The organism is Cytobacillus sp. FSL R5-0569, from assembly GCF_038007265.1.
Lineage (GTDB): Bacteria > Bacillota > Bacilli > Bacillales > Cytobacillaceae > Cytobacillus > Cytobacillus kochii.
In genome coordinates this window covers 346,029-403,699 of the sequence record NZ_JBBOWW010000001.1, presented here as the reverse complement: position 1 = coordinate 403,699, position 57,671 = coordinate 346,029, and the positions used below count along the sequence as shown (strand labels likewise).

57 protein-coding genes, 1 pseudogene and 1 riboswitch (2 of these 59 cut by a window edge) are annotated in these 57,671 nt (G+C 37.4%); of the genes and pseudogenes, 20 read left to right on the top strand and 38 right to left on the bottom strand.

Annotation, left to right across the window (positions count from 1 at the left end; all coding sequences use genetic code 11):
• From MKX78_RS02145 to MKX78_RS02100, 10 genes are all read right to left on the bottom strand, one after another.
• Positions 1–304, bottom strand: the beginning of a protein-coding gene (locus MKX78_RS02145) for a dipeptide epimerase (protein WP_095370869.1). It extends 800 nt beyond the left edge of the window; 304 of the gene's 1,104 nt are visible here — the first part of the coding sequence; its start codon is at positions 302–304; its stop codon lies beyond the left edge, outside the window.
• Between the two features lie 15 nt (positions 305–319).
• The gene (locus tag MKX78_RS02140) at positions 320–1,246 is read right to left on the bottom strand and encodes a S66 peptidase family protein (protein WP_341049583.1); all 927 of its coding nucleotides are present in this window, start codon (positions 1,244–1,246) and stop codon (positions 320–322) included.
• Positions 1,247–1,492: 246 nt separating this feature from the next.
• Positions 1,493–3,121 (bottom strand): peptide ABC transporter substrate-binding protein, encoded by a 1,629-nt coding sequence (locus MKX78_RS02135; protein ID WP_341049580.1) that lies wholly within the window; start codon positions 3,119–3,121, stop codon positions 1,493–1,495.
• A gap of 70 nt (positions 3,122–3,191) precedes the next feature.
• A complete protein-coding gene (locus MKX78_RS02130) occupies positions 3,192–4,190 on the bottom strand; it encodes an ABC transporter ATP-binding protein (protein ID WP_341049578.1) in 999 nt (332 codons plus the stop codon).
• A 5-nt stretch (positions 4,191–4,195) separates the two neighbouring features.
• Positions 4,196–5,146 (bottom strand): ABC transporter permease, encoded by a 951-nt coding sequence (locus MKX78_RS02125; RefSeq protein WP_095370873.1) that lies wholly within the window; start codon positions 5,144–5,146, stop codon positions 4,196–4,198.
• The gene (locus MKX78_RS02120) at positions 5,146–6,078 is read right to left on the bottom strand and encodes an ABC transporter permease (RefSeq protein WP_341049576.1); all 933 of its coding nucleotides are present in this window, start codon (positions 6,076–6,078) and stop codon (positions 5,146–5,148) included. Before MKX78_RS02120 ends, MKX78_RS02125 begins: the two co-directional genes overlap by 1 nt.
• 12 nt (positions 6,079–6,090) lie before the next feature.
• On the bottom strand, positions 6,091–6,915 hold the full coding sequence (locus MKX78_RS02115; RefSeq protein WP_095370875.1) for a M55 family metallopeptidase: 825 nt from the start codon (positions 6,913–6,915) through the stop codon (positions 6,091–6,093).
• A gap of 157 nt (positions 6,916–7,072) precedes the next feature.
• A complete protein-coding gene (locus MKX78_RS02110; protein WP_095370876.1) occupies positions 7,073–7,390 on the bottom strand; it encodes a DUF3870 domain-containing protein in 318 nt (105 codons plus the stop codon).
• A gap of 175 nt (positions 7,391–7,565) precedes the next feature.
• Entirely contained in the window at positions 7,566–8,765 is a 1,200-nt protein-coding gene (locus tag MKX78_RS02105; RefSeq protein ID WP_341049571.1) for an alanyl-tRNA editing protein, read from the bottom strand.
• 4 nt (positions 8,766–8,769) lie between these two features.
• The gene (locus MKX78_RS02100) at positions 8,770–10,068 is read right to left on the bottom strand and encodes a D-serine ammonia-lyase (RefSeq protein WP_341049569.1); all 1,299 of its coding nucleotides are present in this window, start codon (positions 10,066–10,068) and stop codon (positions 8,770–8,772) included.
• Between the two features lie 100 nt (positions 10,069–10,168).
• On the opposite strand from MKX78_RS02100, the gene MKX78_RS02095 reads away from it, so the two are divergent.
• Entirely contained in the window at positions 10,169–10,612 is a 444-nt protein-coding gene (locus MKX78_RS02095; protein ID WP_095370879.1) for a hypothetical protein, read from the top strand.
• A 404-nt stretch (positions 10,613–11,016) separates the two neighbouring features.
• Here MKX78_RS02095 and MKX78_RS02090 read toward each other — a convergent pair whose 3' ends face one another.
• Genes MKX78_RS02090 through MKX78_RS02070 form a run of 5 tightly spaced genes read right to left on the bottom strand, consistent with a single transcriptional unit; the run spans position 11,017 to position 15,411 of the window.
• Positions 11,017–11,583, bottom strand: coding sequence for a 5' nucleotidase, NT5C type (locus tag MKX78_RS02090; RefSeq protein ID WP_307315523.1), 567 nt, complete (start codon positions 11,581–11,583; stop codon positions 11,017–11,019).
• Between the two features lie 12 nt (positions 11,584–11,595).
• A complete protein-coding gene (ribD, locus tag MKX78_RS02085; protein WP_341049566.1) occupies positions 11,596–12,684 on the bottom strand; it encodes a bifunctional diaminohydroxyphosphoribosylaminopyrimidine deaminase/5-amino-6-(5-phosphoribosylamino)uracil reductase RibD in 1,089 nt (362 codons plus the stop codon).
• Entirely contained in the window at positions 12,677–13,432 is a 756-nt protein-coding gene (locus MKX78_RS02080) for a GTP cyclohydrolase II (protein WP_095370881.1), read from the bottom strand. The genes ribD and MKX78_RS02080 overlap by 8 nt, the downstream gene beginning before the upstream one ends.
• A gap of 19 nt (positions 13,433–13,451) precedes the next feature.
• Complete coding sequence (locus MKX78_RS02075; RefSeq protein WP_322910305.1) at positions 13,452–14,543, bottom strand: FAD-dependent monooxygenase; 1,092 nt, start codon at positions 14,541–14,543, stop codon at positions 13,452–13,454.
• A gap of 13 nt (positions 14,544–14,556) precedes the next feature.
• Positions 14,557–15,411: a VOC family protein gene (locus MKX78_RS02070; RefSeq protein ID WP_341049563.1), complete on the bottom strand. Its 855-nt coding sequence runs from the start codon at positions 15,409–15,411 to the stop codon at positions 14,557–14,559.
• Positions 15,412–15,551: 140 nt separating this feature from the next.
• Between MKX78_RS02070 and MKX78_RS02065 the strand changes: the two genes are divergently transcribed.
• Positions 15,552–15,866, top strand: a complete 315-nt coding sequence (locus tag MKX78_RS02065) for a winged helix-turn-helix transcriptional regulator (RefSeq protein WP_095370884.1) — start codon at positions 15,552–15,554, stop codon at positions 15,864–15,866.
• Between the two features lie 184 nt (positions 15,867–16,050).
• On the opposite strand, the gene MKX78_RS02060 is transcribed toward MKX78_RS02065, so the two are convergent.
• The 3 genes from MKX78_RS02060 to MKX78_RS02050 form a co-directional block, all read right to left on the bottom strand.
• Positions 16,051–16,644: a DUF1641 domain-containing protein gene (locus MKX78_RS02060; protein WP_341049561.1), complete on the bottom strand. Its 594-nt coding sequence runs from the start codon at positions 16,642–16,644 to the stop codon at positions 16,051–16,053.
• Positions 16,637–19,594 (bottom strand): formate dehydrogenase subunit alpha, encoded by a 2,958-nt coding sequence (gene fdhF / locus MKX78_RS02055; RefSeq protein ID WP_341049558.1) that lies wholly within the window; start codon positions 19,592–19,594, stop codon positions 16,637–16,639. The genes MKX78_RS02060 and fdhF overlap by 8 nt, the downstream gene beginning before the upstream one ends.
• Before the next feature lie 303 nt (positions 19,595–19,897).
• Entirely contained in the window at positions 19,898–20,776 is an 879-nt protein-coding gene (locus tag MKX78_RS02050; RefSeq protein WP_095370887.1) for a YitT family protein, read from the bottom strand.
• Between the two features lie 330 nt (positions 20,777–21,106).
• Here MKX78_RS02050 and MKX78_RS02045 point away from each other — a divergent pair, with 330 nt between their 5' ends.
• From MKX78_RS02045 to cydS, 3 genes are read left to right on the top strand one after another with little or no spacing between them, the layout of a single operon-like run.
• The gene (locus MKX78_RS02045; protein ID WP_341049556.1) at positions 21,107–22,459 is read left to right on the top strand and encodes a cytochrome ubiquinol oxidase subunit I; all 1,353 of its coding nucleotides are present in this window, start codon (positions 21,107–21,109) and stop codon (positions 22,457–22,459) included.
• Positions 22,449–23,474 (top strand): cytochrome d ubiquinol oxidase subunit II, encoded by a 1,026-nt coding sequence (locus MKX78_RS02040; RefSeq protein WP_341049553.1) that lies wholly within the window; start codon positions 22,449–22,451, stop codon positions 23,472–23,474. Before MKX78_RS02045 ends, MKX78_RS02040 begins: the two co-directional genes overlap by 11 nt.
• A gap of 17 nt (positions 23,475–23,491) precedes the next feature.
• Complete coding sequence (gene cydS / locus MKX78_RS24475; protein WP_370873333.1) at positions 23,492–23,602, top strand: cytochrome bd oxidase small subunit CydS; 111 nt, start codon at positions 23,492–23,494, stop codon at positions 23,600–23,602.
• Positions 23,603–23,901: 299 nt separating this feature from the next.
• On the opposite strand, the gene MKX78_RS02035 is transcribed toward cydS, so the two are convergent.
• The 6 genes from MKX78_RS02035 to MKX78_RS02010 all read right to left on the bottom strand — a co-directional run bounded on the left by MKX78_RS02035 (position 23,902) and on the right by MKX78_RS02010 (position 29,077).
• Entirely contained in the window at positions 23,902–24,216 is a 315-nt protein-coding gene (locus MKX78_RS02035) for a DMT family transporter (RefSeq protein ID WP_341052691.1), read from the bottom strand.
• Positions 24,216–24,566, bottom strand: coding sequence for a DMT family transporter (locus MKX78_RS02030; RefSeq protein WP_095370890.1), 351 nt, complete (start codon positions 24,564–24,566; stop codon positions 24,216–24,218). Before MKX78_RS02030 ends, MKX78_RS02035 begins: the two co-directional genes overlap by 1 nt.
• Before the next feature lie 88 nt (positions 24,567–24,654).
• Entirely contained in the window at positions 24,655–25,239 is a 585-nt protein-coding gene (locus MKX78_RS02025) for a TetR family transcriptional regulator (protein WP_307315544.1), read from the bottom strand.
• Between the two features lie 128 nt (positions 25,240–25,367).
• Positions 25,368–27,092, bottom strand: coding sequence for an ATP-binding protein (locus MKX78_RS02020; RefSeq protein ID WP_341049551.1), 1,725 nt, complete (start codon positions 27,090–27,092; stop codon positions 25,368–25,370).
• Position 27,093: 1 nt separating this feature from the next.
• Entirely contained in the window at positions 27,094–28,257 is a 1,164-nt protein-coding gene (locus tag MKX78_RS02015) for a beta-ketoacyl-[acyl-carrier-protein] synthase family protein (protein WP_095370893.1), read from the bottom strand.
• 307 nt (positions 28,258–28,564) lie between these two features.
• Positions 28,565–29,077 carry a YbaK/EbsC family protein gene (locus MKX78_RS02010; RefSeq protein WP_095370894.1) on the bottom strand — a complete coding sequence of 171 codons (513 nt, stop codon included), beginning with the start codon at positions 29,075–29,077 and terminating at the stop codon, positions 28,565–28,567.
• A gap of 245 nt (positions 29,078–29,322) precedes the next feature.
• On the opposite strand from MKX78_RS02010, the gene MKX78_RS02005 reads away from it, so the two are divergent.
• Entirely contained in the window at positions 29,323–30,375 is a 1,053-nt protein-coding gene (locus MKX78_RS02005) for a lactonase family protein (protein ID WP_095370895.1), read from the top strand.
• Between the two features lie 168 nt (positions 30,376–30,543).
• The gene (locus MKX78_RS02000; protein WP_095370896.1) at positions 30,544–30,891 is read left to right on the top strand and encodes a hypothetical protein; all 348 of its coding nucleotides are present in this window, start codon (positions 30,544–30,546) and stop codon (positions 30,889–30,891) included.
• Here MKX78_RS02000 and MKX78_RS01995 read toward each other — a convergent pair whose 3' ends face one another.
• A complete protein-coding gene (locus MKX78_RS01995; protein WP_307315557.1) occupies positions 30,892–31,350 on the bottom strand; it encodes a chemotaxis protein CheX in 459 nt (152 codons plus the stop codon).
• 498 nt (positions 31,351–31,848) lie between these two features.
• On the opposite strand from MKX78_RS01995, the gene MKX78_RS01990 reads away from it, so the two are divergent.
• The 4 genes from MKX78_RS01990 (at position 31,849) to MKX78_RS01975 (ending at position 36,489) form a co-directional block, all read left to right on the top strand.
• Positions 31,849–33,411, top strand: coding sequence for a Vga family ABC-F type ribosomal protection protein (locus tag MKX78_RS01990; RefSeq protein ID WP_307315559.1), 1,563 nt, complete (start codon positions 31,849–31,851; stop codon positions 33,409–33,411).
• A gap of 242 nt (positions 33,412–33,653) precedes the next feature.
• On the top strand, positions 33,654–34,748 hold the full coding sequence (locus tag MKX78_RS01985) for a LytTR family transcriptional regulator DNA-binding domain-containing protein (protein ID WP_095370899.1): 1,095 nt from the start codon (positions 33,654–33,656) through the stop codon (positions 34,746–34,748).
• A gap of 188 nt (positions 34,749–34,936) precedes the next feature.
• On the top strand, positions 34,937–35,785 hold the full coding sequence (locus MKX78_RS01980; RefSeq protein ID WP_095370900.1) for an ABC transporter ATP-binding protein: 849 nt from the start codon (positions 34,937–34,939) through the stop codon (positions 35,783–35,785).
• On the top strand, positions 35,782–36,489 hold the full coding sequence (locus tag MKX78_RS01975) for an ABC transporter permease (RefSeq protein ID WP_307315563.1): 708 nt from the start codon (positions 35,782–35,784) through the stop codon (positions 36,487–36,489). The genes MKX78_RS01980 and MKX78_RS01975 overlap by 4 nt, the downstream gene beginning before the upstream one ends.
• A gap of 35 nt (positions 36,490–36,524) precedes the next feature.
• On the opposite strand, the gene MKX78_RS01970 is transcribed toward MKX78_RS01975, so the two are convergent.
• On the bottom strand, positions 36,525–37,013 hold the full coding sequence (locus MKX78_RS01970; protein ID WP_307315566.1) for a nucleotidyltransferase family protein: 489 nt from the start codon (positions 37,011–37,013) through the stop codon (positions 36,525–36,527).
• Between the two features lie 337 nt (positions 37,014–37,350).
• Here MKX78_RS01970 and ade point away from each other — a divergent pair, with 337 nt between their 5' ends.
• A complete protein-coding gene (gene ade, locus MKX78_RS01965) occupies positions 37,351–39,120 on the top strand; it encodes an adenine deaminase (protein ID WP_307315849.1) in 1,770 nt (589 codons plus the stop codon).
• 266 nt (positions 39,121–39,386) lie between these two features.
• Here the strand turns inward: ade and MKX78_RS01960 are convergent.
• The 10 genes and pseudogenes from MKX78_RS01960 to MKX78_RS01915 form a co-directional block, all read right to left on the bottom strand.
• Positions 39,387–39,902 (bottom strand): annotated as a pseudogene (locus MKX78_RS01960) (GNAT family N-acetyltransferase).
• Between the two features lie 197 nt (positions 39,903–40,099).
• Positions 40,100–40,783, bottom strand: a complete 684-nt coding sequence (locus MKX78_RS01955) for an HAD family hydrolase (RefSeq protein WP_307315569.1) — start codon at positions 40,781–40,783, stop codon at positions 40,100–40,102.
• Between the two features lie 19 nt (positions 40,784–40,802).
• Entirely contained in the window at positions 40,803–41,741 is a 939-nt protein-coding gene (locus MKX78_RS01950; protein WP_307315571.1) for a glucosaminidase domain-containing protein, read from the bottom strand.
• Positions 41,742–41,770: 29 nt separating this feature from the next.
• Entirely contained in the window at positions 41,771–43,000 is a 1,230-nt protein-coding gene (locus tag MKX78_RS01945) for an MFS transporter (protein ID WP_307315572.1), read from the bottom strand.
• Positions 43,001–43,130: 130 nt separating this feature from the next.
• Positions 43,131–44,129, bottom strand: coding sequence for a DUF3231 family protein (locus MKX78_RS01940; protein ID WP_095370908.1), 999 nt, complete (start codon positions 44,127–44,129; stop codon positions 43,131–43,133).
• A gap of 129 nt (positions 44,130–44,258) precedes the next feature.
• Positions 44,259–44,525: a Parvovirus coat protein VP1-like protein gene (locus MKX78_RS01935; protein WP_095370909.1), complete on the bottom strand. Its 267-nt coding sequence runs from the start codon at positions 44,523–44,525 to the stop codon at positions 44,259–44,261.
• 158 nt (positions 44,526–44,683) lie between these two features.
• Positions 44,684–45,178 carry a DUF1648 domain-containing protein gene (locus MKX78_RS01930; RefSeq protein WP_095370910.1) on the bottom strand — a complete coding sequence of 165 codons (495 nt, stop codon included), beginning with the start codon at positions 45,176–45,178 and terminating at the stop codon, positions 44,684–44,686.
• 333 nt (positions 45,179–45,511) lie between these two features.
• The gene (locus MKX78_RS01925; protein WP_095370911.1) at positions 45,512–46,789 is read right to left on the bottom strand and encodes an O-acetylhomoserine aminocarboxypropyltransferase/cysteine synthase family protein; all 1,278 of its coding nucleotides are present in this window, start codon (positions 46,787–46,789) and stop codon (positions 45,512–45,514) included.
• Between the two features lie 287 nt (positions 46,790–47,076).
• Positions 47,077–47,168, bottom strand: a riboswitch (SAM riboswitch).
• 87 nt (positions 47,169–47,255) lie between these two features.
• Positions 47,256–47,654 carry a hypothetical protein gene (locus tag MKX78_RS01920; protein ID WP_095370913.1) on the bottom strand — a complete coding sequence of 133 codons (399 nt, stop codon included), beginning with the start codon at positions 47,652–47,654 and terminating at the stop codon, positions 47,256–47,258.
• A gap of 441 nt (positions 47,655–48,095) precedes the next feature.
• On the bottom strand, positions 48,096–48,848 hold the full coding sequence (locus tag MKX78_RS01915) for an IclR family transcriptional regulator (protein ID WP_095370914.1): 753 nt from the start codon (positions 48,846–48,848) through the stop codon (positions 48,096–48,098).
• Positions 48,849–49,189: 341 nt separating this feature from the next.
• Between MKX78_RS01915 and MKX78_RS01910 the strand changes: the two genes are divergently transcribed.
• The 5 genes from MKX78_RS01910 to MKX78_RS01890 all read left to right on the top strand — a co-directional run bounded on the left by MKX78_RS01910 (position 49,190) and on the right by MKX78_RS01890 (position 54,567).
• Positions 49,190–50,131 carry a fumarylacetoacetate hydrolase family protein gene (locus MKX78_RS01910; protein WP_307315581.1) on the top strand — a complete coding sequence of 314 codons (942 nt, stop codon included), beginning with the start codon at positions 49,190–49,192 and terminating at the stop codon, positions 50,129–50,131.
• A gap of 2 nt (positions 50,132–50,133) precedes the next feature.
• A complete protein-coding gene (locus MKX78_RS01905; protein ID WP_307315583.1) occupies positions 50,134–50,631 on the top strand; it encodes a DinB family protein in 498 nt (165 codons plus the stop codon).
• Positions 50,632–50,651: 20 nt separating this feature from the next.
• Complete coding sequence (locus tag MKX78_RS01900; protein ID WP_095370917.1) at positions 50,652–51,761, top strand: cupin domain-containing protein; 1,110 nt, start codon at positions 50,652–50,654, stop codon at positions 51,759–51,761.
• Between the two features lie 123 nt (positions 51,762–51,884).
• Positions 51,885–53,096 (top strand): FAD-dependent monooxygenase, encoded by a 1,212-nt coding sequence (locus tag MKX78_RS01895; protein ID WP_307315587.1) that lies wholly within the window; start codon positions 51,885–51,887, stop codon positions 53,094–53,096.
• Positions 53,097–53,214: 118 nt separating this feature from the next.
• Complete coding sequence (locus MKX78_RS01890) at positions 53,215–54,567, top strand: MFS transporter (protein WP_095370919.1); 1,353 nt, start codon at positions 53,215–53,217, stop codon at positions 54,565–54,567.
• A gap of 51 nt (positions 54,568–54,618) precedes the next feature.
• Here the strand turns inward: MKX78_RS01890 and phaZ are convergent, their stop codons facing one another.
• Entirely contained in the window at positions 54,619–55,482 is an 864-nt protein-coding gene (gene phaZ, locus MKX78_RS01885; protein ID WP_095370920.1) for an intracellular short-chain-length polyhydroxyalkanoate depolymerase, read from the bottom strand.
• Positions 55,483–55,594: 112 nt separating this feature from the next.
• Between phaZ and MKX78_RS01880 the strand changes: the two genes are divergently transcribed.
• Positions 55,595–55,939 (top strand): DUF6176 family protein, encoded by a 345-nt coding sequence (locus MKX78_RS01880; RefSeq protein WP_341049536.1) that lies wholly within the window; start codon positions 55,595–55,597, stop codon positions 55,937–55,939.
• Positions 55,940–56,275: 336 nt separating this feature from the next.
• Here the strand turns inward: MKX78_RS01880 and MKX78_RS01875 are convergent, their stop codons facing one another.
• Positions 56,276–56,596: a hypothetical protein gene (locus tag MKX78_RS01875; protein WP_341049534.1), complete on the bottom strand. Its 321-nt coding sequence runs from the start codon at positions 56,594–56,596 to the stop codon at positions 56,276–56,278.
• Between the two features lie 154 nt (positions 56,597–56,750).
• On the opposite strand from MKX78_RS01875, the gene MKX78_RS01870 reads away from it, so the two are divergent.
• Both MKX78_RS01870 and MKX78_RS01865 read left to right on the top strand, forming a co-directional pair.
• The gene (locus MKX78_RS01870; RefSeq protein WP_095370924.1) at positions 56,751–57,350 is read left to right on the top strand and encodes a glycosyltransferase family 2 protein; all 600 of its coding nucleotides are present in this window, start codon (positions 56,751–56,753) and stop codon (positions 57,348–57,350) included.
• Between the two features lie 40 nt (positions 57,351–57,390).
• On the top strand, positions 57,391–57,671 hold the 5' portion of the coding sequence (locus MKX78_RS01865) for a polysaccharide biosynthesis protein (protein ID WP_095370925.1). The gene runs 715 nt beyond the window's last position; the window shows 281 of its 996 coding nt (coding positions 1–281); the start codon lies at positions 57,391–57,393; the stop codon falls past the right edge of the window.

Below are 57,671 nucleotides of genomic sequence, written 5' to 3'. Positions count from 1 at the left end.
CTGCCTTCGCACTTGCATTACCAACTATTGCCGTTTGAACTATTGAAAGCATTTGTTCATATTGGGAAAAATCCGTATGCATTAGATTCGGAGCCATCACTTCGTTAATAGCCGCTTCAATACTCCCCATCGTATCACCTGTAATGACAGCTGTAGGCGGCGCTTCTCCCCAACCAACAATTCCGTTATCACAAATTATTTTGATAATGACACTATCCGCTGTATTTACTGTGCGCAGCGCGGTTTTAAATGGCTTTATGAGTGGTATAGCTACGCGATGTGTCTCAATTCTTTTGATTTTCATATTTGACATCCACCTTTATAAGACTCCATGTTCAATCGTTAAATCTTGTGTCTCGGCATTAAGCTTTGCAGGTACACCAAGTGGTAAAGAAAAATGCGGTGTACAATGACCAATCATGAAGCCTTTCACAGCTGGCTTTCCGATAAGTTTAAAATAGTAATCTAACACTTCATCTAGTGATAATGATTGTTCTCTTTCAGGCTTACAATTCTTAAAATTCCCAATGACGAACCCTGCTGCTTGTTGGAGCTTCCCAGCCATATATAGTTGATTCAACATGCGGTCAATCGATCTCGGCTCCTCATGAACATCTTCGATTAAGATAATTTTATCCTTCGTATCAATCTCAAATGCAGTTCCTATTGTGCTAGTGAGCAAACACAGATTACCTCCGACAATGTCACCTTCTGCTACTCCTGAAACAATTGTCTCAAGATTCCCTAATGTTTTAGGATATACCCTACCTTCTGGTTCCATTATTTGCTTCATAAAAGTCTTCGATGACGTTTGATCCTCTTGCACTGAACCGATATCTGAAGCTAGCATCGGTCCATGAAAAGTAACTAACCCCGTCTGTTGTCGAATAGCTGTATGTAGAAAAGTAATATCACTATAGCCCCAAAAAACCTTTGGATTTTCAGCAATCATTTTATAATCAATATCATCAGCAATTCTAGCTGTTCCATAGCCACCTCCTGCACAGATAATGGCTTTGACTTCCTTATCAGCAAACATCATATGTAAATCTTTTAATCTATTCTCATTCGGCCCAGCTAAATAACCGTATTGTTCAAAGAGAGACTGGCCGAGCTTTATTTTCAATCCTAATTCTTTCTCCAAAAAAGCAAATGAACGTTTTAAGTTTTCTTGATTTGGTGGGCTTGCAGGTGCGATTACCCCGACTGTATCCCCCATGCGTAATCTAGCCGGTTTGATGATCATTTCCCCACATCCTTTTCATTGTCATTACTTCAATATATGCGTATGTGTATTCTGTTATTTCATCACTACCTAACATCACAAGCAATCTTTTAAGCGCGATTAGGCAAATCTAGACATCAATCTATTTATTTCTCAGGAAATATTGTCGAAATATAAGAGCTGTTCAGCTATCATTTCTTACTATATGTGAAGAGTGAACCCTCGAAAGGGCTCACCTCACCATTCAAACCTCATATCTTAATAATATTATTTTTTATCTACCCACTTCAATTCGATATAGCCAACTGGATGGCGAACAATACCAGTTATATCTTCATTCTGTAAATACACTTGATTGTAGAAGTGAATCGGCATGATCGGCATTTCTTCAAAAAGGATTTTCTCGGCTTCATACATCATTTCAAAACGCTTTTCTTCGTTTGCTTCGTTCTTAGCATCTTTAATCAATTTGTCATATTCTTCATTAGACCAACCTGTACGGTTCATTGAATGTCCAGTTTGGAAATTTTCTAGGAAGTTAATTGGATCAGCATAGTCAGCTAAGAAAGAACTTCTAGAGAATTGGAACTTAAGAGCTGTTTGTTCTTCTGAAAAGACATTCCATTCCATATTCGCCAATTTCACACTAACATCTAAGTTTTCTTTAAGCATTTGTTGGATCGCTTCTGCCATTTTTTTGTGATTCTCACTTGTGCTATAAGTTAACGTGACTTCAGGAAGTGTTTCATATCCTTCTTCTTCCATTCCTTTTGCTAAAAGAGCCTTCGCTTCCTCAAGATTAGTTTCTACCAGATTACCACTAGCTTCACGGAAATCCTTACCTGATGGATCTTTAAACCCTGGGGAAACAAATCCATATGCTGGCTCTTCACCATTTTTTGTAACGTAATCAACAATCTCTTGTTGATTGATTGCCATGACAAACGCCTTACGAATATTCACATTTTGGAATGGTTCCATCGTTACATTAAAACGGTAGAAATAATCTCCCGCCTGTTCGACCATTTGTGCAGAACCATCAGCAAATAATTCTTCGCTCAACTCCGCTGGAACAGCTGATGTATCAAGTTCACCAGTTTTATACATTTGATATTCTGTTGTTTCATCATCCACCATCGCCCAGTGAACCTTATCTAACTTCACATTAGTTGCATCCCAATAGTTCTCATTTTTCTCCATTACAAAGTGGCTATCATGCTGCCATTCTGTTAATTTGAAAGGTCCATTTGAAACATATGAATCAGCTTCTGCGAACCATTCTGGGTTTTCTTCAGCCACTTTTTCATTAATCGGGAAGAACGCCGGATTCGTGATAACGCTTAAGAAGTAAGCTTGTGGACTTGTTAATGTTACTTCAAATGTTTTTTCATCGACAGCCTTTACTTGAACATCATCTGCAGAACCATTGCCGTTATTAAAAGCTTCTCCACCTTCAATGAAATAACCTAAAAACGCGGCAGCCGAACCAGTATCTGGGTTTAGTAGCCTTTTCCACGCATAAACGAAATCGCCCGCTGTTACATCATCGCCATTAGACCATTTCGCATCGTCTCTTAAATGGAATGTATAAACTTTACCATCCTCAGAAACATCCCATTTCTCAGCAATTGCTGGAGCTGGTTGGTGATCTTCTCCTAATCTTGTTAAGCCTTCCATCAAGTTATTCAATGCCGACCAAGAGACACTATCAAAACCGATTGGCGGGTCAAAAGAGGTCGGTTCTTGGGCATTATTCATATACAATACTTTTTCTGCCGCCTCTTCTCCTCCTCCAGTTTCACCATCTGTTTCCTTCCCTGCCTCCTCATTCGCTGTACAAGCAGATAGAACAAGAGCGAAAACTAGTAATAATACAAGTGAGAATAGCTTCTTCATCATATTTCCCCCTTCATCTTTATAAAATTTTATATTTTCAGCTATTTCAGCTGATAAATATTAAGACTGCTTACTTGACCATCATTTTTAATTTTTGCGCCCTTTCATCTTGCAACCAACAATCCACTTTATGTGTATTGGAAAGTTTCTTTTCACGAGGAATGATCTTATCACATACTTCCATAGCAAAATCACATCTTGCTGTAAATGGACAACCAATTGGTGGTGAAAATAAATCAGGGGGTGAACCTAAAATAGGAACCAGTTCCCCGCCAATTAGATCGAGTCTCGGTACAGATTGCAACAACCCTTTCGTATAAGGATGCTGGGGCTGATAAAAAATTTCTCTCCTCGTGCCTTCCTCAACGATTTTACCAGCGTACATAACGGCAATGCGGTCAGCTACTTGGGCGACCACACCTAAATCATGTGTGATCAAAATAATGGATACATCAGTCTTCTTTTGTATTTCTTTAAATAAATCAAGTATTTGCGCTTGGATTGTTACATCCAAAGCTGTTGTTGGTTCATCAGCAATAAGAATTTCCGGCTCACACACCAGGGCGATGGCAATCATCAGCCTTTGTCTCATCCCCCCACTAAATTCATGAGGGTAGTTTTTCATACGCATATCTGCATCAGGAATACCGACAAGATTTAACATATCAAGTGCCCGTTTTCTTGCCTTTTCTTTTGTTGAACCATCATGTTGTATAATGCCTTCTATGAGCTGCTTTCCTACAGTCAATGTCGGGTTTAATGCCGTCATTGGATCTTGGAAAATCATTGAAATATCGTTCCCGCGTACAGTTCTCATTTCTTTTTCAGAAATATTCACGAGGTCTTTATTTTTAAATCGAATCGCACCAGACGCAATCTTTCCTGGTGGTGAGGGGATGAGCCTCATAATACTTTGTGAGGTCACACTTTTCCCACAACCCGACTCGCCAACAATGGCTAATGTTTCTCCCTTATTTAAGTCGAAGGTAACACCTCTTACTGCTTTTACTTCTCCGCCATACGTCTTAAACGTTACATGCAGATCTTCCACTTCAAGTATTTTCTCCATGATTGTTACCTCCTTAACTTAGGATCCAATGCGTCTTGTAAACCGTCACCTAACACATTAAATGAGAACATCGTTAAACTAATAAATAACGCTGGGAAGAATAGTCTCCACCAATCTCCAGTTAATATGGAAGTGAGTGCATCATTAGCCATCGATCCCCAACTAGCTAGTGGGGGTTGAATCCCTAACCCTAAGAAACTAAGAAAGGCTTCAGCGAAAATGGCTGATGGTACTGTTAAAGTCATCTGAACGATTATCGGTCCCATCGTATTCGGAAGTAAGTTTTTACGAATGATTCTCCCCGTTTTCGTACCAAAGGTTTTCGATGCCATTACAAATTCATAGTTTTTCACCTGAAGAACTTGCCCACGGACAATCCTGGCCATTCCTACCCAGCCTGTGATCGACAGGGCAAAAATAATGGTGAATAATCCTGGTCCCATGACCACACTTATTAAAATCACAACTAAAAGATAAGGAAGACCGTATAATACCTCTACAATCCGCATCATTACATTATCTGTGCGTCCACCCTTATAACCGGCAATGCCTCCATAAGCAACACCAATGGCAAAGTCAATAAGTGCTGCAGCAAGACCAACAAATAAGGAAACTTGGGCCCCTTCCCACACTCGAGTAAAGACATCTCTACCTAGTTCATCTGTGCCAAACCAAAATTCTGAAGATGGCGCTAAGTTTTGATTCGCCAGCATTTGTTCCGATCCATTATGAGGGGAAATCAACGGTCCTACAAAAGACATAATGGTTAAAAGAACAAGAAAAACGAGCCCTGACATAGCCAATTTATTCTTCAATAGCCTTTTCCATGCATCTTGCCAATAAGAAAGACTTGGTCTAACTACCGCTTCCGCTTTTCTTTCATCTTTTTCTTTCGGGGAAAACCAATCATCTGGAATATCTGTATATGTATCGTTCGTTTGCTTTTGTATCTCCATCAGTTCCCCTCCTTTTTATGAAGCTTAATTCTAGGGTCTAATATGCCGTAAACAATGTCGACAAGGAATAACATGACGATTAATATCGAGCTGTAAAACACCGTAGTCCCCATAATGACTGGATAGTCACGCGTATTGATACTCTCAACGAAATACTTCCCCATGCCCGGGATAGCAAATATTTTCTCAATCACAAATGTACCTGTAAGAATACTGGCAGCTAATGTACCTAGCACGGTTACTACCGGTAAAAGCGCATTGCGCAGTGCATGTCTAAAAACGATTGTTACAGGCTTCAAACCTTTCGCTTTCGCTGTGCGAATATAGTCCTGAGTTAACACTTCTAGCATGCTGGATCTTGTAAGCCTAGCAATAATTGCCATCGGTCCAGTCGCAAGCGCTAGAGTCGGTAGCACCATATGCATTGGACTCGACCATGTTGCTACAGGAAAAATTGGAAGGTTAACTGCAAGTTGCTGAATTAGCATGGTTGCCATGACAAAATTCGGAATGGAAATACCTAAAACAGCTACAGTCATAGCTAAATAATCTATAAAGCCATTATGTCTAAGGGCGGCGATCACGCCGAGGGTAATCCCGGATATAACGGCCACTATGAGGGTTACCATCCCTAATTCAAAAGAAACAGGAAAGCCCCGACCGAGCATATCATTAACCGACTGCGCCGGCTTTTTAATCGAAGGTCCAAAATCAAAGGTAACGACAGATTGGATATAAGAAAAATACTGGACATATAGTGGTTCATCTAAATGATAGAATGCTTCTAAGTTCCTTTGAACAGCTTCACTTGTTGCACGTTCATTATTAAATGGCGAACCTGGTATAGCATGCATAAGAAAGAATGTAAGTGTGATGATTACCCATAAGGTGATGACCATCGCCCCGAGTCGTTTTCCAATGTACTTAAGCATAGACACACCTCCTTAGCAATATGATGTTCTCGAAGCTAATTCAGTCATGACAAGCATGGCACGATAAGCCTCTAAGATGTCTTTCGCTTGAAATTGCACCGTTGTTGTTCCCTCTTCCAAATGAGTTCCGGGCATTAATGCTGCCCACTCTGCTTGACCATAATTAGCAAACTCAATTTTAAGGAGCGGCTTATCTGGAGGCACAAGCGGCTTAACTCTTTCTTTATTCTCTATTGCTTGCACTGTCTTTTCTTTCAATAAAATCTCTGCTTTTGCTGGCGTAAGTGACTTCACTGCTGAACGGGTAATCGTTTCTTTCACTACCGCTGTCGTTATATGAGGAATTAAGCTTTCTGCTTCTTTCGCTGCTTGGTCATCACCAGCCACCATGATGACAGGAACACCATAGTATCCAGCTACATATGCATTGAACCCCAACTCACCAACAACAACATCGTTAATAAACATATTTCTCACATTAAAAAACATAGAATGCGACATTACGCCCTTCATGGAAGCGCGGGCATGATATCCGACAAAAATTGCTCCAGCATAAGATTCATCTAAGCCTTCTACCATTGAAAAGGGCTTTACATCCCCAGTAATCAAACTTGTATCTGGATGGAGATATTCAATCATTAAATTATTCATTTTCGAATGACTATCATTCACAAGCACCTCTTCACAACCTTGATTGAAGGCCTCTGTGATTACATAGTTCGCTTCATCAGTCATAATTCTCCGACCACGTTCATAGTTGTTTTTAGCTGAATCTACTTGAGTATAATCAGCAAGCCCTGTAATTCCTTCCATATCGACTGACACATATAATTTCATTTTGTCCCCTCCAGCTTATGATTCTCAGAAAATTGAAAATATTTTACAAATAAATATCATACCTTCATCATTAGAAATCAAAAAAATCCAACGACCAAGGCATAGTGAAATAAACCTTTAGTCGCTGGATTTTATCTGCGGTAAACAGAAAAAGCAGCTATTTCATTTTAATTTGGTTATATTTAATAAGTGCATTGCGATACGCTACCATTATGGCTTTCTGCGATGATCCAAAATATCTCGTTTCGATTTCATTTAATAAGAAATCCGACTCCAACAAACTTTGCCCAACGAAAATAGATTGGATGAAGGCTGAAGTTAAACCTATGGTTGAAGAGCATTCAGCATCGATAATCTTCCCAGAATCTTTCTCAACCACAAAGGCAATGAAAAAACCATTGTATTGTTGCATGATCGCATTGTTAGAAGAGGTTTTACTCTCTCCAATAATATAGAGGGTATTTGGCGGAAACATTTTTCTTCCTCCTAGCCAGTATGGATATTACAAGAGGTGCTTATGTAAAAACATAAACATTCATTGTAATGCATAAGACCCTTACTTAGAATTGTAAACCATTCGTCCTAGCTTTGACAATCAATTTTCAATATTTTTCGTAATATTTTTTTTATTTTGTCTTATTTATGTTAGATTATATAACATATGAAAGCGCCTTGTCTAGCAGGACTTTTCCCTCTACACTGCGCTCTCCGCCACCTTGAGCGAAAGTTTGGTTGCCTCCACCCTTACCTTTTATCTCAAAGAGTAACTTGCTACAAATTTCCTTCATGCTAAAGTCTACTTGTGTTCCACTTGCACAAATACACTGAAGCTTGTCTTCCGTTTCATTAATAAACACAATAAGATTATTCTCTTTCTCTGCTGTCATCCATTTGGCCATCCATTGCAATTCACTGATTGAACGATTAAGAAAAACCTTACCGACAACCAAGCAGTTATCGTTTGTCTTTGCTGTAGTCATTAATTGACGTGCTTCAAATTGCAAAAGTTGTTCTCCATTTACCTCTAATTGCTTTTGCAAGCTTTTCATATCCACTAAAAGCTTTTTAATTGTTTGTGCTACATCTTCCTCAGGTGCACTTAATAACTTGGTTGCTTCATTCAAAACTTTATTTTTTTGATGCAATTGCTGCAATACCCTTGCACCACAAACAAAGTAAATTCGCGTTTTCTTTTTATGTCTCTCTGTTCCGAGAATTTTAATCGCACTTACTTCACCAGTTGAAGAAGGGTGTGTACCACCACATCCATTATAGTCAAATGATGGAATAATCACTAAACGAATATGATGAGAGACCGTTGTTTCTTTTCGAAGTGGATACTTGTAAAGATCCTCTTTCTCTACCCATACTGTCTCTATTTCTCTATTTTCAAGAATGATTTGATTCGCTACATTTTCCACCCTTTCGAGTTCTTCATCCGTTACGTCTTCAATGTCTAAATCTATTGAAACAATTTCTTTGCCTAAATGAAAGCTAATCGTTTGATATTGAAACGTTTCAGCAAAGGCAGCTGAAAGAATATGCTGACCAGCATGCTGCTGCATATGATCAAAGCGACGGTCCCAGTTAATTTTACCATCGACTTTCTCCCCTTCGTCTAACAACTGCGCCAAATAATGCCTAATCTCACCCTCCTTTTCTTCAACATTCATTACCTCTACACCATTTAGCCATCCCTTATCAGCAGGTTGTCCACCACCGGTCGGGTAAAACGCAGTTTCTTCTAATACGACGTAGCTGCCTTCTGTATCTTTACCTACCTTAGAGATATTTGTTGTAAATGTTTGTGTATAAGCATCATTATAAAATAGCTTTTTTGTGAAATTCATCTCTTTATTCCCCCGCCTTTTTTGCCAAATGTAAATATTGTTGCTGTATTTCATCAGGGACCATACTGCCACCTGTTCCCCATACGAGATGAGTTGCCTTAATCATATTAGTGATACCAACTTGTTCAGAATACATTGATTGAAGGATTTTTTTCGGACCTAAGAACCCTGCTAAAGCTGAAGGCTCCAAGAAAATACCCTCCTCGTTTTTCAGAAAATGCATCATTTTATACAACTCACGGTCCGAAACAGTATATACACCACTTATCGCTTTTTCTAGCATATGACCAACTAATTGAGAGGGGCGTCCAACAGCGAGTCCATCCGCCTCTGTCTTCAGCTCTATTCCAATATCCTGTACCGAAATCTTCTCATGCAGGCCTGTTCGCAAACCTAATAACATGGCCGGTGCGTGTGTCGGTTCAGCAAAGAAACAATGTACATGCTCACCAAAAACTTGTTTTAAACCAAAGGTAATGCCCCCTGGCCCCCCTCCTACCCCACAAGGTAAGTAGACAAATAATGGATACTCTTGAGAGATGCTAATTTGCTTTTCTTCTAGCTGTTTCTTTAGACGAATGGCAGCAACTGCATATCCAAGAAAAAGGTGTTCAGAATGCTCATCATCTATAAAATACATAGTCGGATCGCTCTCTGCTTGTCTTCTACCTTCAGCTACCGCCGCGCTAAAATCTGAAGTATGCTCGATGACCTGTACACCTTTTTGCTTCAATAATTCCTTCTTCCACTTCTTTGCCTCACTCGACATATGTACATATACGCGAAATCCAAGTTTTGCACCCATTATACCGATACTTAAACCAAGATTACCTGTAGAACCAACAGCTATACTATACTGTGAAAAAAATGCCTGCTGATTAAATAATTTGCTATAATCATCAGTAAGGTTAAGAATCCCTTCAGATAAAGCAAGGTGTTCTGCATGCTTTAATACTTCATATATCCCACCTCTAGCTTTAATAGATCCCGATATAGGAAGTTCATTATCTGCCTTTAGCAGTAAGTCTCCTTTGACATTTACATGTTTTTCCTTCATATTGAACAATGTGAGTAGAGGAGATTCAATGATACCCTTCTGCTTGCTTGTTTCAGGAAAAGCTTTAGCAATATATGGAGCAAATCTTTCTAAACGTCTTATAGCGTCTTCAACATGTACACTAGATAAAGGACCACGAATCGTAGAATCATATTGTTGATTCAACCATAGTACTGGTTCATATTTAACTAGCTTTTTAATAAGTGAATCATCTGCTAATAACTGTTGTATTTGATTATTTATCATATCCTATACACCTTCTTATCATTACGCTTTATCCTTATTTTGGCCGAACTACATTGGTTTTGTCGAGTGTAATTGTAAAATTGAGAAAGGAAGAACCCCCATGACTACATTTAAAAAAATGAATCTGCTGAGCCTATTTTATGCACTCATCGCTTATTTCCCCGTACAACTTTCAAGCAATGTTAATAGAATCAGTCGCTGGACAGGCATAAATGTCAGTATGGTTATCATTATTAGTAATACACTTATTCTGATCATCCTTCTCTTAGGTACTGCCTATATTTTTCATTTAACTACAAAATGGCTACACCATAAAAGAATAAGATATTTTACTAGCATTACTTGGATTCCTTTCTTTTCCATCATGATGCTTATCACTGCAATATTCTTACCGTTTTCAATGACAATCGAATCACCTAACCCAGTCACCAGTATCATTATTCTTATTTGTGTCATTCTCTATCCTATTTACATATTAATTGTTAATGGGTTCATAGCCATGACTCAATCATCTGAACAACCTTTAGTAGATAAAATGAAGTAAAGCTAATTCACTACAATTTAAGTAAATTTATTCACAAAGAGTTGTACACATCTTGTGTTACAGCCTTTTGTGATTGATTTTACTCCACTTAAAACTAGCCTCTCCATGGGGAGCTGGCGGCTGTTCCAAACAGTGAATATCTTTTTCAATTACTCAAAACTCTCCCTCCACTTTTTCAACAAACATATCACTTCTTAGCCAATTTTAAAAAAATCGAGAGTCTATCGGAAATGAGTCATGATATTTTAACGATATGGAGCACTTCTATCAACCTTTTGGAAGTGTATACATCAAGCAATAATTGTATTTCGTATTTAGATTCCTTCACTTTTACTATTTCCACGAGATGCTAAAAAAACTGACTCTATATTGTCGTACGTATACGACAATCTGAGTCAGTTTTTTTATTGGTCGATATTTCTTAAATACACTTGCCAGTCTTTTATTCTTTCCCAATCACAAGCCTCTTGATTATATGATTGATCCTTTAAAAAACATGTGACCTTTGTCTCTTTTAGTGTGTGCAATATTTGTGGTTTATCATCAACATAATAATCTAGCTGAAGATCTTTAATGATATTCACTTTTTCGTGATCCTTCATTCCACAGAAAAAGTGACCTTCTTCAATTGGAAAACCGAATTGCATCATCCAAGCTTTCGTTTGCTGGCAATAGTCCGCATCTCTTGCGGTAATATAAAAGATCTCATGCCCCATTGCCGCCAGCTTCTGTAAAAGCTCAAGTGCGCCAGGAAAAGCTTTGCAGTTCGTAAAGAAGATTTCCTCTTGATGTTGATTCCACATTTTGAAACCTTCATCATCAGTCAAATCATATAAAGAATGGATTTCAAGTGTGTTTAATTGTTGAAGTGCAGATGCTTCAATCTCCTTCTTTAATTTCCGATTATAAATACTTAATGCATGTCCTCTTAAATCGATTAAAGTATCATCAATATCAAAACCAAACCTCATCATTTCAGTCCTTTATTTGTTAGTAGGATATCCAACAAACTTAAAGTCTTTGCCAATCGGAGTCACCGTTACATGCTCTAATTCTACCGCTTCACTCATAAGAGCAACCCCTGTACCTTCTAAAAAGGTTGGTGCTTCTTTTCCACCAACTAACTTAGGCGCTAAATAAATTACTACTTTATCAATATAACCGTCCTCTAAAAAGGACGCACTGACATTGCCGCCGCCTTCAATCAGAACAGAAGAAATTTGCTCTTCTTTTAACATAGTCATTACTTCAGCGATAGTTACTTTTTCTGTTGATGTATGAAAGAGACGAATGCCCTTCTCTTCTAGCTGGGCTTTCTTCTCTTGATCATAGTAGGAACCAGTAAAAACCCATGTTGGTGCTAATCCATCATTAACAAGCTGACTTTCCATAGGGATACGTAAAGTTGAATCTAACACAAGTCTAATGGGATTTCTACCATTTTGTATTCTAGACGTTAGAGCTGGGTCATCATGAAGCACTGTTCCAATTCCAACTAAAATCGCTTGATGGTTACTTCTTAACTGGTGTACATCTAATCTTGCTTCTTCTGAAGTAATCCACTTACTGCTAGCTGTATGTGTAGCAATTTTACCATCCAGTGAAATACCAGATTTCAGTGTAATGAAAGGACGATCAGCAGTTATATAATGATTAAATACCTCATTCATCTCTATTGCTGCTTGTTCACAAATACCAATAATTACTTCGATACCTGCTTTTTCTAATATCCTTACTCCATTCCCACTAACAATAGGATTGGGGTCTAATGAAGCGATAACGCATTTTTTTACCCCCGCTTGAACAAGGGCCTCCGCACAGGGACCCGTTCGTCCATGATGGGAACAAGGTTCCAAGGTAACATAAATCGTTGCCCCTTTCGCTTGATCCCCTGCCATATTGAGAGCATGAATTTCTGCATGTGGTTCACCTGCTTTCATATGCGCGCCGATACCCACAATCCGCTGGTTATTTACAATTACGGCACCTACAAGCGGATTGGGATCTGTTTGTCCCTTCATCGCTTTGGCATTTTGCAATGCTAACTCCATGTAAAATTGATCATTACTCATCTCTCGACACCCCTTCTGCCTGAAGATGTCCGGATTTTAACACCTTTGTTTGCAGATACTTTTCATTAAAATCAGAGATATCCCCCCATAGTGGTGTCCGACCTACTAATAAGGCTCCTGCATCTGTTAAAGCATCTAATTTCTTGGGATTATTCGTGATTAATGTAATAGGCTTTTTCCTCAATTGTTGTAATACAGTGATTGCTTCATCATATTTTCGAGAGTCATCCACAAAGCCAAGCTCTTCATTTGCCTCGACGGTATCATAACCATTTTCCTGCAGTACATAAGCCATCGCTTTACTAAATAACCCAATGCCTCTTCCCTCATGATTAGCTAAGTAAAACAATGCGCCCGAACCATTTGCCACCATCATTTTCATAGATTGCTTAAGTTGGTATCCGCAATCACAACGCTTGCTGCCAAAAATATCCCCGGTATGACAAATCGAGTGGAAACGCACCAATGCATCTTCACTATCCTCAAAATCACCGTAAACAAGGACACTTGATTGCTGTGAATCAGCAAGATTAGCAGAAGATAAATGAGCGACAATCTTGCTCGTATCTTCCATCACTTCAGCACTATCTAACCAGCAATACCATTTAAAATGCACAGTTTCTCCATCTAGGTTTACAGGTAAGCGAATCGGCCCTACTAAATAAACAGAACGATCACCTCGATCAATTCTCTGAATCTTTTTTTCTAATATTTCAATTGCTTTTGTTTCTATGTTTATTTGATTCATTTATTTCTCCCCCTAAGACTCAGGCAGAGACAAACTGCTCTCTGTATGAAGCCTCCATCTTTTGTTGCTCTAATTGTAAAGATTCAATATCTGTTCTTCTATATCTTTCAAACTCATTTAAGCATGCAGCACTTGTATCGTTTGCAGCTAAAGCTTTAACTATCGTTGGATATAAAGTTTCTGCATCAATCAAGGCACTATTTAAGCCAAATGCGCCTGTTGGACTCATCGTATGAGCTGCGTCTCCCATTAGTACTAAGCCATCCTTAACCCAAGTTTGGCAACGACAACTTTGTACATTTAGTAAAATAAAATCCTGCCACGATTGAATATACTTTAACACAGATTGTTGTAAATCTGGAAATGCCTGAATTAACTTTTCTATATATGTTTCCACTGGTTGTTTCCTAATCTCTGCAAAAGCACCTTTATCTATATTCCATCCCACTTGAATATAAGAATTCGTTTGTGTAAAAAGCGCTAGTTGATGATCGTTTACTAAGCCTTGTCGTATAACAGGTTGCCAATTTTGTGGTGCAGGGAATTTTGCCCAAAGTAAATCGTAATCGTGTTCAATTTTTTCAAATGGAATTTTAGCTAGCTTTCTAATCGTTGAATGCCTACCATCTGAACCAATAACAATGGAGGAGTGAATCATTATTTCTTCTCCATTTTTCCTTTTCGCTTTTACCCCTTTTACTTTCCCATCTGAGAGCATCAATTCAGTAGCCCTTGTACCTGTTAATAGGCGATAGGCGGAGAACTGTAAAGATTCTTTTAATAGAACTGATAATAAATGCTTTTGCGGTACATGGATGCCAACATGTCTTTCATCTGGAGCAGGTGAGACAGTTCTAAGAATTCTCCCGTTCTGCCAGTACTCTATTCCTTCCATCGGCAATACACCTAATTGTTTGACCTGATCAAACAAATGATATTTTTTAAGTACATTTTCACCTAAGTGATTTAAATGTTCTCCTCTGAATTCTTTATCCATATTTTCATTACGTTCTAGCACGATGACATTGATGCCATTTTTCGCTAATAAATATCCCAATAATGCGCCGCCAGGTCCGGCACCAACAATACATACATCGTAGTTAACATCCATAAGGCTCACCTTTCTATTCAACGACAAACTTAATATTGTTTCCAGCGGGGTCACTCACCATATAACTGTCCGCTTGCCTTTCGACCTCTATATTCATCGCTTGAAGTCTTTCAACAGCCTGTTCAAGCTTGTTTTTCGGGAAAACGAGCGTATAGAAAGCCATCCCAACACTATTAGCTGAAGGCGCTACAGCCATGGTTCCGTTCCAAATATTTAAGCCAATATGATGATGGTACTTCCCAGTAGAAATAAACAATGCTTGATTACCATAATGAGTAACTACTTCAAAGCCTAGACCCTCACAATAAAAAGTTTTTGCTTCTTCTATATTATTTACATGTAAATGAATATGTCCCATAATTGTTTCATTCGGCATACCATTCCACTCATTACCGTCCCATTCACTCATAATACTTTGAACATCTAAGGCATTGGTGCCCATGACAACTTCTTCACCCTTCCAATCCCAAAACGTTTTTGGGCGATCAGCATAAATTTCAATCCCATTTCCGTCTGGGTCTGCTAAATAAAGGGCTTCACTCACATCATGATCAGACGCTCCTTGTAAAGGATAATTCACTTTAATAAAGTGGCGAATGATCTTAGCTAAGTCATTTCTCGTTGGAAGCAGGATGGCAAAATGATATAGCCCTGTTCTTCTCAGCTCTTTTTTCTGCAAACCTTCTGGCGCATGTAATTGCACTAAAGTTTGATTCCCATCAGCTGACAATGACACTTCATGCTTGCTTTGATGCAATACTTGGAAACCTAATATATCTTGATAGAATCTTAGTGATGTTTGTAAATTTGTTACTTTAAGATCTATTTTCTGTGCGTAGATATTTGGCTCTGCATGAAACGTATTCATTTGCATTAACCCCTTTAATTGTCTTTTAGTTATGTTAGTTACTTTATGTAAGTAATTATATTTTTGTTAACTACTTGTGTCAAGTACAATAATCATGTATTGTTAAGATATAAGGAAATCATCGAATAGGGGTGACCATTTTGAATCAAGCACTGATATGTCCTCGATTCGAAAAAGCCATGAGTATCATGAGCCAACGTTGGACTGGTCTAGTAATCTATCAACTATTAGCAGGACCTAAACGCTTTTGTACATTAGAATCTTCAATGAGCATTAGCGGTAGAGTCTTGTCCGAAAGATTAAAGGACCTTGAACAACAAGGTATTGTTAAACGCGAGGTGTATCCGGAAACGCCCGTAAGAATAGAGTATTCGCTTACAGACAAAGGAATGGCCCTAGAGCCCGTTTTACGCGAAATAGAGAAGTGGTCTCAAGAATGGTTGCAAGCCGAATAAAGAACGACAATAAATCCCCATATACGTACTATGGGGACCTTTTTTTATGAGTGAGGTCTTTTGCCCACACTTCTCGCTACTTCCATAGCCGCTTATATGCGCATTTTATTCTTATCAGAGGCACCGTCCCTCTTTTCTCCCCTCCCCAAAAAAAATTTCCGGCACATTGGCCGGAAATTCATTCTTATTTTCTCTTTAAAAATAACGGGATAGACATAACTGCTGCTCCACCTATAAAAAAGAGCCAATTCTTATTAAACTTTCTGGTGCCCAAATTTTGTTTTACTATCTCTTCCTTTTCCTTACCCTTACTTGATCCAAGTCCTTTCACAAAAGCAAGTAGAATACTCATTCCTTCCCTTACCTCTGAATCCCTTAGCATAGATAGCATGGTCACTTCCTTTTTTTCCTTATCTGATTGTTGAACCTCTACCATGCGGGTAAGTGCAGTATTTATTTTATCAATCATCGGTTCCCATTCCTTTAAATCCATTTTTCCTAAGACTTCAAGGAGAAGGAACGAATTTTTAATTGATCCTGTAACTTCAGGATGCTCCATTGATAACAGGACACGATCAAGAATTTTGTCACTTTGTCCCAGCATACTTTCTACGATATGAAGGATGCCTTTTTCGTGGATTCTTTGTATTAAGTGTATAGAATCAATAATTGCTCGGCGGTTATTCACAATACTATCTTCCAGTTCCTTTAATTCCCTATTTCTCTGCTCTTCAGGCGACACTTCGATTTTTCGTATAACTGTTGTTGCTTTAGCCATGTCTCCTCCTCCTCCTCTCTCTTACAAGATCTCCAGGGAAAATATAGTCGCTCCTCTGCCATTTCCCTTCCACATTCACACCTACTTGCGGTTGAGGTGTACCGAAGCGATGATTCTTCCGTGGTAATGGAGACTCTCCATCTTCTTCTATTACCTCAAGCTTTGCTGAAATCTCTTTATATGCAGGCGTATCTGTATCCTTATCTGTATGCGAACTAGTTAAATAGTTAATAGCGCCCTCTCCAGATGTATTCATTGGTAAATAGACCTGCTTACCTTTTACTCGATCAGTGACGAGGCAGCTTACCCTTACACTGCCATAGGGAGATGTTAACTTAACTTTCGTACCATCTCTAATCCCTCTTTCCGCTGCCAATTCGCCTGAAACCTCCAGAAAGACATTAGGTGTTTTACCGGAAATCGCTTTAGATTTGTAAGTCATATTCCCTTCATGAAAATGCTCTAGCAGTCGACCATTGTTGACATGGATATCATATTCTTCATTGAAAGTAAGCGGTTGTGTCCATTTCACTGGATGGAGAATAGCTTTTCCACCCGGTAGTGAAAATCCATCTGTGAATAAGAGTGGAGTATCCTTGCCATCTGCTGCTACTGGCCATTGTAGACTTTTATAGCCTTCTAACCGATCATAATTGACTCCAGCCATTAACGGGGTAAGAGATGCGGCTTCATCCATAATCTCACTTGGATGTTGATAGTTCCAATCTCCACCTAGTTGATTAGCAATAGCCATAATAATTTCCCAATCAGGCTTAGAATCACCCAGCGGTTCCATTACTCTATATAAACGTTGAATTCTTCTTTCAGTATTGGTAAACGTTCCTTCTTTCTCCAAACTAGGGCTGGCTGGTAATACTACATCCGCATATTGGCATGTTTTCGAGAAAAAGATATCTTGCACAATAAACAGTTCTAGTTTTTCAAAAGCTGCTTGTACATGATTGATATTCGTATCAACAATCCCCATATCTTCGCCCTTTATATATAAAGCCTTTAATTTCCCATCATGAATGGCTTCTACCATTTCTTGATTATTTAAACCAGGCTCACTAGGGAGGTCCACACCCCACTGCTCCTCAAAACGTTGTCTGACACTTTCATCGGTTACATATTGATAACCAGGGAAACGATCTGGCATACTGCCAAAATCACTTGTTCCTTGCACATTATTATGACCTCTAAGTGGATAAGCACCTGCACCTGGTTTCATATAGTTTCCTGTTACAAGAAGCAAATTAGAGATAGCTGTACTTGTGTCACTGCCTCCACCATGCTGTGTCACACCCATCGCCCAAAGGATAGATGTTGTTTTTGCTTCATGAATTCTTTCAGCGATTGAGATCAGCTCTTCTTCTGATAAGTGCGTCACTTCAGAAGCGTATGATAATGTATAGGGCGTTAAACTTTCGAAGAAAACTTCTACATCATTGACATGCGCAGCTAAGAACGCTTCATCATGCCAGCCTTGATCGACAATATATTTTGTCACTGCTGAAAGCCAAACAAGATCGCTGCCCGGTGCAGGTTGAATGAAAAGGTCTGCTCGTTCAGCTAATTCATGCTTCCGTAAATCTGCCACAATCACTTTTTGACCGTTTAGTTTCTGCGCTCGTTTTACTCTTGTCGCCAAAACAGGGTGGGATTCTGCTGTATTGGAGCCGATAGAAATGATTAACTCTGCTTGAGCAATATCACTAATGCTGCCAGAATCGCCTCCGTAACCTACTGTTCTCCATAGTCCCTTTGTTGCTGGAGATTGGCAATAACGGGAACAATTATCAACATTATTTGTCCCGATGACAGCTCTCGCTAATTTTTGCATTAAATAGGACTCCTCATTTGTACATTTAGAAGATGCAACAAAAGCTAATGAATCAGGTCCATGATTCGTTTTTATCTCAGTCATTTTTGAACTAATAAAAGTAAGCGCTTCCTCCCACTCCACTTCTTTGAAACCTTCTTCATCTCTTATCAATGGCTTGGTCAAGCGCTCTTCACTATTAACAAAATCCCAGCCGAATTTACCTTTCACACAAGTTGATACACCATTTGCTGGTGCTTCCTCCTGCGGTTCTACTTTTAATATTTGCCTTCCTTTTGTCCACACATCAAACGAACAGCCTACGCCACAATATGTACAAACTGTTTTCGTCTTATTAATTCTTTCTTCTCGCATAGTTGCTTCTATATCCGAAATGGTTAAAAGAGACTCATAACCTGTTTCAATATTCTTCGTTAGTTCAATCATCGGACGAAGAGATTGTTGTTTAACACCGGTTAAGAATCCGGCTTCTCCTTCCATCCCAACTTCCATCATGGCATTACAAGGGCAAACAGTTGAACAATGACCACAGTTTACACATGACGATTCTTCAATCGGAGAATCCTTGTCCCAAATTACTCGTGGTCGCTTTAAATCCCAATCAATTGTTAACGTTTCATTAACTTGTAAGTTCTGACATGCCTCGACACATCTACCACAAAGGATACATTGATCAGGATCATATCGATAAAACTCATTTCTTTGTACTTCTGCATCTTTTGATGTATGATCAGTCTCTTGATGGGAAATCTTCATTTCCTTGACGGTATTATGTATTTCGCAATTGCCGTTATTAAAGTCACAAACTGTACAATATAATTCATGATTACCTAATATGCGATCCATAGCGATCATCTGTGCTTCATGGATATCTTCACCTACTGTTTCAACCTTATCATTTGGCTGTATGGTCGTTGAGCACGAACGGACATATTCCCCATTTACTTTCACAATACAAGTGTCACAAGTTTCAATAGCTCCTAAACTAGGATGATAACAAAGTGATGGTACCTCAATATTCATTGTATTTAATAGCTGCATAACCGACTTTTGATTACTCACACTTGTTGTTTCTCCATTAATTGTGACCTCAAACTTCTCTGTCACTATGAGCCCCCCTTAATCCCTTTATTTACCTATCTACTATTTCCCCTTTACCCATTCATTCCCTGCATAAACAGTATTGTATTTTTATAATTTTCCGTTAATTTTAATGGTTATAATCAAATGTCCTTCTCTTAACCAATAATTAAATACGATATGAATCGCAATACTCTACATATGAAAATTTAATAATTCTCATTTAAGTAGGATTGTTATTCACTAAAAATCTATTTTTTTTATTTCTAAAACGAAAAAACTCATCCCCCCAAACAGTCAAGTTTGGGAAAGGATGAGTAATAAACTGAATTAGTGAATATTCGTTTTCCTAAAGCTTCCACCTTTCACTTCTGCTACATCATAAACGGTGACAAATGCGCCGTCATCAATTTCAGAAATGATTTCTTTCATTTTGCTTTCTTCTAAACGGTTAATGACACAAGTGATTTCGATGAACTTTTCATGCGAATAACCGCCATAAGCTTCTTTATACGTAGCACTACGCCCAAGACGGTCGCGAATGGTTTCAACCATAGCCACTGGTTCAGTTGTAATGATTTTAAATGTTTTCGATCCACTTAACCCTTCCTCAACGATATGTATCACTTTACTTGCAATAAAATAAGCAATCGCAGATAAGAACGCCCCCTGGAGGCCGAACACAGTAGAAACAATTATAAAGACAAATAAATTTAAGAATAGAATTAAATCACTTGTTCCGAATGGGAGCTTTCGTGAAAGTAGCACAGCAAGCATGTCGATTCCATCAAGTGCCCCACCATTACGTAATGCTAACCCCATACCAAAACCAAGAATAATTCCACCTACAACTGTGACAAGGAGTGTATCACCTTGAATAATGACTGGTATGTGATGCATGAGGCTTGTACCTGCAGCTAATGAAGCAATACCAATAATTGAATAGATGGCAAATGTTTTACCAATTTGTTTATAACCTAACCAAACAAAAGGTATATTAAGAATTGCGATTAAAACACCTAATGGGACATCAAATAGTTGCGAACCTACAATGCTGATGCCCGTAACGCCTCCATCTGATACATTATTAGGAATCAAGACTGCCTCTAGTCCATAAGCAGCGATAAAACCACCTATAATAACAATCAGACATCTAATCACCATTCTTAGTATACTTTGTTTACTTTTCTTTTTACTTTTTGTTTCCATAATAATCTCCTCTTTACTTTTTCAAATTGATACATGGCTAGAATAAATTCCTTATCATCCCTTTCTAACGAAAATTTACCCCTAAAAAACAGTTAATTCTATTATAACTCAATTATTCTCATCCTTTGTAACAAGTTTCTGTCTGATTCTTAATAATATCCCATATTATGGGCAAACTTAGTTTGAAATAAAGGAGGAGACAAAATGTATAAAAAACAGGAGAAAAAGCTCATTCTCTTAGCCTTTTCAATCGCTTTTATTCTCGGCTTATCCATCCTCGGGCGCTTGTTCCACTAATGATAAAAGATAATAACGAAAGAAGGGATTCTATTGGCTAGCGAACAAGGCGTTTTATATAGCCGTGCTTTGACAGAGTTAACATTAACTTTCCATATCATTTATGCAACAATTGGTGTAGGAATCCCACTAATGATTATGATTGCCCAATGGATCGGAATTAAAAAGCAAGATGACCATTACATATTACTTGCTCGTCGATGGGCAAGAGGATTCGTCATTACCGTAGCTGTTGGAGTTGTGACAGGAACGGCAATCGGCTTGCAGCTTTCTCTTCTTTGGCCACACTTTATGGAACTAGTAGGACATATTATTGCTCTGCCATTATTTATGGAAGTATTCGCTTTCTTCTTTGAGGCAATCTTTCTTGGCATTTACTTATATACATGGGATCGATTTGAAAATCAAAAAAAACATTTACTATTGTTAATCCCTGTTGCATTAGGTGCTTCATTTTCGGCTGTTTTTATTACTGTGGTCAATGCTTTCATGAATTCACCCCAAGGATTTGATATTGTCGATGGACAGATTGTTAATATTTCTCCATTGATAGCTATGTTTAGTCCAGCTATGCCGACAAAGGTAGCACATGTTTTAAGCACGGCCTATATGACTTCAGCTTTTATACTTGCTAGTATTGCTGCTTATCGCATGCTTAGAGGTTCAACACATCTCTATCATAAAAAAGCGCTTTATCTAACTTTAAAACTTGCACTCGTCTTCTCCATCTCCACCGCCCTGTTAGGTGACTTCGCTGGAAAATATTTAGCCGAATATCAACCAGAGAAGCTTGCTGCTGCCGAGTGGCATTTTGAAACAGAAGAAAATGCGCCTCTTATTCTCTATGGTGTATTAGATGATGAAGAGATTAAATATGCCATTCGGATACCTTACGCTTTAAGTATGCTTGCCCACAGCAATCCATTTGCCGAAGTCATCGGTTTGGACCAGTTTGATGAAGATGTTACGCCACCTTTATATATTCATTATTTATTCGATATTATGGTGACTTTAGGTATGCTCCTTATTTTAATTGCTTTACTTTATATTATTGGGCTTATTAGAAACTGGTCATTTATTCATGCAAAATGGTTTTTATGGATTATGGTGCTTTCCGGTCCACTTTCAATGATCGCCATTGAGGTAGGGTGGTGGTTCACCGAAGTGGGTAGACAGCCTTGGATTCTACATGGATTGATGCGGACAGCTGAAGCGGCAACTAGTAATGAATATGTAGGCTGGATGCTTGTTCTGTTTGCCTGTTTATACCTCTTGCTCGGTGCAGGAAGTATTTACGTACTCACTAGTATGTTCAATCGAAACACGGTTGAACAAGAATTAGCTGATCGAAAAATAGAAAAAGGCGGTGACACTTTTGAGTCTTGAGATAATTGGTATTTTTGTACTTTGGCTGTTTTTGTTTGGTTACGTTATGGTTGCATCTATTGATTTTGGCGCAGGATTTTTTAATGCCTACAGCTTATATAGAGGCAATCAACATATTTTAAATAAAATCATTCAACGTTACTTATCCCCAGTATGGGAAGTCACCAATGTATTTCTCGTCTTTTTCTTTGTCGGTATCGTTGGTTTTTTTCCACAATCCGCTTATTATTATGGGACCACTCTGTTAGTGCCGATTAGCTTAGCCATTATTTTATTAGCCATTCGTGGATCTTATTATGCTTTTTCAACATATGGAAATCGTATGCCCAAGAGGTATACATACGTTTATGGATTATCTGGCTTATTTATCCCAGCTTCTCTTTCAATTGTTTTTACAATCTCAGAAGGCGGATTTATCTCAATCGAACAAAATGGACCTGTGCTTGATATAGCCTCCCTTTTCACAAGCCCACTCACATGGAGTATTGTTGTACTGAGTATAACGGCAGTTCTTTATATCTCAGCTGTTTTCTTAACATGGTATGCCCATTATGCCAAGGACGAAGAGGCAACTACTTTATTAAGGAAATATGCACTAATATGGGCTATCCCTTCACTCATTACAGCAATTGGGATTATCGTTGAATTAAAGTTCCACAACCCAGAGCATTTTGAACGACTTGTTGATTTATGGTGGATGTTTGCATTGTCTGTACTATTTTTCATCGGGACGTTTATCCTTATATATAAGAGAATGAACTATGGGCTCGCATTCACTTTATTATGCGGACAATATTACCTTGCCTTCTTTGCTTATGGCATTTCACATTATCCGTATTTACTGTATCCCCATTTATCAATATTTGATAGTTTCACAAATGAAGCAATGGCCATCGCTTTGATTATAGCCTTTATAGCCGGTTTAGGTTTGCTCCTACCATCGCTCTATCTTTTATTGCGGCTTTTCTTATTTAATAAGGAGTATGTACAAGGGCGAAATGATAGTCATGTATAAGAAGGGAGACATTTTAGATGAGTACATTTATTATTTTTTATGCGCCGTTTATTGTCATCTTACTATCCATTATCATCGGCTTTCGAGTTGCTTTATATGATCGATCAGCGGTTAACCGTAAAAAATAACGGGTTTATAAAGGTACAACGAAAGCAAATATTTTAGTCTAATTCTTTCACTCTGCCTGCACTATACATTGAATAAATAAAAGAGGAATAATGTTGTTTAGTATAATAGAGAAAAAATGGAGTAAGTACGAATTGAATATCACAATGTAAAAAGAGGGAAACGTTGATTACAGAGTTTTCCCAGCACAGAAAAAGGCAATCACTCCCTTTTATTAACTTTGGTGCGCATTTTTATTTGCGCACCCAAATTATTCATTTTTTCACTTCAGAATGGTGCTTCCTCCTCCTTGCAAAGGATATTATGAAGTCGCCTTCAAACCAATTACGCCGACAATGATAAACAACACGCTGATGATACGTTTTTTACTTTTTGGCTCTCCGAAAAGGAACATACTAAGTAAAACAGCCCCTGCTGTACCAATACCAATCCATACCGTATAAGCAATACTCACTTGTAAATATTGAAAGGAGGCATACAGGAGCACAAAGGATATCCCAAAACCACCCATATAAATGACACCATTCTGAATGTTTTTTTGTTCACTATATTTTTTTAACCCAATAACACCAGTAATTTCACTTATTGCTGCTAAAATCACAAGAATCCAGCCCATCATGCTACTTGATCCTCCCTACTATGTTCTTCTATTTGATTATCAGCTAGCTTCAAACCGATAACACCGACTAAAATGAATATAATAAATACTACTTTCGCTAACCCCATTTCTCCATTGAAGAGAAAGACATCCATTAAAGACGTCCCTACAGTACCTACTCCGGCGAAGATAGCATAAACGGTGCCAGTTGGTAGATTCTCACATGCTTTGGATAAACAGTGAAAATCTAATAAAATCACTGCAACTACAAGTAGCCAATGCCACCATAGATACGCTGTATTAAAGCCAAAAACCCAAACAAGTTCAAATAAACACGTTAATATAACATAAAACCAAGATCGATTCATCTTTTTCCCTCCAAATGACTGAATTTCAGTCATTTTTTATCAAAAACCCACCACTGGTGAGATTTATTTAACCTATAAAAATCATAAGCTAAATAGCAGAAGATTGATAACCTAAACCGTATTTTAGAAAGGTTAGCACTTCTTCTTTTTGTTGCTTTGCTTTGTCTTCATCTGTGTGATCATACAAGTAAATTTGCTCCGCTGTCGATTCCACTAATCCAATCAAAATCTTTGCTGTACTTTCTATATTAAGGTTGGAACGTACGACTCCTTCTTCTTTAGCCGCCTGCAAAAAATGACTAATCCATTCGTAAAATGGTTGGTAAACAGTTTCCCATTGACGAATATGTTCGCTAGAAGCAAGACCAGCATATACTAAGGCAAGCACTTCTCGATACTCACTCGTATATAAAAAGATACTGTCGACCAGTTGCTTTAATCGATCAACAAATATCGCTTCACTATTTACTTCATGATGTACTCTGGCAATTAATTTTTCTACCATCACTTCTGCAATAGCCGGCATAACAGAAAGTTTCGATGGGAAATACAAATAATAAGTCCCTTGAGCAATACCTGCTAGTTTCACGATATCGGCAATTTTTGTTTTTTCAATGCCCTTTTCTTGAAAAACTTCAATTGCGGCATGCACAATACGCTCTTTTTTGTCCATTTATCAAACTCCTTAAACATGACTGAATATCATTCATTTTAAAATGGATTTAAGAAAATGTCAATGTCAACACAACTTCTACCCGAAGACAAAGGATATTTAACCACCTCCAATTGCCCTCGGAGTTTTTAATGTGCTTTATATAGCATTGTTACAACTGTTCCATATCTTTCTTTACTTTTCACAAACATTTTCCCTTTATTTTCGTTCATTAATTTAAAACAAATCGTTAAGCCAATGCCATTTCCTTTTTCTTTACTTGTGAAATACGGTTCGCCAATCCTAGCTAATCTTTCTTTAGAAATTCCCTCTCCATTATCCATGACGCGGATACGGATATACTCTTCATGCTCATCTAAAACAATTTTAACCTTCCCACCTTCATGAATGGCTTCCAAACTGTTTTTAATAATATTAATCATAACTTGCTTGAAATGGGACTTATCCATATTTATATAATGTTTTTGCTTTAATTTGTTAGTAAGTTGAATCTTCTTCCCTTGTTCTGTCGCCATAGCATTGAAGAGGAGGTTAATATTATTCACTTCATCAACTGCATCAAATGGCTCAACAGAAGGCAGTTCATCAGATTTAGCCTCAGGCTTCCCGAGAATTAATAATTCTTTTAATACTTGATTAATCCGATCAATTTCTTCAATAAGAATTCTCTCGTAAGCCGAGTCAGGGTTTCTTTCTCTTAACAATTGTATGAAACCACGAATCGTCGTTAATGGATTTCTTATTTCATGCGCTACACTCGCAGCCATTTCACCAATTACTTTCATTTTCTCTGATGAAAGAAGCAATTGCTCATTCTTTTTCTGCTCTGTTACATCATTACCAAAATAGATGGTGAACGATTGACCGGAATTTTGATATAGTTGCTTCATGCCCCACTGAATATAATAATTTTTTCCTTTATAATCTGTATAGCGGTAAGGTTGTTCAAACCCGTATGCAACCATTGGCAAAAAGTGAATAAGTGTAGATGTTTTTTTACCTAGTAAAGTACGTTCTTTCTCATCAAATAATTGACAAAAGGAGCGATTCACCTTCACAATTCGCTGATCACTACCTGTAACAAGCAGATAATTAGGATTAATATCCATAATTTCTTCTAATAGTTCACTCTGTTTAATTAACTCAATATTGATATTGCGAATTCTTTGCGATTGCATTTGAAAAAAACCTAGAAATAAGATTAAGGCTGCAATGATAGAGTTAAAACTAGAAAAATAAAGCGGCGCAAAAGAAAAACCACTTATAACACCATTAATAAAAATAATCATTGCTGCTATTACTAATTGTAAGTAAAAGCTTCGATAATAAACACCTTTTAACTGTAAGGTGACGATAAACAAGAAAAACCAATTAATAAAAACAAGTAAAACATTAATGATAAACGTAAAATTCAATGGACCATAGATAGGAATCCAATGAGAAGGTGAAACGTTCACCGCTTCAACAAATCTGTAAGACTCGACTCCAAGTGAAGTAAAGTTTATCAAATACGTTATGATACTAATGATCGTAAATAACCACATTCCCGGTTTATTAAACAATATCCCAAAGCGATGTAAAAAAGGATTTTCTTTTACTAAATAGTATGAGAAATAATACATCGTTGGCATTATAAAAATCGGACCCATCCGTAAAATGCGGAACAACAAATCAATCGTTTGTAAAGAAAGCATCTGGTCAGCATAAAGAAAGGCAATATCCATTTGCCAAAATGACAACATTAAGAGGAAAATGGACAAAGCTTTTGTTAAGGAGGTTTTAGAATAGAATAATATGGATACAGAGATAAACAAGGGGATGAAAGAAACAGTTAATAATAAAACAAACTCCATCTTATGTCATCCTTTCCTTAGAGAAAAGGGCAGCATTATTGTTCCCACCATAGCCTTGTGAAGTAACAAGTACTTGTTCCACTGGGCTATGAATCACTTCGTCAACAACCAGAAGCTGCTCATACTTACCGACATCTACTCTGATGGTTGGCGGAATGAACTGTTCCTGTATACTAATTAAACCGGCCATTACTTGAAACATGCCCGATGCTCCCATCGCGTGACCAACATTCCCTTTAATAGAAGTAATGGGCACACCCTTATCTAGAAAAAACTCTCCATAAACCATTGCCTCAATATCATCGTTTGCTTCGGAACCTAAAGCCTGACTATTAATATAAGTCGGCATCCCTTTCTTAATTGTTCTTTCAACAGCCTTAACCATTGCCCGACCTCCTGGATCAGCAATGTAAGATGAATAAGCGGATTGGAACATGCTAGATTCCGCTAAATACCCTATTATCTCTTTTTTTCGTTTAACCGCTCCTTGCTCTGATTCCAATACTAATACGCCTGCACCTTCAGACATAGCAAAACCCTCACCTGTTGAAAAGGGACCCATGAATGTCTCTCCCGTTTGCAAGATTCTCAGTGGCAGAAATCCCGCCAATACCAAATCATTAATGGTAGAGTCTACCCCACCGACAATACACACATCTACCTCGTTTGCTTGCAGAAGAATTTTAGCCATATGAATGGCGTCTAAACTTGAAGTACAACTATTTGCTAAAGAAAAGGCTGGTCCTTCAATTTGCAATGAAGTACTTAAACAATTCGCCAAAGTATGCCCATTCATATTCCCTATGGCATAGGGACTCATCCTTTTTCCTTTGTTTAACTTAGTTGAATGGTTAAAAACCTCCGTTATTACACCACCAGAAGAGCCAACAATGATAGCAGTTGCATAATCTCTCGGTTGAATCTGTGCCATTTCTATTGCCCGATCTGTTGCATGAAGGAGCATTTGCGCTGACTTCGGTAATTTACTCGCCTTTAAATAAGAGTGGCTAATATCATTCTCATTTACTCTTCCAGTAAAAATGTGCTCACCGTTAAATTCTTCTCTATTTAATGTTGTCTTTTTATCTTTTAATATATTTGAAAAATCTTTGATTGATGTAATGTTAGGGCCAATCAATCCCATTCCAGTGACGACAACTCCCATAAATGCAACCCCTTTTGCATATATACACCTTTATCTTACTATTAATCTAGAAAATAAGATACGTTTCATTCATGACTAAACCCTTTCACACAACATGAATAGTACTATAGTAACATAAGAACACCACGCAGATTCAGGTCTTTTTCTCTAATAAAAAAAGAATTAAGCTATTTCCTCTTAATAATAGTGTGTGTTATTAAGATTCCCAAGTGAGGAAGCACCACGTATTTCAAATTCTTCTCCACATAAAAAGGTACTAACCTTTGTTAGGCAAGTACCTCTCCTTCTTTCATTACATCAAATACAATCAATTTTCCGTTGTAGCCGCAGTTTGTTCCCTAGCCTCGCCATTCCAATCTTTAGTTACATCCACCCATTGTTTTGCCCCTGCATATTGATATAATTCCTCACAAGTTAGTTCAATTGCTGAGTTTTTGCTACCACATGCTGGATATACCATTTCAAAACGCTGTAGGGAAGTATCAAGAAAGATATTCATTTCTTTTGATAAACCAAATGGACAGACACCACCAACCACATGCCCTGTATGATCAAGCACTTCTTCAGCAGAGAGCATTCTCGCTTTCATTCCAAATGTATGACGAAATTTTTTATTATCTATTCTGGCATCACCTGCAGCAACAACTAGTAGTGCTTTTTCTCCCTCACCTCGAAAAGAGAGTGTTTTGGCAATTTTAGCTGGAATAACACCAATTGCTTCGGCAGCTTGATCAACAGTTGCACTTGTCGTATCAAACTCCAATATATCTTTATCTCGACCATATTTCCCCAAGTGAGCTTTAACACTTTCAAGTGACATAATTCTTTCGCGGCCTCCTGTCAATATAATGTAAAAGGATATCATTCTTTAATAAGTAAAAGCAAATGTATTTGTTAAAAATTCAAAAAACATACAAATCTTTAAATCAAATTACTTTAAATAAAATTTGTAACCATCCTTCTCCTCTCCGCTTACCATAGATTTATCCCGATTCTTTCTATTTTTCATTCTCCTCTTTAAATATGATACAGTAAAGCTATACATAAAATGTTGGAGGAATACTTATGACATCAACTACTTACACAGGCTATGTTGGTACCTATACAAAAAAGGATAGCCAAGGAATTTACTCATTTCATTTAGAGGATGATCAAATTAAAAATATAGAACTTGCTGCTAAACTTGAAAACCCAACTTATTTAACGATCAGCTCGAATCAATCACATCTATACGCTGTGATGAAAGAAGGAGATTTAGGCGGTGTCGCCGCTTATGAGTTAGACAGCAGACATAGTGGGCTCACTTTATTAAACAAACACCTTTCTCCAGGTGCCTCGCCTTGTCATGTAAGTCTAGATCCAAAGAGTCAATACTTATTAAGTGCGAATTACCATAAAGGAACGGTTGACTATTATTCACTACTACAAAATGGCGAGATTAAAAACCTGCTAACTTCAAAAGAGATTCATGGTTCGGGACCACATGAGCGCCAAGAAAAACCACATACCCATTTCGCTGGACTCACACCGGATGAGAAGTATGTTGTTGCTGTCGATTTAGGGGCAGATGAAATCATTCTATTTCGTAGGGATGGGGATAAACTCACCAAACATTTTACTTTGGCAACACAGCCAGGCTCTGGACCAAGACATATCACCTTTCACCCCAATGGGAAATGGGCCTACTGCATGACTGAACTAAGCTCAGAAATTATTGCACTTCAATATGACACTGAGAAAGGAGAATTGAAGGAAATTTCTTATTATAAGACGATACCTGAGGATTTTTTAGAAAACAATCAAGGTAGCGCCATCCATCTTTCTCAAGACGGCAAATTTTTATACGCTGGCAATAGAGGTCATAATTCAATTGCGATATTTGCAGTCGCCGAAGATCGATTGCATATAACCTTTGTTGCTCATACATCGACATATGGAGATTGGCCACGTGACTTTGTATTAGATCCAACTGAAGAATACTTAATCGCAGCCAATGAACGGTCAAATAATTTAACTTTATTTAAACGAGAGGCTGAATCAGGGTTACTTCAACTATTGCAACAAAATGTTCCTGTACCTGAACCAGTTTGTGTGAAGTTTTTACCTCAACAACTATAAGTACAAAAATAAATTTAATGTCATAACTAATAATAAAAAAGGGGTGTTCTGCTAATGAATAGCCCTTTTTTGTATCCCCTCTATTGATAGGCGATGACTTTATTAACGTTCTATCACTAATAGGACATGCATAAACTAAAATAGGAGACTATTTAAGGAGGAGAAATGATGAATAAAGTTGTTTATCTAGTTGGAGTAGCCATCATTATTTGCTTTGTTTCATTAGCTGAATCCCCTAATTCAATCCTCCACCATGAGAACGAAAGAGAAAGTAAATATCCCTATTTTCCAGTAATTAATGAGAATAATGACAGCGAAGAAGTAAGTCAAACCGTTGATGAAACTGACCTTGAAGGTTTAGCTCCTACTTTAGAGCTTCAACTAGTGGACACAGTTTACAAAGATGATGTCATTGTTGAAAAATATCAACAATTCGAGGTTTATAGAAATGACGAGCAGGAAGTCATTAAAGCTATTCCATTGGATGAATATGAATACTTATCGTATCAACAATAGTTAGTCAATCAAAACATGGACAAGAAGGTCTATATTATCTGGCAAATTATAAGTAAGAATATACCCTTTTGTATACCCTGATATAAAACTATGACCATCCAATATTGTCGGGGAGGTAATATCTACTTCCATTCCCTTCCCTTCGATGGCTGATACTGAACCACCAGCAATCATATTCCCTAGTTCCCCACTAAAAGATGTTAACATTTCACCTTCTAAGTCCATCCCGAACATAGATTTCCCCAGCAATGAAAAAAGTGAACGATCACCACCAATGAACAATTTACCAGCTATGTCCCCTGAGAAACCGATGAATACCCCATATCGAACAAGGAATGAACCTTCTAGCTCAGTCCTACCCACTAATTCATGATTCATGGGAATTAGCTGTCCAATTGAAGTTTGGACACCTTTTAATAAAAGGTTCATTTTTTCTTTATCCTGTAAGACCTTTTCCATTGCCGGTCACCCCACATCAAAATAGTTGATAGTATCATAGTATATTATACCCGGTTCTTTTGCTATATTTTTCATTAAAAAAATACATGATAAGACTGAAAATAAATGAGCAAAAATAACTATTTTAAAATTCAGACATGAATGGTTTTATAGAACGCTAACTTCTCTTATTCCCTTTTCAACAAACATTAAAACACATAACTTTGACAATTTCTATCCATTTAAGTATGATAATATTATTAAATGCGAAAGGGTGACTCTAAGTCAATGAAGTAAGAATCCTATTTATCGAAAACAAACAATTGAAGGTAATGAGTAAAGGAACGCTTTATTTTGCTATGCTTTCAAACGATGTTTTCAGAATAGGATTGCACTTCATAAGGTTACCCGTTGGAATTCTCCCAACTTTTTTAGTGTACCTTTATGCCTCCTATTCTGAAGAAATAGGAGGCATTTTTTTCGAGAATTTGTCTCCCAAAACGAGAGGAGATGATCAATATGCTATTATTAGAAGCCACTGATTTGAAAATTACTATAGGTGACCGACTATTAGCTACTGCAGAAAGAATAACTGTACAACAAAACGATCGTATTGGTTTAGTTGGCCGGAACGGGACAGGAAAGACGACAATTTTAGATACACTTGTAGGAAAAATAGCTGCCGAAGAGGGACAAATCATCCGCAATGGCACAATGGAGTTATTACCACAATTAAAACATGATGATCAATACAAAAGTGGTGGAGAAACAACGCAACAATATATTAAAGAAGCACTAGCTAAAAACCCGGAAATATTACTTGCAGATGAACCAACGACCCATCTGGACACCTCCCATATTGAATGGTTAGAAAAGATTCTTAAGCATTGGCAAGGTGCACTCATTCTTGTCTCGCATGACAGAACTTTTCTTGACCGTGTGTGTACAAAAATTTGGGAAATTGATGAGGAGAAAGTAAAGATATATTCTGGTAATTACTCGCAATATAAACAGCAGAAAGAATTAGCATTAGCAGAGAAGCAGCAAGCTTACGAACAGTATGAACAGAAAAAAGCACAATTAGAAAATGCCCTCACCTTGAAGGCTAAGAAGGCAGAGAGAGCAACTAAAAAGCCAAAAAATCTAAGTTCTTCTGAAGCACGGATCACAGGATCAAAGCCTTACTTTGCTAAAAAACAAAAAAAGCTGCAACAAACGGCTAAATCAATTGAAACAAGATTGGAAAAGCTTGAAAAGGTTGAAAAAATTAAGGACCTCCCGTCCTTACAAATGACCTTACCTAATGAAAAAAATACGAAGAACCGAATTATTATTAGAGCGGAAAACCTTAAAGGAAAAATAGCTGATCACCTGCTTTTTGAACCCGCCTCCTTTCAAATTCGCGGAGGAGAAAAATGGGCGATTATTGGTCCCAATGGCTCTGGAAAGACAACCTTGATTAAAAAAATTTTACAGAGGCAAGAATTGACTGTCTCTCCATCTTTAAAAATTGGCTATTTTAGTCAAAATTTAGATATTCTGCACAAGGATAAAACGATTATTGAAAATGTTAAAGAAACCTCTATTCAGGAAGAAACGATTATTCGTACAATACTAGCCAGACTACGCTTTTTTCGAGAAGATGTATATAAAAAAGTCTCACTTCTTAGCGGCGGAGAACGAGTGAAAGTCGCATTAGCCAAAATACTTGTGAGTGAAGTGAATACATTAGTGCTAGATGAGCCGACAAATTTTCTCGATATTGAAGCTGTAGAAGCATTAGAAGAACTATTAATGCAATATAAGGGAACTATTCTCTTCGTCTCTCATGATCGCCGTCTTACTAATAAGGTAGCAAACAGGTTATTGATTATTAAAAATAAACAGATTGAAGTATTCAGAGGCAATCACGAAGCTTACGAATCCTATGAGCCCGAGTTGAAGAGGAATGATCATGAGGAAGAACGTTTACTCATCGAAACAAAAATAACAGAAGTCCTTTCACGATTGAGTATCGAGCCAACAGAGGAGCTGGAAAAAGAATTCCAGAAACTACTACAACAGAAAAAGAAACGGCAATAAGTTCTACAAAGGGACCCTACTTGCATGACATTCGGGTCCCTCTTTTTTCTTCATATAAAGCCTCAACATTTTAATTATTTCCACTTTTAATCAGCTTTAAAATCCTGTAAAATCCAATTAAGGTATATTTAACTACATAGAATTACGACATTCGTCCTCTTCCTCTTCAATCATTTATCCTTTGTTTAAACGAAAATCTTATAGTCAATGTAAACCATATTAATCTACCCTGAGGTGTCGACATGAAGCTATTGCAGATGAATCAACTTGAAAAAACAATCGGAAATACAATTATCTTCCCTAAATTCGATTTAACTTTATATAGAAATGAAATTGTTGCACTCCAATGCAATAACGAAGTTGGCAAACATCTCATCATGATGATGATTGGAAAGAACAGTATTTCAAATGGAAATGTATTATTTGAAGATACAGAGTTAAATAAGCATTTTAAAAGTCTATCTAATAGAATTGGGCTATCTCTACTAGACGACGCTCTCTACGACCGGTTAACTCCCAGAGAATTTTTAACTTTTTATAAGAACCTGCATGAAGTCAATATAGAAATAGAAGCTTTAATACAAAAAATAAATTTAATAGACAAAGTAAATACAAAGATTAGCAGACTTACGTTTTCTGAAAAGAAAAGGCTACACTTAGGAAGGGCAATCCTCCATCAACCAGATTTGCTTATATTAGAAGAACCCGACCAAAACATCGATATCGAAAGTAAAATTACACTACAGAAAGTATTAGAAGACCATAAACAACAAGGAAGAGTCGCCCTTATCATTACTAATAATTACGAAAGTGCACTATCAATGACGGATACAGTGTATCGTTTAAATGAGCACGGTCTAAAAAAAATCGAGATCATGGATGAAGAGAGTAGTCACCAGGATATCGAAGATGAAGAAGCACAGCCGCAACAAGATATGTTGCCTAGCGAAGAAATCGGTCCAGCTTCTTCAGAAAAGATTCAGAACATGAACAATCCATTGCGTCTTGAAAAAATACCTGCAAAAGTGGAGGACAAAATCATCCTTTTTGATCCGACTGAAATTGTATATGTTGAGAGTAATGATGGCATTTCCCATTTACATGTAAATGGTGAAAGTTTCCCTTGTGCTCTTACGCTAAATACATTATTTGAGAGACTGCATCCATTTGGATTCTTTCGCTGTCATCGTTCATATATTGTTAATTTGCAGAAGGTGAGAGAAGTCATTACTTGGACAAGAAATAGTTATAGCCTTATTCTCGATGATGCGAAAAAGAGTTCAATCCCATTATCAAAAGGAAAATTAAATGAGTTGAAAGAGATTATGGGCATATAAGTTGTTTCATCTTGACTTTAACAACGAATGACACCCTATTTTCACCTACTTTCCTTGCTCCATTCACCGCTTAATTGCTTCCATTCATCTATATATAGACGCTTTTCACCTTGATATTACTGTATTCATCCCATTTCACAGTTAATATTGAAGACAAGAAATGCAAAACGTGAAAAGGGGCCAATTAAATGGAAAATGTCATTGAAGTAAGAGACCTTGAAAAGTCTTTTCAAAACCAACTAGCTTTAAAGAAAGTAAGTTTTCAAGTAAGAAAAGGGGAAACAATTGGTTTCTTAGGACCGAGTGGTTCAGGTAAAACAACAACAATCAAAATCCTAACCGCTCAACTTCATGCAACTGCCGGAGAAGTGAAAGTGTTTGGTGAACCAATTGCGAAACTAAAAGATCCCATTTATATGAAGAGAATTGGTATATTAACTGATAATAGTGGCTTATACGAAAGGCTTAGTATATACGATAATCTCGCATTATATTGTGATTTATATGAAGTAGATAAAAAAAGAATCAATGAAGTGCTCACAACGGTAAATTTAATAGAAGAAAGTAAGAAAATCGTGCAAAAACTGTCCAAAGGAATGAAGCAACGAGTGACATTAGCAAGAGCCATGCTTCATAAACCGGATTTACTCTTTTTAGATGAGCCGACTTCCGCCTTGGATCCTGTAAACACGATGCATATCCACCAAGGGCTTAAAAAGCTAAACGAAGAAGGAACAACAATATTTTTAACTACTCATGATATGCAAGAAGCTGAGACAATTTGTGATCGAGTGGCATTCTTACATAATGGTGAAATCAGCTTAATTGATACACCAGAGAATATTAAAACACAACAAAGTTCTTCATCCATCTCCCTATTATTGCGAAACAATCGTAAAGTGGTTGTGCAAAAAGACGAAGCAGGTGCAAAAGAAATATATAACTATATAAAAGACGGAGAAATCGTAACCATTCATTCAGATGAGCCGACACTTGGAGATGTATTTGTAAAATTAACGGGGAGGAAATTATCATGATCTTTTCATTAAAACGTGTCAACGCTATATTTATTAAAGATTGGAAAGATTTGCAGAGAAATTCATATATTCTTTTTACTTTAGCCATCCCATTAGTTTTTGCAGCGATGTTAGGTCGCATGAATGCAGCAACAGACGTCCTTTCTACTTATCCAATTAATCTCGCACTAATTATTGCGGGTGCTTTTATCCAAGCTGCGATGGTTGCAGAAGAAAAAGAGAAAAATACTTTGAGGGGCTTGTTATTATCACCTGCCAGTACACTAGAAATATTGATTGGAAAAAGCGCATTGTCTGGACTGATGACCATCCTTGTTATTATCGGATCAATTATTTTCTCAGGATACACAGTCCCATCCCTTCCACTATTTTCTCTTAGCACTTTACTAGGCTTAGTCTTTTACCTTGCAACAGGAACGATTCTTGGACTGCTTTCACGGACAGTAATGGAGACAAGTATTATCGGTATGCCTGTATTAATTATATTCGGCATGAGCTCCATGTTTAAACCAATGGTTGAAAATGCAACCTTGATCAATATAATTGAGTTGTTGCCTAATGAACAATTAAATCAGATTTGGTTTGGTTTAAGTGACGGTAAGGGGGCAGCTGAAATCCTCATGAATTTGTTCATTTTATTCTTGTGGGTAGCCGTTTCATTCATACTCACCATCGTAATATATAAGAAACGTAGATTTGATTAAGGTATCGAGGTCGGATAGGTTCCCTCTCTCCGACCTCACCAATCATATACAACAAGATTGGGCCATTTCGCTTTCCATTTCCTTGCCTTATACTCATATATCTCCTTCGTGACGATTACTTTATTCGGTACTATCCTCATGTTAAACAGATCATCTAAATGATAAGGCGCATACATAGTCATCTTGTCATTTTTCTCCATTTTCACCCCTGCCGCAGTAGCTGTTGTTGGCCAGCTCGCGATTGCCTCATTGATGCTTGTATAAGCAGGAATCGCAAAACCAAATTTTTCTTCATACCAGAAATGGACATTCGTTTGATTCTTTATATCTAATTGATATGGAAACGACTTGAGCATACTACTTAATATTTCCTGAAACTCCCTTTCGCTCAATTGGTTTCCCTTGTCATAGTAGACAAGGTCAATATCTGATATACCATAGTCGATTGCGTTGCCAGATAATTGATTCCACACGGTATTTGCCACACATCCCGCAGCTACATAATAATCAAAGGGTAAGTCCAAATCCGATAAACAACTTAATAAATGAATGATTTCCTCATTTTGCTAACATTTCCTTTAACTGTTTTTCATAATTAATCATCGTAGTATCTACCACCTTTATTGATTAAAAAGCAACTAACATCATATCTTATATAAGAGTACATTTACATTATTTGGTTTCACACTTGATTATAATTTTTAGGGAGAAGTCAAAATTCTCTTTTATTTTCCTTAGTTTAAGAACACTAGTATAATGACCTAAACAGTTTAAGCCTTCTTACTTATGATTGGAAGAAACAATAACAATGTCATAAATGAACCAACTACTTAATGGTACAATAAAGTTCAAAAAATCGAAATTGACGGAACCACTTTTGGAGGAGGACCTTTAATGGAAAAGATGAAGAAACGAATTGAAGTAGCTTCAGGTAAATCACCTGCAGACCTTGTCATCAAAAATGCGCAAATTGTTGATGTGTTTTCAAGTGAAATTATTTCTGGAGACGTAGCCATCACAGATGGATATATTGTTGGTATTGGTGACTATAAAGGAATAGAAACAGTTGACGCTCATAACCGTTTTTTAGCTCCTTCTTTTATTGATGGACATGTACATATTGAATCCTCCATGGTAACCCCTGTCGAGTTTTCAAAAATCCTCCTGCAGCATGGGATAACTGCTGTCATTTGTGATCCTCATGAGATTGCTAATGTCGTTGGTGATAGAGGTATTGAGTTTATGCTTCACGCATCTGATGATATTCCATTTGATGCTTATTTCATGCTACCATCTTGTGTGCCAGCCACACCTTTTGAAAATGCCGGTGCTACATTAACAGCAAACGACTTATCTCCTTTTTATGAATATGAGAGGGTGATTGGTTTAGCCGAAGTCATGAATTATCCCGGTGTGATGAAAGGCGATCACGACTTATTGAGTAAAATTCACGAAGCGCATGAAAGAGGAAAAAAAGTGGATGGCCATGCGGCGGGGCTAAAAGGAAAACAACTAGATGTGTATATGACAGCTGGTATCCGAACTGATCATGAAGCAACTACTGCAAAAGAAGCAAAAGAACGATTGCAAAAAGGGATGTACGTCATGATTCGCGAAGGTACAGCAGCAAAAGAATTATGTCGAATCCTACCAATTGTTAATGAGAAAAATGCACGTAGATTTCTATTTGTTACAGATGACCGCCATCTTGATGATATTATTAGCGAAGGTAGTATCGACTATATGATTCGGAAAGCGATTAAGAAGGGGATTGATCCGATTACAGCGATTCAAATGGGGTCTCTCAATACAGCTGAGTGCTTCGGGCTTAAGGAACAAGGTGCCATCGCTCCAGGATATAAAGCTGATTTCGTTTTATTAGACGATCTTGAGCAAGTTGAGATTCAATCTGTTTATAAAAATGGACAATGTGTTTTTAGTGAAGGAGAATTAACTGATTTCCCTAAAGAATTAGAGCAAAAGGAATTTTCCCATCTCACTAATACCGTCCATCTTCCTGTCATTAATGAACAATCGTTTCACTTAGACATTGTCGGAGAAAAAGCCCATATTATTGAAGTGATTCCGAACAGCATAGTAACCGACCATGTTATTGAAACCGTTCAGAAAGACGAACGCGATCGTTTCATCGCTTCTATCGAGAAAGATCATTTGAAAATTGCTGTCATGGAGCGTCATCATCATACTGGCAACATTGGACTCGGTGTCTTAAAAGGGCTCGGACTACAATCTGGCGCCATCGCAACAACGGTAGCCCATGATTCTCATAATTTAATTCTTGCGGGTACAACTGATAAAGATATGGCTGTCGCTGCCAATGCAATCCGCGACATGCAAGGTGGACTTGTAGTTGTCGATAAAGGAAAGGTGCTTGCTCAATTAAACTTGCCAATCGCGGGTCTCATGTCACATGAACCATATGAGAAAGTGAATAAGAGGCTAGTGGAAATCAATCAGGCATTGGATAAAATCGGAGCTAACCATACATTTAATCCATTCTTAACATTAAGCTTCCTTGCGCTACCTGTTATTCCATCACTAAAACTAACAGACCTTGGGCTCTTTGATGTCAATACCTTTAACCATATCTCTGTATCTGTAGAGAAATAACCTAATAAATGAGAATGACCCGAACTCGTTTCGGGTTACTTTTTATATTATGTTTCTCTCTTGAGAACTCCTTCTTGTGTTTTATCCAATTTTTCTATCTATGCCAAACTGACAATTTTTTTGTAAATGACAGTAAACAGCTTACCCTCTCTTAGAGAGTCCTCCATTAGTTTTAAATAAAGCAACAGCAAGGTACTTCCCCACCTATGCCCCTAGCTGTTTCAACTTCACTCTCATATGAACTCGTAACTAATACATGTCCCTATTTAACCCAAAACATCAGCTTCTGGTTTAAGAATGCCATAACATACGAGGTCTATATATTTTCCATCTTTTTTTACATGTTTTTTCAACAGGCCTTCTTTCTTCATACCGGTCTTTTCAATTACCCTCATTGAAGCTGGGTTCGAATCGAATGAGCGTGCAAACACTTTATTGTAATTTTTTGCGCTAAAGGCAAATTCAATTAACGCTTTAGCAGCCTCTGTAGCATAGCCATTCCCTCAATATTCCTCACCAATCCAATAAGCAAGCTCTCCATGATTGAACGTTTGATGATGCGAGAGCGCAATTGCACCGTATAACTTGCCAGTGATTTTATCAGTTATTGCCAACTCAAACCGCTTATTATGATTGAAATCACTAAGATGATTTTCCATCCAAATAAGAGCATGTTCAGTTAAATAAGGATAGGGAAGATTTAAAGTACTTTTATAAAGATTATAATTGTTACATAGTTTAACAACTTCTGGTACATCGGCCTCATTAAACAAGCGAAGCATTAATTGGTTCGTTTCGATTTTATTTTCGTTATGATGATATATCACTAGGTACCCCTCTTTTAAAATAAATTTTGATACTACTCTCATTCAATTTTTTTCGCTATTCTCCTTCTCTTCACAAGAAAAACGCATGTAAGGATCTCTAAATGTAAGTTATTCGATACCAATATGAATAAAATAAAAAGACCTCATCCATCCTACAAGATTTGGTCCTTACAAAATTCAGTATTTACTTTTTTCATAATAGCTGCAAATACTTCCGATAAATCAGAAACATGCTCATCCCCTTTTGTTGTAAATGCAGGGCGAGGCTGTTTCCATATTGTATATATCCCCACTCCACCCGCACCGACTATATCATTTTTGAGATGGTCACCTACATATACTGTCTCATCTGGAGATACGCCAAGTCTTGAAAGAGTATGTTCAAAGATATAAGGATGGGGTTTCTTTACACCAACCTCTTCTGAAATAACAATTTCATCAAACAATGCTTCTATCTGCAATGACTTAATTACTTCTCGCTGAAATTTACTGTACCCGTTCGAGATGATCGCCGTCCTTAAGCCCTTCTTTTTCAACCTTTTAAGCAATGTAATTGCCTGAGGATACAGTTCGGCATGTAAAGGAAAATGAGATAAATAATCCTGCAGTAATTCTTGCCAAGAAAAGTTTATTAAAGAAAACTCTCCTACCATCTGTTGATACACTTTATCTTTCCAAACATAGCCGCCTTGATCTAAATTAATGAACCTTTCTGCATATATTTTCTTATCTAAATGTGGAAAGAGTCTCTCTTGCTGATTCTCAATAAACGACAAAATAGCTGCCTTTCGATTATGAAGGGTTCCGTCTAAATCAAACATCACTGCTCTTACCATTACTTGATTACACCTCCAATTATTTCACTCGTAACTTTTGCCCAACTGTAATCACATTGATATCTTTCAAATGGTTCCATTCTTGTAACTTTTGCGCCGTTAGTTTAAATCTCTTTATGATAGTTGTGACTGTATCACCTTGGTGAACGGTGTAATAGTAATGTTTTTCCCCTGTCTTGATTATTTGTCCGACAGTAATCAAGTGAGGATTATGAATATGATTGATTTCTTGCAAGCTACTGACACTTGTATCGTGCACAGCTGCTATTTTTGAAAGCGTATCGCCAGATTTGACTGTATAGCTAAACTCTACCTCCTCTAATTGATTTAGGTTTACCCAAGATCCTGGCATACCTTCCACTTTTGATAGATTAAATATTTCTCCTACCTTTTTAAAAATATAATAACTCCCTGCCTTGTACAGGGACTTTTCTCGTATCTCTTTCTTTGCATCTTCAACCGTTACATAACCTTTTTTGTCCCTTGATAAATGATATTTAGGATTAGTATCATATTGTAGTAATTGATAAGTCTCAATGATACGAATGATTTTTTTGCTATAATCAGGATCTGTCGCATAACCTGATAACTGCACCTGCTCAGCAGCTTTTTTGTAATCTTTTTCTTCTAAAATAGCAAGGTATTTGTTTCGATCCCAAGATACACCATTCTTATAAAGCTTTGCTAAGTCCTCAATTGACTCCTCCCATGAAGGGTACTTTCTAAATGCCGCTGCCGTTGTAACCATTTGCCCATCAATAAATTCTTTCGTCAACATCTTTACCGACTGTCCGTTATACTCACCCTTTATACCGAACAAATTATTACCTTCTATTGCCAATTCGCTCTTCCCATGATTAGATTCATGCATAGCTTGTGCAATCACTAGTGAAGGCAGTATGTGATATTGTTTAGCTATTTTCTTTGCTAACGGAACGATCGCTTCAATAAAGTTCAAAATAAACACCTCTTTTTCACACTCTATTCCTAACAAGATGCTTTGCTAGGGCTTTTTTTCTGTTTCTTGTATTTTAAAAAATAATACAAAGAAAATAAGAAAATACTAGAAATAACAAACCCAGTCCCACCTAATAATCCAAGCAAGCGATTAGGCATCCATACAGTAGCAAGCCCAGCTAAAAACATAGAGATACCTATCATTGTATTAGAAATCGTTGTAAATAGACCAAATATAAGTCCACTCTTATCTTTAGGTGTCTCTCTCATTAGCATCGTATCAAAGCAGGTGTTACATAATCCAGAGAAAAACGCGGCCGTAATTAAAAAAACAATGGCCATCCAAACTTGTTGTGACTGGCTTAATAAGATAATACAAAATCCTTCGAACATCAGTGCAATTAAGGCGATTCTCATTAGATGATTTTGCAATTTCTCTGCTACAGGAAAGCTTAGCATTAAACCAATTCCTAATGAACCATAGAATATGCCGACACCAACATCTCCTAAATGAAATTCTTGAACTGCATACACACTTAATAACACATTATCAATGCCATTAAATAGAGGAATTAACAGTTCTGATAGAAAAATGATTAATAATAAACTCGAATGAAAAATAACATCTTTAACGATGAAGAATGAACCTTTCTTCTTATTTTTGGACATTGATTCCTCAGTTCTTTCTCTATCAAGAACGCGCAATTTAGCTAACAAAACAGCAGCAATTAAAAAGGAAGCACCATTTACGAAAAAGGTAAAATTAGCACCGAATAAAGAAGTGACCACTCCACCTGAAAACGACCCTCCAATAAGAACAACTCCTACCATTACTTGTTCAAGGCTATTAACTTTTATCATATTTTTTTCCTTCACCATCAACGGAATGGCAGATTTTCTTGTTGGTGCATAAATGGCTTCACCTGCTGCTAAGAAGAAACTCGACAAATAAACGATCCAGACAGATGAAACATCATATACAAACACAAACGACAAAGCAAACAGGATACGTCCTAAATCTGTGCAGACTAATATTTTCCTCCGTGAAAAACGGTCTGCCATCAATCCTCCTAATGGGCCAAATAACAGAAACGGAATGACTCTTATCGCTAAAGCAAGACCAACAGCAAGGCCAGATCCTGTTACTTGCAATAACAGTGCTAACAACGCAACTTGACTAAATCGATCACCTATTCCATTGAGAACACCCGCAAAGAATAAGCGCGCATAGTCTTTCTCTTCTTTTAATATGGAGATCATTCTCGTCCCCTCCTCATATAATTAGATAATCATCTAATTTGATGTTAATCTAATATATGAATAATCGCAATCTTTATTTCAAAAAAAAAAGGAAAGTGCTTCATTACGAAACAAACTTTCCAATCAATTTTTATTCTCTCAAATTATTTACACTCATTCTTGGGGGCTCCTCTAACCATCCATTATCGATCATAATTCTTATATTTTCTCTAATAAACAACATGATATCTTTTACAAATAAACCTAATTTGATGTTGATGTCATCTCTTAAGCTAAAGCCTGCACCAAATCCTTGACTACCGAGACCGAAATTACTTAACAAAAAGGTTAGATACATCATTAATTTATCAGAAAATGGTGGAATGTTAGACTTAGTAAGCGATAACCCATGAATTGTCGGCACCCTAATATCATCCTTAATTAGGATGTCATATGTTCCCTCCAAAATATCCTTGCTGAGCTCTTTCCCTTTAATAAAATAGTCCTTCACTTCTGTATGAACTGCCGTTTGAGCAAATCCTGTCATAAGCATCATGCCAACTGTATTCGTTTGAATAGACTGGTTTAAATAACTAAACTCAATCGTATTAATATCTCTTTTGTCACCAAACAGGCGATAACCTTTTGTATAATTTATATCTGAGACGAAGTCGACCGTTGTAGGGACATTAATCAAATTAGGTAATGGGTAATACCCCTCGTCAACCGCATAATTTAAGAACTTTTGATAATATTTCTGCGTTACATTTGTCATCTCACGATATAAATCAATAATATCATTTCGGTAGGACGTTGCTATATGAAGGGTGTATAGTCCCATGCTAATTTCCTTTAACACCATACACAAAAGAATATCAAATCCCTCTCCAAAAATTTTAGGAGCTTTCAAGTTCACATCGGCATTAGTGAAGCCTTGAGGTATAACAGCACCCTCATCATTAAATATCTGTTCAATACGGTGGACATTTGGCTCTAACTCAGACCATAAACCTTGCATAAGCTTTTTCGCTTTTTTATCCTCGGACACTTCTATAAAATGTTCTAAAACCCTTAATATCATTGTTTTCTTCTGATAAGTAATCCACAGTGCACCAATTTCTGTAGATGTCATTTTACTTCGATTGACCATTCTGTCACCTACTTTTATAAAATAACCATTCTTGTGACTAAGTTTTGCTATTCTCCTACTAAATATTCCCTTTATATCAAAAAGGCTAGAGGACAGGGATAGTCGTTCCCTTACCTCCAGCTTTCTAAATTATCCCCAAAGCATACGAAAACGCATAGCTGCATCAATTACTCTAGCTGTCGCTCCTTCATGCCTGGATGCATACTTCTTTCGATTGACACAATCAATTAACATTTGATCACATTGATAACAATGGCCATATCGATCAATGCAGGCATCATGTTTCTGACAACAAGAATCCACATAATTGATGGGCTTGCCTGGACCGCTACAACCCGGGCCACAATACCGATAACCTCCAGGCAAACAAAAACCTTTTTTATTAAACCTGTTCACTATTTTCACCTTCTTATCCTTTTATATATATTACAAACAGTAAGTCCATTTCGCCTGTGACCTTACCTAAAAGGGGAATCTTTTTATCAATTTATTTCAGTGCTTATTGGTCAAATAACATAAAAAAGCCAACCTATCCAAAAAGGATAAGTTGGCAATTATTGAATTCGACTAAACTTAATCAAAGTAAATATAATTGGAACTATCGTGGCAAGTAAAAACACTGGCAGAAACCAAATGCCTAAAGAGTCCGCCCATCCTAATGCTACTCTAATGGATTGTATAAGTATAAAGCCGAATAATGCGAGGCAAATATTCTTTATGACATTTAGCATTTTTCTACTCGTTAAGTAAAATGCGGCTGCATTTGATTCATTGATGCGTGCAGGGTAATTATGAATATGAGGAAACCGTTCAAATATCCCCATCATGAACCATAGAAACACGCCGATAATTGGTAAGATAAATAATTCATATTTAGAACCCCACCGATCAACTTCCCCTGAAGCATTGTAATGACCCGGTACTTGTTCAGGTATAGCTGACCAAGAAACAACTAAGAATACAATCGACCCAATGAATACAATAAGACCAAGTATGTCGCATCCCCATTCCCATTTAGTACGAGGCAATTTAAGTACTGGTCTATCCATACCCCATTCCTCCTCTTTCCGTTCGTCTTTTTAATATATACGAAGGAAAGATAAAAAGGTTTCATCCATTAGATATCAAAGGCAACTAGTTCATACAGGGAATTACGCGATGGCTCTATCCCCCTTTTCATGAAAGGAAACAGGCGCGTCGTAATGGTAAGATATCAGTGTTAATGGCTCTGTTTGAGAAAAATATTGTCATTCATACTGTATGAGGTGAATCGCCTGAGACATGCGATCAACAAAGTATATGGTAAAGGAATAAAGAATGGTTCTTTGATAAGCAGTTTAACTTCACACTTTTCACCCTTTATAATGCAAATCGTAATAAACCTACGTACATTGTTTTAACGCTTGCGTGATATCAGCCATCACATCTACAGGATCCTCTAAGCCAACAGAAAGGCGGATCATTTCGGGACTCACACCCGCCTCCGCTTGTTGTCCAGGTGAAAGACGAGCATGTGTTGTACTCGCTGGATGAATAATGAGCGTTTTCGCGTCACCAACATTTGCTAAATGTGATACCAGCTTTAGTGAGTTGATAAACCTTTTAGCTGTACTGATTCCCCCTTTGATGCCAAATGTAAAGATTGCACCTGCCCCACTCGGAAAATACTTTTTCCCGAGATGATATTGTGGATGGCTTTCTAACCCAGGGTAGTTCACCCAAGAAATATGAGGTAACTCTCCTAACCGTTTAGCCAAAACTTGTGCATTAGCGACTTGCTTTTCTACTCTGACACTTAATGACTCCAGACCTTGAATAAATAACCAGCTATTGAAGGCAGACAGCGTTGCCCCTAAGTCATGGCCAAGTTCAAATCTTGCTTTAAGAATAAAAGCTTTTTCCCTAGAAATTTCAACATAGCTGCGATTACCAATAGCAGGCTTTTTCTCATTAAAGGAAGGAAATCTTTCGTTACTCCATTCGAATCTTCCTCCATCTACAATCACCCCACCGATTGCCGTACCATGTCCACCAATAAATTTAGTTGCTGAATGAACGACTATATCCGCGCCAAATGCAAGTGGTTTTAGTAAAAATGGCGTAGTAAATGTATTATCTACTACTAATGGTAGGCCGTGACGTTTCGCTATCTCACTTAACTTTTCTAAATGTGCTACCTCCATATTCGGGTTGCCAATTGTCTCTGTGAAAATCGCCTTTGTCCTTTTATTAATTTTTCCTTCTAAAGATGTAAAGTCCGTCCCATCAACAAAATGAACATTGATACCGAATTTACTAAACGTTTCTGCAAATAAATGGTAGGTACCACCATAAAGAGCCTGTGTAGAAACTATCTCATCGCCTGCTCTTGCAAGTGTTAAAAGGGCAATGGAAATCGCTGCTTGCCCAGATGAAACAGCAAATGAGGCTACGCCACCTTCTAACTGTGCCATTCTCTCCTCAAACACTGCATTGGTTGGATTTGCATTCCTTGAATAAATAAAGCCAGGCTCTTGCATCTGAAATAAGCTTGCTGCATGATCGGTATCTTCAAACACATAGGATGAAGTCATGTATATTGGTACGGCTCTCGACTTTGTAACAGGATCTGGCACTTGCCCCCCATGAAGCGCTATTGTATCAAACTGGTGATGATTCATTTTTCATTCTCCTCTCACATTTCACTTATAATAAACAAACTCGACTCGGAACCATCTATCAGTGATGAGCTTTTGAGTATGCCAGCACAATGGTTGTTTTTTCATAAATTGAATTTGAAACATCAATTTTTTATGTCCAACACCTTTTTTCAAGAGCAGAAAAAAGACCACTTTCAATAAAAAGAGATTGTACTCTTCCATCGAAAGCCGCCTTTAGTCGTCTAATCGGCATAGATAAAGCCCCTCTTGCTAAAGAAGAGGGGCTCACGATATATCGCCATATCCTCAACTTATCTATCTTGGAATTAGCACCGTTACCTAGTTTTGGTCGGTTGCTGAGGCTTCAAAGGGCCAGTCCCTCCACCTCTCTTGATAAATTGAATTTTTTAAATTTTAAGAGTTATTAATTATTAATCAGAATAACCTTATCATCCGGCGCTGTCAACAGCTTTTTATAATAAATCTTTTATGCAGCACAAAGTCTTTCTTTTGCTTTTATTACTGACACCCAATATTCAACTGGAGATACAAAGGATTGCAAATAATTCAGCTCTTTATTATACATAAGAGCCTCCACTAAAAGATAAACAGACGTATCATTTAAATCGTTAACAATCATATCAAGCAAAGTTGCTTTCATATTCATAATATCTTCATAATCATCGATGATAGCTAACTTATCATCTAAATATGAAAGAAAAGCTTGTAAATGAACAACCTCTTCTTGTAATTCCTTCCACCCTTTATCCTCAGCTAATACGTTTACATAATTAACAAATTGATTGTACTCTTCATGACTATCTCTTTTAATTTTCTCTGCTAATATATCAAAAAATACATGATTGGACATATCCTTGCTGTTCACTATTAGAGCACCACCTTTACTATTTATATAAAATTATAGACCTTCTCTTTTAAATATTCAATAAAATCACATGAAACTATTTTCAATTAAGGAGTCGGGTGGTGTGTAGTTTTAGTCTAAATTAAACCAAGTAGCTGGGATATAAGGGGGATACAATAATTTCTAATTTTTCTTACGCATTTGAATGAAAGGTGAAATCACCCTTCCACTACTAGATGCATATCCAGCTATTTATGTAAGCTTTGTTTTGCCCTTTTTACCCGGCTCATCATTCGACTTGATTCTTTGTTAGCCTTGTTCCTCTCTTTTACATGGCTCATACTTCGATTTGCTTCTTTTTAGCTTCGTTTTGCTCTTTTACATGGACCATAACTAAATCTCTCTATGGCAAATAACTTTCCCTTCGATGCAACCGCCTCATATATAGTAGGATTCAATCATTCAGCCCCTCGCTCGATAGCCAAATTGTGCAGAGATTTCTTTTCCTACTTTTATAATAGATTGACTTTTATCTGCAGAGGGGTCTTTTGGAATCGACTCTGAGAAACCAACTACTGTTATCGCACTTAATAATTCTTGATTGTAATTAAAGATTGGTATAGACACAGAAGATACAGTAGGAATCAAAGGCTCCTTAGCAAAGGCAATCCGTTCCTGCCTTACGCGGTTGATTTCTTCTACCGCATTCCCTTTTCCTTCTTTCCCCATAACCTTAATCCAATCTTTAGTTGTTGCTGAATCAAGGAAGCTCTCGAATATTTTCCCAGTCGATGAAAGCGGTGGTAAAAGTGAACCGAGCTGTGCACCAATATTATAGGCATGTCCCGGGTTCCATATTTTCGAGATAATTGGACCATTATATGTCCACGTAGTTAATAGGCATGTATTGTCTAATTGATGACTTAAATCCTTCAAATAGGGTAGAACACGTGAAATCACATCTTCCTGCCCTATAGCTGCCACCCCATATTCAATTAATTTACTTCCAAGTTGATATTGTCCATTATGTTTGTCCTTGTATAGAATGTCTAATTCCGTAAATGTGTTCAAGTATTTATAAAGATTACTTTTTGTAATTCCTGTTTTTTCCTGTATATCAGATAACCTCAATGGTTCTCCGCTAGCAACTAATAGGTCAATAATTCTCATACCAACTTGGATCGATTGGATCGTAGCTTGTTTTTGATTTTTCATGTAAAAAACCCCTATTTTATATTTTTTTTAGTATATCAGAAAAACACTATGTTTTCTGATTTCAGCCATGTTTTGTATCCTTTTGAAAGGAGTTATTTTTCAAAAAGTTTAAAAAACCACAACAAATTCACTTGAGTTTATCTGAAAATTAGGATACTATAAATTTATCATTAATAGATAACATCGTTCACTATTAATGGAATATTAAACAACCAATGAAGAAAGAGTCTAATAAACGCTCAGTAATAAAGGTTTTATGCCTAACACTTCCACACAAAGCGTTTTACTCTTTGATCACGCAATTCCTAGACAAAAAAAACTTTTCATAAAGGAGTTTGAATATGAAATTAGTTACTTTCACTCACAATAACAACACACGTATCGGAGCAGTTACAGAAGGAAATGAAGTAGTAGACTTAAACTTTGCTTACCAAGCTTTCCTTGAAGCAGAAGGTAAACTACGTTCTGAATTAATTGCTGAAGCGTACATTCCTGCACAAATGGAAGGTTTCCTACAAGGGGGAAATGAAAGCCTTTCCATCGCAAAGGAAATGGTTGATTATGCATTAAATAATCGTGAATCGTTCAAACATCCACTTGTACATACATTTGAAGATGTAAAAATCGAAGCACCTGTAACAAAACCCGGAAAAATCATTTGTGTAGGTCATAACTACCGTGAACATATTGCAGAAATGGGAAGAGAATTACCGCCTCACCCAGTAGTATTTGCTAAATTTGCCAACACAGTGATTGGACCACAAGATGATATTCCATTCTATCCAATTTCTGAACAATTAGATTACGAAGCTGAATTTGCTTTTGTTGTAGGTAAAAAAGCTAGAAACGTAGCAAAAGAAGACGCACTCAATTATGTAGCAGGATATACAATCGCTAATGACGTCACTTACCGCGATATCCAACGTCGCACACTTCAATGGTTGCAAGGTAAAACAGTTGAAGGTAGTGCACCAATGGGTCCTTGGTTAATCACTTCTGATGAATTACAAGATCCATCTGGTTTAGGCGTTCTTTTAACTGTTAATGGGGAAGAAAGACAAAAAACGAATACAGCCAACTTTGTCTTTGATGTTCCAACGCTTGTTGAATTCTTATCTAACTTAATGACTTTAGAACCTGGTGATATCGTATTAACAGGGACACCTGGAGGCGTAGGATTTGCTCGTGATCCTCAAGTATTCTTGAAAGATGGCGATGTCGTTCGCATTGAAGTAGATAAAGTCGGCGTTCTCGAAAATAAAGTTTCAAAGGTGGAAAAATAATTATGAGCGAAACGAAAACGATTCAGCAATCTATTGAGTCTATTCAAACATCATTAGATCAAATCATTGAAACCGTTTTAGGATTATCTGAAGAAACCATACGTTGGAACCCATCAAAAGAAGAATGGTCCATTATGCAGGTTATTACTCATTTAAACGAGGCCCTACCTTATTGGCTAGGTGAAATAGATACAGTTGTAAAAGCCCCGGGTTCCCAATGGGGACGAGGCTTACAAGACCCTGCTCGCCTTGCAGCAGTCGAAAATACTGAACACCAATCAGTTGAAGACGAATTGAAAAAATTATCGCAAATAAAACAAGATGTTCAAACAAAATTATCTGTTTTATCTGCTGACACATTGGCTCAGGAATCACCTCATCGTAACTTTGCAAAATTCGGTAATAAATCTGTATTCTTTATTGCCGATCACTTTATCGATGAACATGCCGCTGGTCATTACAACCAAATTCAACGTAACTTGTCTAAGCTAGCAAAATAATATTAAGGTGGCGAAATATTATGGCTGAAAAACATGCATATATGGAGGATCAAGACGTAAAGGACTTTACGAAAGAAATCCAAGAATATCATCTCGGTCCATTATGGGAAGCCATCCCAGCACTGATGAACCATACACCAAAACCACATGCTGTGCCATATTTATGGTCAGATGAGCTTTTAAAGAAAAAATTATCCGAAGCTGCTGAAATCTTCACACCTGACCGTGGTGGAGAAAGACGCGCGATTTACTTTCAAAACCCCGGGTTGACTTATAGACAACCATGGGGATGGGCTTCAACTACTCAAACATTGTATGCTGCTGTGCAGTTGCTACTTCCTGGTGAAGTAGCACCTTCACACCGTCACTCTCAAAGTGCTCTGCGTTTTATTACTGATGGAGAAGGAGCTTACACAATTGTTGAAGGTGAACGTATCTTCATGCAAGAAGGCGACTTCCTTATTACACCGAAGAACCTCTGGCATGGACATGGCCATGTAGGCGATAAACCAATGATTTGGATGGATGCACTTGATATACCTACCATCTATTCAATCGGTGGAACATTCTTTGAACCATTTCCTAATAAGATTGAAACGCCAACTCGCCCAGATAACTTCTCTGAACAAAGATACAGTGGCGGAATGGTAAGACCAATTAATGACCGCTATTCAAGCGTGGCACCACTCGCAAATTACAAGTGGAAACGTACAGAAGATGCGATTAAAGGATTAACTAGATTTGAGCCAGATCCATATGATGGCTACGCTGTTGAATATATCAATCCATCAAACGGACAAACAGCTAATCCAACAATGGGAGCTTGGATGCAATTATTACCAAAAGGCTTCCGTACAAAGGCACATCGTCACACACATTCTACCATTTACCAAGTACATCAAGGTTCTGGTTATACAGTAATAAACGGTGAACGATTCGATTGGAAAAAAGGAGATTACTTCTGTATTCCAAACTGGGCATGGCACGAACATGTACCTGCTGAAGATAGCTACCTTTTCTCAGTAAATGACCTTCCAATTATGGAGCGATTTGACTTAGAAAAATCTCAAAACCTTGAAGAAAACAACGGAGAACAAAAAATCATAGGCGAATTTAAAGCTTTCCGTTAATTGCACAAGAACAACCGGGCACAGTTCCTCGGTTGTTCTTAAAAGATTCGAAATATAACAGTAAATGAAAACGCTTATAAAACAGAATATTTATTTTTGTAAAACAAAAGGAGGATAAACATAATGACAAACACAGCACAGAATCCATTTATTGTAATCGGTGGAGGAATCGGCGGTTTAGCTACTGCATTAGGCGTCGCAGAAAATAACCAATATGTAAAAGTGCTTGAACAAGCACCTGAATTCGGTGAAGTTGGAGCTGGTATCCAACTTGCAGCAAATGCGACAAATGTTTTGCAACGATTAGGCGTAATGGATAAAATCAATGATATCGCTGTATTCCCTAAACGTCTTGTACTTATGGATGCATTCTCTGGTAAAGAATTATCAGCACTTGATTTAGGAGAGGTTTACAGAGAGAGATACGGTGCTCCTTATATTGTATTACACCGCTCTGATCTACATCGTGTGCTTCTTGAAGCTTGTCAGGAAAACCCATATATTGAACTAGCAACAAACCAAAAAATTACGACAACAGAAGAAAACGATCAAGGTGTAACAGTTAAAGCAGAAAACGGTGATGTTCATAAGGGAATCGCAGTAATTGGTGCAGATGGTCTATGGTCTAATGTTCGTAAAATGTTCTCTGATGACCAACCTATTTGTTCCGGATATGTTGCTTACCGTGGGGCAATCCCGATTGAAGAAGTGAAGACCTCTATTGGGGATATGGATGACGTATATATGTGGATTGGACCAGACCTTCACTTAGTACAATATCCAGTTCGTCGTGGTGAACTTTATAACCAAGTCGTTGTATTCAAAAGTAAAAACTACCGTCCCGAAATTGAAAAGACTGAAGATTGGGGCACTCCGGAAGAAATGGACGCTGTGTTCGCTGGGTCATGTGAATTAGTGCAAAATGCGATTTCATTTATCTCACGTCAAAAACGTTGGCCAATGTTCGATCGCTTACCAATCGAAAACTGGACGCAAGGTCACATTACGCTCACTGGTGATGCTGCTCACCCAATGCTACAATATCTTGCTCAAGGTGCTTGTCAAGCACTTGAAGATGCTGCATACATGTCAGATATGCTCAGTGCACATGGTGAAGATATCCCTGCAGCATTTACAGCGTTCCAAAAAGAAAGACAACCGAGAACAGCCTATGTCCAAGGTTCTGCACGTACATGGGGTGAAATTATTCACAATACAACAAACGAAGGTATTTTACTTAGAAACATTATCCTAGGAAAAAGACAATCAAATGACTTTGAATTTGTCGATCAATTCCATGGCTATAATAAAAATGCAAAACTAGTTGAAGCTTAAACCGTTCTCCACAAAGTCGTCATTAATGGTTTCATCTGGAGAAGAAAGGCTTAATCCTTTCTTCTCTCTTTTCATATATGTGTAAGCGATTGCAATCTCTAATTGATGGGGGAAACAAATGAACAAAATAAACGCAGCGGAAGTGATTAATAATAGTAAGTTTAATCGGTTTCATTTCGGCTTACTTGCCTGGAGCTTCCTTATTATTCTCTTTGATGGCTATGATTTAGTTGTTTATGGTACCGCCGTACCAGTTTTAATTGAAGAATGGGGGTTAAGTTCGGTCCAAGCTGGAGCCATGAGTAGTTATGGATTATTAGGGATGATGTTTGGTGCCATCTTTTTTGGTATTCTTGCTGATAAAATGGGAAGAAAAAATGTGATTGCACTTTCACTGATTCTTTTTAGCTTATTTACGTTCCTTTGTGGATTTGCCTCTTCACCTACAACCTTCTCTATTTATCGATTTATTGCCGGTTTAGGTTTAGGTGGAATTATGCCTAACGTTATTGCCTTATTGACAGATTACGCGCCAACGAAAATGAAAAGTATGGCTGTTTCCATTGTATTATGTGGATACTCTTTTGGTGGGATGCTTGCACCGATTCTAGGAATCTTCGTTATGCCTACACTCGGTTGGGAATCAATTTTCTGGTTTGCAGGTCTACCATTATTACTGTTGCCTGTCATATATAAATTTTTACCTGAATCTTCAGCCCATTTAATTAAGAAAAATAAGAAACAAGAACTATTATCTGTGCTACGTAAAGTAAACCCTGCACAAAAGATGGATGAAAAAACAGAGTTCTTCCTACAAGTCCAAGAGGAAAACAAAGTTCCTGTTGTCGGACTATTCAAAAACAATCGCGGTCTAAGTACCGTCATGTTCTGGATTGCGTTTTTCATGTGCTTATTAATGGTTTACGGCCTAAATACTTGGTTACCGAACTTAATGATTGAAGCGGGTTATGCCTTAAATTCCAGCCTAGCGTTCCTTATTACGCTACAAGGTGGAGCCATTGTTGGGACACTCATTATTGGCTGGCTCTGTGATAAATACGGTTCAAAGAAAATGCTCGTGCCCTTATATGCACTTGGTGCAGTGAGCTTAACATTACTTGGATTTGGTGGCAGTGAATTATTCATTTATTTACTCGTTGCTATAGCTGGTGCTAGTACAATCGGTGCCCAAAACCTTGTACAAGCCTATGTCTCTCAATATTATCCTCCTAATATTCGATCCACAGCATTAGGAATGGCTTCAGGAATAGGGAGATTTGGAGGCATGCTCGGGCCACTTCTCGGCGGATTCTTATTAACGGCCGCTCTCCCTATTCATATGAACTTTATCGCATTTGCAATTCCAGGGTTGATTGCTGCCATTGCCTTAGCTCTCGTCCCAATTAAACGGGCCTATAAGCCTGAAGCTACTGTGGTAAAAGAGAATGAAACGATAAAAGTTGCTAATTAACGAGGATGTAAAGAAAAGAGCCATATATTTTGGCTCTTTTCTTTTGCCTACTTATCTTTGGAAAAAGTTTTCTAATTCCCTTATCACTTCATCAACTTCTTCTATAACGAACGCATGGCCTGCATCTAATTCTCTAAAAATGACATTAACGCCAGCTCTCTTTAAATCCTCTAGTAATGTAGTCGTCATTTCCCTTGTAGTTAAGACATCCTTATTTCCCCACAAAAGAAAAGTCTCTGCTTGAATATTGTTTATTTCTCCTGTTCCCTCAGCTGCATCATTATCAATATCAGTTATATTAAACACATTAGCTGCATGTGCAACATCCATCATATTCCTTTGTTGTATTGCTGCTTCTATATATCCTTCAAACCGTTCTCCTAATGCCTGCCTGCCTTTAACAAACATCAACTGTTCTATCGCTTCGGTAAAAAAAGCAAACTCTTTCATCTTCTGTGCTTCTACTAACCTATTTAACATTGGATCTTTTTCTATTGCTTCTCTTGTTTGATAGCGCTTATTGTTTTCATCATAGGCTGGATATCCACCGGCTGGCATGGAGGCGAGCAAAACCATTTTTTCAACAAGGTTTGGATACATTGCTGCAAATTGCAACGCAATACCACCTCCATTTGACCAACCAATGATTGTTATTTTATTTAAAGAAAAATGATCACAAAATAATTTCAAATCATAAGCGAATGTCTTAAAATCCTCTATTGGCTGATTGTAAGTAGATCGGCCATAACCTCTTAAATCCGGGGCATAGACCGTATACTTTGAAGGTATTTTCTCCAAAAATACGTCCCAATGATTCGCTGAGGCATAATTGCCATGAACGAGAAGTAGAACCTTCTCTCCCCCATCCTTTTTCAGATAATCATACACTTCACCGTTACTTAACCTGCATTCCATTTAAACACCTCTACTTTCTCCTTTAAACCTCTCATACTATTCGATTAAAGCTATCTTTATTCCTTTTTATGTTAAAATATTACATAAACATTCTAATAAAAGGAGAGATTGTATGAACGTTGAACTCACACGTTTTAAGGTTAAAAAAGGAAAAACAAAAGCTGTAGACGAATGGTTACAATTCCTTAATCATCATATGAAAGAAGTACTCCTCACACTTGAAGAAGAAAAAATGTATATTGAAACGATTTTTCGCGAAGTACAAAACGAAGATGAATATCTTTACTGGTATTCTGTACAAGGTAGGGATGGGATTGAAGTGACTGAATCCACCCACTGGGTAGATAAAAAACATCTCCAATATTGGCAAGATTGTATAGATGAAACCTACAAACCAGTTAATTTAATTACCGAAGTCGTTATGATTCCAGAGAAAATCAGAGCAAATATGACTTAGCTTAAATAGGCTAAGCACTTTTCACCTTCCGTCCATATAAGAAGAACGAAATGAGTCCTAATACGGTATATAATATAACAGCATTCACCATACTACCTACCTCAAACCAATACGAAACTGGAATTATTATCGCAGCGGATGAACAGATAAAGCCTATGATCATCTGCTTTATTAAGCGCGCGCAAATAATACCTTGGATAATAAAAGCTAGCGGAAAAAGGACATAAATCCCTAATAATAAGATTTTGCTAAACGGAAAAAATGAACATATCCACGTAAATATAAAAATACATATAGAGGGAAATAAAACTCGAAAAAACATCTTCATGTCAGTGTTCATCCCCTTCTTTTTATAGACAATATTATAGCCTTCCACCAAAACCACAATAAAACAAGATAACCGAAAACACTATACAACGCCCATAGTGCACCATCAGAAAGCTCATGAAGGAAAAACTCCCCTTCATTCATTTCTTCACCGCGACCAATAGCATTGAATATAGAAATAAAAGGGATTGTTAGAACAAAAAAGATGACAAATAATGCTGTTTTTCTAATTTGTTTCCTCCATAACATTCTTAACGCCATCATAAATGAAATAAACAAAAAGAGATAATACAATAGCCAAAACCATAACGGTAAACTCACCATAAACATTCCCTCACCCCTCTTGAGTGTAATATTACACTAAAAGAAATTTATTGTAAATAATTTCTTTTTATGTCCTAAATTCACCACTTTTAATTAGGCGCATACACTAAACGATATAACACCTGCCCCAAAATCATGCATAATAAAGTGAGGAAAAGTCATGAGATTCAGCTTTTTATCCCCGGTTTATAATAGTGAACAATGGGTTCGCTCGATGCTTGATAGCATTCCTAAAGAATATGCCGATGAAATCATTGTTTGTGATGACGGATCAACCGATCAAACATTATTGATGTTAAAAGAATATCAACAACAGTACCCTCAACTAAAAATCTTAGAAAATGGGGAAAATCGTGGCGCTAGCTATTCGTATAATCGTTGTATCGAAGCCGCAACTGGAGATTATATTGCCATTATTGATAGCGATGATATTTATTTACCAACCATTCGTGAAGTACTCGCTAAAATAGATGGTGAGTACGACATTTATTATTACAGCATGGTGACAAAGGATGGCCAGCTCTTTCAAGCAACGGAAGAAAATTATCGTGAATGGTGTGGGCAATTTAGGATCATTAAGAGAAGCTGTGTGGGAGAAGCGAGATTTTCTGAAAGACCGGATATGGCGGGGGACTGTGATTTTCATCAAGCGCTCTTAGAACAAAACCCTTCAGTGCACATAACAGGAATTATCGCTTACTGGTATAACTATCCACGAATAAATTCCGAATATTATTTATACTATTTTGGATTAAAGTAAGCCCATTGTGGGAAATGACAGAAAGGTGCGTTCCATACTTATGTTTAAAAATAAAACGCTATTAATTACAGGTGGAACCGGCTCGTTTGGGCATGTGGTGTTAGAACGTTTTTTGCATAGTGAAATAAAAGAAATACGCATCTTTTCTCGTGATGAAAAAAAACAAGATGACATGCAAAAACAGTATGCAGATGGAAGAATCTCTTATATCCTCGGCGATGTTCGGGATATGAGTACTTTATTACCAGCTGTGGACGGGGTTGATTACATTTTTCATGCAGCAGCCTTAAAACAAGTACCCTCATGTGAGTCACATCCGCT

Excerpts from the sequence above, each read along its gene's own strand:
- MKX78_RS01880 (WP_341049536.1), top strand. The coding sequence starts at position 55,595 with ATGAACGTTGAACTCACACGTTTTAAGGTTAAAAAAGGAAAAACAAAA.
- MKX78_RS01930 (WP_095370910.1), bottom strand. The coding sequence starts at position 45,178 with ATGGATAGACCAGTACTTAAATTGCCTCGTACTAAATGGGAATGGGGA.
- MKX78_RS02075 (WP_322910305.1), bottom strand. The coding sequence starts at position 14,543 with ATGGATGTTAACTACGATGTATGTATTGTTGGTGCCGGACCTGGCGGC.
- MKX78_RS01990 (WP_307315559.1), top strand. The coding sequence starts at position 31,849 with ATGCTATTATTAGAAGCCACTGATTTGAAAATTACTATAGGTGACCGA.
- MKX78_RS01940 (WP_095370908.1), bottom strand. The coding sequence starts at position 44,129 with ATGGTCAATCGAAGTAAAATGACATCTACAGAAATTGGTGCACTGTGG.
- MKX78_RS02060 (WP_341049561.1), bottom strand. The coding sequence starts at position 16,644 with ATGGCTAAAGCAACAACAGTTATACGAAAAATCGAAGTGTCGCCTGAA.
- MKX78_RS01980 (WP_095370900.1), top strand. The coding sequence starts at position 34,937 with ATGGAAAATGTCATTGAAGTAAGAGACCTTGAAAAGTCTTTTCAAAAC.
- MKX78_RS01915 (WP_095370914.1), bottom strand. The coding sequence starts at position 48,848 with ATGAAAAATCAAAAACAAGCTACGATCCAATCGATCCAAGTTGGTATG.
- cydS (WP_370873333.1), top strand. The coding sequence starts at position 23,492 with ATGAGTACATTTATTATTTTTTATGCGCCGTTTATTGTCATCTTACTA.
- MKX78_RS01875 (WP_341049534.1), bottom strand. The coding sequence starts at position 56,596 with ATGTTTATGGTGAGTTTACCGTTATGGTTTTGGCTATTGTATTATCTC.
- MKX78_RS02105 (WP_341049571.1), bottom strand. The coding sequence starts at position 8,765 with ATGAATTTCACAAAAAAGCTATTTTATAATGATGCTTATACACAAACA.
- MKX78_RS01955 (WP_307315569.1), bottom strand. The coding sequence starts at position 40,783 with ATGGTAAGAGCAGTGATGTTTGATTTAGACGGAACCCTTCATAATCGA.
- MKX78_RS02020 (WP_341049551.1), bottom strand. The coding sequence starts at position 27,092 with ATGGAGTTTGTTTTATTATTAACTGTTTCTTTCATCCCCTTGTTTATC.
- MKX78_RS02035 (WP_341052691.1), bottom strand. The coding sequence starts at position 24,216 with ATGGGCTGGATTCTTGTGATTTTAGCAGCAATAAGTGAAATTACTGGT.
- MKX78_RS02010 (WP_095370894.1), bottom strand. The coding sequence starts at position 29,077 with ATGTCACTTGAAAGTGTTAAAGCTCACTTGGGGAAATATGGTCGAGAT.
- MKX78_RS01900 (WP_095370917.1), top strand. The coding sequence starts at position 50,652 with ATGGCTGAAAAACATGCATATATGGAGGATCAAGACGTAAAGGACTTT.
- MKX78_RS02005 (WP_095370895.1), top strand. The coding sequence starts at position 29,323 with ATGACATCAACTACTTACACAGGCTATGTTGGTACCTATACAAAAAAG.
- MKX78_RS02115 (WP_095370875.1), bottom strand. The coding sequence starts at position 6,915 with ATGAAATTATATGTGTCAGTCGATATGGAAGGAATTACAGGGCTTGCT.
- MKX78_RS02125 (WP_095370873.1), bottom strand. The coding sequence starts at position 5,146 with ATGGAGATACAAAAGCAAACGAACGATACATATACAGATATTCCAGAT.
- MKX78_RS02015 (WP_095370893.1), bottom strand. The coding sequence starts at position 28,257 with ATGGGAGTTGTCGTCACTGGAATGGGATTGATTGGCCCTAACATTACA.
- MKX78_RS01925 (WP_095370911.1), bottom strand. The coding sequence starts at position 46,789 with ATGAATCATCACCAGTTTGATACAATAGCGCTTCATGGGGGGCAAGTG.
- MKX78_RS01975 (WP_307315563.1), top strand. The coding sequence starts at position 35,782 with ATGATCTTTTCATTAAAACGTGTCAACGCTATATTTATTAAAGATTGG.
- MKX78_RS02095 (WP_095370879.1), top strand. The coding sequence starts at position 10,169 with ATGACTACATTTAAAAAAATGAATCTGCTGAGCCTATTTTATGCACTC.
- MKX78_RS02030 (WP_095370890.1), bottom strand. The coding sequence starts at position 24,566 with ATGAATCGATCTTGGTTTTATGTTATATTAACGTGTTTATTTGAACTT.
- MKX78_RS02130 (WP_341049578.1), bottom strand. The coding sequence starts at position 4,190 with ATGGAGAAAATACTTGAAGTGGAAGATCTGCATGTAACGTTTAAGACG.
- MKX78_RS02090 (WP_307315523.1), bottom strand. The coding sequence starts at position 11,583 with ATGAGGTTTGGTTTTGATATTGATGATACTTTAATCGATTTAAGAGGA.
- MKX78_RS02135 (WP_341049580.1), bottom strand. The coding sequence starts at position 3,121 with ATGAAGAAGCTATTCTCACTTGTATTATTACTAGTTTTCGCTCTTGTT.
- MKX78_RS01890 (WP_095370919.1), top strand. The coding sequence starts at position 53,215 with ATGAACAAAATAAACGCAGCGGAAGTGATTAATAATAGTAAGTTTAAT.
- MKX78_RS02100 (WP_341049569.1), bottom strand. The coding sequence starts at position 10,068 with ATGATAAATAATCAAATACAACAGTTATTAGCAGATGATTCACTTATT.
- ribD (WP_341049566.1), bottom strand. The coding sequence starts at position 12,684 with ATGAGTAATGATCAATTTTACATGGAGTTAGCATTGCAAAATGCCAAA.
- MKX78_RS02110 (WP_095370876.1), bottom strand. The coding sequence starts at position 7,390 with ATGTTTCCGCCAAATACCCTCTATATTATTGGAGAGAGTAAAACCTCT.
- MKX78_RS02080 (WP_095370881.1), bottom strand. The coding sequence starts at position 13,432 with ATGAATCAAATAAACATAGAAACAAAAGCAATTGAAATATTAGAAAAA.
- MKX78_RS02140 (WP_341049583.1), bottom strand. The coding sequence starts at position 1,246 with ATGATCATCAAACCGGCTAGATTACGCATGGGGGATACAGTCGGGGTA.
- MKX78_RS02000 (WP_095370896.1), top strand. The coding sequence starts at position 30,544 with ATGAATAAAGTTGTTTATCTAGTTGGAGTAGCCATCATTATTTGCTTT.
- phaZ (WP_095370920.1), bottom strand. The coding sequence starts at position 55,482 with ATGGAATGCAGGTTAAGTAACGGTGAAGTGTATGATTATCTGAAAAAG.
- MKX78_RS01945 (WP_307315572.1), bottom strand. The coding sequence starts at position 43,000 with ATGATCTCCATATTAAAAGAAGAGAAAGACTATGCGCGCTTATTCTTT.
- MKX78_RS01905 (WP_307315583.1), top strand. The coding sequence starts at position 50,134 with ATGAGCGAAACGAAAACGATTCAGCAATCTATTGAGTCTATTCAAACA.
- MKX78_RS01910 (WP_307315581.1), top strand. The coding sequence starts at position 49,190 with ATGAAATTAGTTACTTTCACTCACAATAACAACACACGTATCGGAGCA.
- MKX78_RS01895 (WP_307315587.1), top strand. The coding sequence starts at position 51,885 with ATGACAAACACAGCACAGAATCCATTTATTGTAATCGGTGGAGGAATC.
- MKX78_RS02070 (WP_341049563.1), bottom strand. The coding sequence starts at position 15,411 with ATGAATACGTTTCATGCAGAGCCAAATATCTACGCACAGAAAATAGAT.
- MKX78_RS01995 (WP_307315557.1), bottom strand. The coding sequence starts at position 31,350 with ATGGAAAAGGTCTTACAGGATAAAGAAAAAATGAACCTTTTATTAAAA.
- MKX78_RS02025 (WP_307315544.1), bottom strand. The coding sequence starts at position 25,239 with ATGGACAAAAAAGAGCGTATTGTGCATGCCGCAATTGAAGTTTTTCAA.
- MKX78_RS02120 (WP_341049576.1), bottom strand. The coding sequence starts at position 6,078 with ATGCTTAAGTACATTGGAAAACGACTCGGGGCGATGGTCATCACCTTA.
- MKX78_RS02050 (WP_095370887.1), bottom strand. The coding sequence starts at position 20,776 with ATGGAAACAAAAAGTAAAAAGAAAAGTAAACAAAGTATACTAAGAATG.
- MKX78_RS01985 (WP_095370899.1), top strand. The coding sequence starts at position 33,654 with ATGAAGCTATTGCAGATGAATCAACTTGAAAAAACAATCGGAAATACA.
- MKX78_RS01870 (WP_095370924.1), top strand. The coding sequence starts at position 56,751 with ATGAGATTCAGCTTTTTATCCCCGGTTTATAATAGTGAACAATGGGTT.